21 protein-coding genes are annotated in these 47,431 nt (G+C 67.3%); 7 read left to right on the top strand and 14 right to left on the bottom strand.

The window, feature by feature from the left end; all coding sequences use genetic code 11:
* The coding region (locus NG1_RS14960) for a D-alanyl-D-alanine carboxypeptidase family protein (RefSeq protein WP_062971194.1) at positions 1-1,142 on the bottom strand (1,142 nt) is incomplete at its 3' end.
* Positions 1,143-1,271: 129 nt separating this feature from the next.
* On the opposite strand from NG1_RS14960, the gene NG1_RS14955 reads away from it, so the two are divergent.
* On the top strand, positions 1,272-2,786 hold the full coding sequence (locus NG1_RS14955; protein ID WP_062971192.1) for an MFS transporter: 1,515 nt from the start codon (positions 1,272-1,274) through the stop codon (positions 2,784-2,786).
* Positions 2,776-3,387 carry a TetR family transcriptional regulator gene (locus NG1_RS14950; protein WP_062971188.1) on the top strand — a complete coding sequence of 204 codons (612 nt, stop codon included), beginning with the start codon at positions 2,776-2,778 and terminating at the stop codon, positions 3,385-3,387. Before NG1_RS14955 ends, NG1_RS14950 begins: the two co-directional genes overlap by 11 nt.
* A 21-nt stretch (positions 3,388-3,408) precedes the next feature.
* Here NG1_RS14950 and NG1_RS14945 read toward each other — a convergent pair whose 3' ends face one another.
* Both NG1_RS14945 and NG1_RS14940 read right to left on the bottom strand, forming a co-directional pair.
* Entirely contained in the window at positions 3,409-4,305 is an 897-nt protein-coding gene (locus tag NG1_RS14945; protein WP_062971187.1) for a phenylalanine 4-monooxygenase, read from the bottom strand.
* A gap of 128 nt (positions 4,306-4,433) precedes the next feature.
* Positions 4,434-4,955: a DUF4396 domain-containing protein gene (locus NG1_RS14940; protein ID WP_062971185.1), complete on the bottom strand. Its 522-nt coding sequence runs from the start codon at positions 4,953-4,955 to the stop codon at positions 4,434-4,436.
* Positions 4,956-5,062: 107 nt separating this feature from the next.
* On the opposite strand from NG1_RS14940, the gene NG1_RS14935 reads away from it, so the two are divergent.
* Positions 5,063-5,260, top strand: coding sequence for a type II toxin-antitoxin system VapB family antitoxin (locus NG1_RS14935; RefSeq protein ID WP_062971183.1), 198 nt, complete (start codon positions 5,063-5,065; stop codon positions 5,258-5,260).
* Positions 5,261-5,285: 25 nt separating this feature from the next.
* Here NG1_RS14935 and NG1_RS14930 read toward each other — a convergent pair whose 3' ends face one another.
* A complete protein-coding gene (locus NG1_RS14930; RefSeq protein ID WP_218018968.1) occupies positions 5,286-5,591 on the bottom strand; it encodes a DUF6881 domain-containing protein in 306 nt (101 codons plus the stop codon).
* A 131-nt stretch (positions 5,592-5,722) separates the two neighbouring features.
* On the opposite strand from NG1_RS14930, the gene radC reads away from it, so the two are divergent.
* Positions 5,723-6,406 (top strand): RadC family protein, encoded by a 684-nt coding sequence (radC, locus tag NG1_RS14925; RefSeq protein WP_062971181.1) that lies wholly within the window; start codon positions 5,723-5,725, stop codon positions 6,404-6,406.
* Between the two features lie 201 nt (positions 6,407-6,607).
* Here radC and NG1_RS14920 read toward each other — a convergent pair whose 3' ends face one another.
* From NG1_RS14920 to NG1_RS14905, 4 genes are all read right to left on the bottom strand, one after another.
* Positions 6,608-36,736 (bottom strand): sigma-70 family RNA polymerase sigma factor, encoded by a 30,129-nt coding sequence (locus NG1_RS14920; protein WP_062971178.1) that lies wholly within the window; start codon positions 36,734-36,736, stop codon positions 6,608-6,610.
* Positions 36,737-36,899: 163 nt separating this feature from the next.
* Positions 36,900-37,334 carry a YbaB/EbfC family nucleoid-associated protein gene (locus tag NG1_RS14915; protein WP_062971176.1) on the bottom strand — a complete coding sequence of 145 codons (435 nt, stop codon included), beginning with the start codon at positions 37,332-37,334 and terminating at the stop codon, positions 36,900-36,902.
* Positions 37,335-37,488: 154 nt separating this feature from the next.
* Positions 37,489-39,183 carry a WXG100 family type VII secretion target gene (locus NG1_RS14910; protein WP_062971174.1) on the bottom strand — a complete coding sequence of 565 codons (1,695 nt, stop codon included), beginning with the start codon at positions 39,181-39,183 and terminating at the stop codon, positions 37,489-37,491.
* A gap of 300 nt (positions 39,184-39,483) precedes the next feature.
* Positions 39,484-39,984, bottom strand: coding sequence for a hypothetical protein (locus NG1_RS14905; RefSeq protein ID WP_062971172.1), 501 nt, complete (start codon positions 39,982-39,984; stop codon positions 39,484-39,486).
* A 90-nt stretch (positions 39,985-40,074) separates the two neighbouring features.
* Between NG1_RS14905 and NG1_RS14900 the strand changes: the two genes are divergently transcribed.
* Entirely contained in the window at positions 40,075-40,566 is a 492-nt protein-coding gene (locus NG1_RS14900; protein WP_062971170.1) for a winged helix-turn-helix transcriptional regulator, read from the top strand.
* Positions 40,567-40,611: 45 nt separating this feature from the next.
* Here NG1_RS14900 and NG1_RS14895 read toward each other — a convergent pair whose 3' ends face one another.
* Both NG1_RS14895 and NG1_RS14890 read right to left on the bottom strand, forming a co-directional pair.
* Positions 40,612-41,493: a phosphotransferase enzyme family protein gene (locus tag NG1_RS14895; RefSeq protein ID WP_063910348.1), complete on the bottom strand. Its 882-nt coding sequence runs from the start codon at positions 41,491-41,493 to the stop codon at positions 40,612-40,614.
* A complete protein-coding gene (locus tag NG1_RS14890) occupies positions 41,490-42,797 on the bottom strand; it encodes an NsdA family TPR-like regulatory protein (RefSeq protein ID WP_245659905.1) in 1,308 nt (435 codons plus the stop codon). The genes NG1_RS14895 and NG1_RS14890 overlap by 4 nt, the downstream gene beginning before the upstream one ends.
* Before the next feature lie 325 nt (positions 42,798-43,122).
* On the opposite strand from NG1_RS14890, the gene NG1_RS36690 reads away from it, so the two are divergent.
* Both NG1_RS36690 and NG1_RS14885 read left to right on the top strand, forming a co-directional pair.
* On the top strand, positions 43,123-43,404 hold the full coding sequence (locus NG1_RS36690) for a hypothetical protein (protein ID WP_157114055.1): 282 nt from the start codon (positions 43,123-43,125) through the stop codon (positions 43,402-43,404).
* Entirely contained in the window at positions 43,401-43,592 is a 192-nt protein-coding gene (locus tag NG1_RS14885; RefSeq protein ID WP_062971164.1) for a hypothetical protein, read from the top strand. Before NG1_RS36690 ends, NG1_RS14885 begins: the two co-directional genes overlap by 4 nt.
* A gap of 270 nt (positions 43,593-43,862) precedes the next feature.
* Here NG1_RS14885 and NG1_RS14880 read toward each other — a convergent pair whose 3' ends face one another.
* Genes NG1_RS14880 through sdhC form a run of 4 tightly spaced genes read right to left on the bottom strand, consistent with a single transcriptional unit; the run spans position 43,863 to position 47,284 of the window.
* Entirely contained in the window at positions 43,863-44,636 is a 774-nt protein-coding gene (locus tag NG1_RS14880; protein WP_040865018.1) for a succinate dehydrogenase iron-sulfur subunit, read from the bottom strand.
* Entirely contained in the window at positions 44,636-46,435 is a 1,800-nt protein-coding gene (gene sdhA / locus NG1_RS14875; protein ID WP_062971162.1) for a succinate dehydrogenase flavoprotein subunit, read from the bottom strand. The genes NG1_RS14880 and sdhA overlap by 1 nt, the downstream gene beginning before the upstream one ends.
* Positions 46,436-46,451: 16 nt before the next feature.
* Complete coding sequence (locus NG1_RS14870; protein ID WP_062971160.1) at positions 46,452-46,883, bottom strand: succinate dehydrogenase hydrophobic membrane anchor subunit; 432 nt, start codon at positions 46,881-46,883, stop codon at positions 46,452-46,454.
* A gap of 2 nt (positions 46,884-46,885) precedes the next feature.
* Positions 46,886-47,284: a succinate dehydrogenase, cytochrome b556 subunit gene (gene sdhC, locus NG1_RS14865; protein ID WP_083863252.1), complete on the bottom strand. Its 399-nt coding sequence runs from the start codon at positions 47,282-47,284 to the stop codon at positions 46,886-46,888.
* Positions 47,285-47,431 lie beyond the last annotated feature (147 nt).

Genomic DNA, 47,431 nt, shown 5'->3' with positions numbered 1-47,431 from the left:
CCCGCCGTGGGCGGCGCGGCCAGCGTGACCGCGCTCTGATCGCGCTGGGCTACCACCGCGCCGGGCAGGTTGCCGATCGAGGCGCCGCGGGGCAACGCGAATCCGTAGTCGAGCAGGCGGGCGGCCTGTTCCCACGGCCGGATCGGCCGCACGTCGGCCTTGAGCAGAGTGACGGCGAGCCTGCGACCGTTGCGCTGGGCGGCGGCGACGAAGGTCTGGCGCGCGTCGTCGGTGAAGCCGGTTTTTCCGCCGAGAGCGCCGTCGTAGTTGTAGAGCAGCTGATTGTCGTTGCCGATCGGGTAGCCGGGGCGGTCGGTGTCGCCGGGGACCGCCGGGTCGGCGGGGTAGCCAGGGAAGTCGGCCTGCTCGGTGTGGATCAGCTCCGCGAACAGCGGGATGGTCATGGCCTCGCGGAACAGCACGGCGAGGTCGTAGGCCGAAGTGCTCATCCCGGGCCCGTCCAGCCCGGACGGTGTGGCCGTGCGAGTGTCCATGGCGCGCAATGATTTCGCGAGGTCGTTCATCTTCGCGACGGTCGCGGCGTCGCCGCCGAGTTGCGCGGCGATGGCATGCGCGGCGTCGTTGCCCGAGGCCATGATCAACGCCTGCATGAGCTGCCGATTCGTGTATCGGCCGCCGGGGCCGATACCCACCCGGGTGCCGTCGGCATCGGCGTCGGCCTGCGTGCCGACCACCACCTTGTCGAGATTCAGCGTGCGCAGCGCCAGCGTGGCCAGCAGCACTTTGATCGTGCTGGCGGGCCGGTAGCGCCCGTGCGGGTCCTTCGCCGCGAGCACTTCGCCGGTGTCCAGGTCCGCCACCAACCAGGCCGTCGCCGAAATCTCCTGCGGGGCGGGCGGTGCGGCTTTGGGAAGCACGACGCCGCACTCCCCGAGACGGGGCCCGCCGATCGGCGGGGAAGGGATCGGCAGTGGTGCGGGAGCCGACTGTCCGGGCGCGGGCACCTCGGAGGCGTCGATCGGCGCGGGCGGCAACGTCTTCTGCGGGCAGCCGTCGGTGTTCGGGGTGGTGAACGGCGTAGTGGTGCTGGGCTGGGCGAGGGACGGCGCGGCCGTCGTTGCGATCGCGGCGACGGCCAGCACGGCGCCCACGCAGAGCAAGGCACGGCGAGTGATCTTCATCGCCGATGAGCCTAGCGAGCGGGCCGGTGATCGGCCGCACACACTCGTCCCTCCGAACTCAGGTATTGACACTTACTACCAAATGACAGTTACTATCAAAAAGTTGTATCTACCATTTTTGGAGGCGTCATGAAGAATGACTCGACCCGCCGCTGGCTCGCCCTCGGCGCGCTGGCCGTGGCGATGCTGACCATCGGGCTCGATGTCACCGTGCTGACCGTGGCGCTGCCCACGCTCGCGGTCGACCTGAACGCGAATACCGCAGCGCTACAATGGTTCAGCAGCGCCTACACGCTGGCGCTGGCCGCGGTGATGCTGCCCGCGGGCGCGCTCGGCGACCGCTACGGCCGCAAGAAGTTCCTGCTGGCCGCCTTAGTGCTGTTCGGTGTCGCGTCCGTCGCCTGCGCCGTGGCCACCTCGCCCGGCGAGCTCATCGCGGCGCGCGTCGTCCTCGGGCTCGCGGCGGCGGCGATGATGCCGCTGTCGATGTCGGTGCTGCCCGCGATGTTCCCCGAGCCGGCCGACCTCCAGCGGGCGCTCACGATCTGGATCACCTCCACCGCGATCGGTCTTCCGCTGGGCCCGATCGTGGGCGGCTGGCTGCTGCGCAACTTCTGGTGGGGTTCGGTGTTCCTGATCAACGTGCCGATGGTCGTGATCGGCGCGCTCGCCGTCACCGCGTTGGTACCGGAATCACGCAGCGCGCGACGCTTCCGGCTCGATCTGCCCGGGGTGGTGCTGTCGGCCGCGGGCATGCTCGGACTGACGTATGGCTTCATCCGCATCGGGGAGGAGGGCTGGGGCGACGGCCTGGCCTGGGGCATTGTCGCGGCGGGTGTGCTCCTGTTCGGCGCCTTCCTGGCCTGGCAGCGCAGGGCGACGCATCCGCTGGTCGATCTCGGCCTGTTCACCGCCGACGGATTCCGCTGGGGCACGGGGTTTTCCATCGTGGTGAACTTCGCCATGTTCGGCATGTTCTTCACCGTTCCGCAGTACTTCCAGGCGGTGCTCGGCGTGGACGCGCTCGGCAGCGGCCTGCGGTTGCTTCCGCTGATCGGCGGGTTGCTGGTCGGCAGCAGGTTGGTCGACAAGGTGCTGCCGAAACTGGGCATCCGCGTCGTGATCACCGCCGGGTTCACCGTCTTGGCCGGTTCCCTGGTGCTGGGCGCGCTCACCACCGTGGACAGCGGCTACGGCTTCACCGCCGTGTGGCTGACGCTGCTGGGCGCGGGGATGGGTCTGGTCATGCCCGCCGCGATGGGCATGGCGATGGGCGAACTGGACGCGGAGCGCTCCGGCTCCGGTTCCGCGCTGTTGCAGGCGCTGCGTCAGGCGGGCGGCACCATCGGCGTCGCGGTGCTGGGCACCGTGCTGGCCACCCGGTATCGGTCCGAACTCGGCGCGCTGAACCGCGAACCGATCGACGACGGCGTGAACGCGGGCGTCGCCACGGCGCGCCACCTGGGTGATCAGTCGATGCTGCACCAGGTGCAGGTCGCCTTCCTCGGTGGCATGAGCGCGATGCTCTGGGCCTGCGCCGCGCTGTGCCTGCTGGCGGCCGTGCTCACGGCGACGTTCATCCGCGTGCGGCAACCCGACCGGGCGCGGGAGCCGGGTGCGGCAGAATCGATTCATGTCGGTTGAGCTACCCGCGAACGGGACGGCGCGAGGTCTGCGCGAGCGGAAGAAGGAACGGACCCGGCGGACGATTCGTCTCGAGGCTTTCCGGCTGTTCCGCGAGCAGGGTTACAACGAGACGACCGTCGAGCAGATCGCCGCGGCCGCCGATGTCTCGCCCAGCACCTTCTTCCGCTACTTCCCGTCCAAGGAACAGCTGGTACTGGCCGACGATCTCGATCCGGTGATCATCGAGGCGCTGCGCCGTCAGCCGCGCGACGTCCGCCCGATGGCCGCCTTCCGCGAGGCGGTGCGCGAGGTCTTCGCCAACCTGCCCGCCGCCGAGCTGGCGTTCGAGCAGGAGCGCCAAGCGCTGCTGTTCCACGTGCCGGAACTGCGCTCCGCGATCGGCTTGGAGATGATGCGCAGCATCGATCTGCTGTCCGGATTGCTGGCCGATCACCTCGGCCGCTCGCCCGACGACTTCGAGGTGCGGGTGGCGGCAGGCGCGATGACGGGCGCCGGGCTGGCGGTCCAGGCGATGGCGCCGATGAACCTCGACAACATCGCGCGCACGATGGATTTCCTGGACGCCGGACTCCCGCTCGGGCCGGATCGCCGGCCCTGACGGCCGAGCCTCGGACCGGCCCTATGCCCCGGCGGTGCTGGCCTGCCGGAACCGATCCGGGGTGTCGTCGTCCATGGTCGCGAAGAAGCCGCCGATCACGTCCTCGATCTCGGCGATCGAATCCGCGCAGTAGAGAATCGGCTGGTAGTGGGTGATGTCGTAGGTCGCGGTACCCATCTGGGCGATGTCGAGCGGGCGCAGTTCGGCGTGCCGGAACTCCTCGATCTCGCCGTAGGACGACAGCAGGCCCGCGCCGTAGCAGCGGATCTCACCGTGTTCCCGGACGACGCCGAATTCCATCGAGAACCAGAAGACGTCGGCCAGGAATTTCAATGCGCGGTCGGTGCTCAGCCGCGCGACCGCCGCGCCGACCGTCGCGTAGATCGCCGCGAAGCGGGGGCTGGCGATCTGGTTGGCGTGACCGATGATCTCGTGGATGGCGTCCGGTTCGGGGGTGTACAGCGGCGCGGAATGATGCCGGATGTACTGCGTCGAGTGGAAGATCCGATCCGCGAAGGAGCCGAAGAACTCGCGCAGCGGCACCAGGCCCGCGGCCGGTGCGTAGCGGAATCCGGTCAGCGGTGCCAGCGCGGCGGAGACCTCGTCCAGTTGCGGGATGTGATCGGTGGGCAAGGACAGCGCCTCGGCTGCCGCGAGTACCTCCGCGCTGGCATGGCTGCGATGTTTGCGGGCGAGCTCGGCCGACACGATCTGCCATACCCGCTGCTCCTCGTCGGTGTAGGCGATGTGGGGCAGCGGCTTGCCCGGCGCGTAGTCCAGCGCCAGCGCGGCGATGGCGTTGCGCCGGGCCCGGTATGCCGGATCGTGCACGCCGGGGTGCTCGTCGCTCAGGTGCACGGTCACGTCGCCGTCGCCGGTGCGGGTCACCGGCGAGTACAACTGCGCCTCGGTGAACATAACTCGATGCAAGCACCACCGAGACCCGGCGACAACAAAAGCCCGTTCAGCTGGGCAATCTGCCTAGCCGAACGGGCTTATTGCGCGCAAATCCGGAAGTGGAAGGCGCGGATAGGGCGTCGTTCTGATCAGTGCGCGCCGTGCAGTTCATGCACCACCGCGTGGCCTTTGCCGCGTCCGATCAGCCACTTGTTGACCGGCGTGGTCACCACGAACGCCACGGCGAAGGCGAAGGCGAGCGTGGTCCAGAACAGCACGGTGTCCAGGTGGGCGTCCATCGCCCCCGGGACCGCCAGGATCACGGCGTTGTCCACGATCTCCATGACCGTGATGGACACCGTGTCCGCCGCCAGCGCGGTACCGATGGCGGCCGCCAACGGCAGGCCCGCCCGTAATACGCCGCGCATGGTGAACGCGTAACCGAACACGAACGCCAGCACGATTGCCAGCACCATCGTCGAGGCGTTGTTCCAGCCCAGCGCGGTGCCGACCACCATGCCGAGGATCTCGCCGATGGCGCAGCCGGTGAGGCAGTGCAGCGTGGCCATGGCCGCCATCCGCCAGGTAGCGGGGGAGTGGTGCGCGGTGTGCTGCGTCGCGTGTGCGGTGTGCGAGGCGTGCTCGCTCAACGGGTCGTGCCTGTGTTCCATGACCGGAACTATACCCCCGTAGGGTATGAAAGCAAGTCCGTGTTCGTGATTTGCCGGACATCAGCCCGCGTTATGCCGCAAGATGGCGAAAGTACGAAGGAGGGCGCATGACATCCGTGCGGATCGATCTCGACCAGGACCTACTCGCCGCGGCGGCCGCCATCATGGGCACGTCGACCAGCGACGCCACCATCAACGAGGCCTTGCGCCGGATCGTCGTGCACGAGCGTCAGCTGCACAATCTGCAACGGCTCGCCGCGAAGGCGTTCGTCGGGCTACCGGACGTCGCGGTGGTGGACCGCTAGGCGCTTTCCGCAGACGTCCATTCGGCTACCTGGGCGATACGGGCCGCTGCTCGTCGAGAGCGCGCTGCCAGACCGCCTCGAACTCGTGAGCGTCGATCTGGAGCGCGGTGAACTCGGTCTCGGCATTGATCTCCTCCGGGGTCGGAACCGGAATCTGCCCCAGCTCGGTCGTACCGGTGCCGCTGCCGGAATCGGCCCAGTCGGCGTGCCCGTCGCGGAACACCTCGACCTTGCGCACCTCGAAACCGTCGTCGCCGATCTCGCTGAGCAGCTCGACCGGCTCGTCGTCGAAGTCGTGGTGCCATTGCGCCTTCAGGTACCACATCGCCATCAACTCCCCAGTTCGCGACCGTCTCGGCAACCGAACCGCACAACAGCCAGCATATGGGTGTGGCGGCGCGATGTGTCGGTGGCCACTGGCAGAATCCCGATCACTGTTGGCGTGACCGAGGGGTGGGAGTCATGGCGGTCTCTCTAGTCGACGTGCCGGTGACGCAGCGGCCGCGCGAGCGGTTGCTCGCGCTCGGGCCGCACGCTTTAAGCGACGCGGAATTGCTGGCTCTGCTGTTGCGCCAGGGCAGGCGCGGTGCGAGCGCGCTGGACCTGGCGGTGGAACTGCTGGTCGAGCACGGCGGGCTCGCCGGGCTGGCGTCGGCGCGCCCGGAGGAGTTGTCACGCCGAGCGGGCGTCGGCGTCGCGAAGGCCGCCGCGATCATCGCCGCCTTCCACCTCGGCGCGCGAGCCCGCGGCAGGCCGGACACATCGATCCGGCTGACCAGCCCCGCCGACGTGGCCGCCGCCGCGCGCCCGCACTTCGCGGGCTCCCGAGTCGAGCGCCTGCTGGTACTCGTATGCGACGCGCAGAACCGTCTGCGTCAGAAGGTCTTCGTAGCCGAGGGCGCCGTCGACCAGGTAGCCGTCCCGGTCCGGGAAATCCTCAACACCGTCCTCCGCCACGACGGCCGAGCTTTCGCCATCGTCCACAACCACCCCTCCGGCGACCCCACCCCCAGCCCCGACGACCGCCGCACCACCACCCTCCTAACCGAAGCGGCCCGAACCGTAGGTCTGCGCTTTCTGGACCACGTCGTGCTCGCCGGCGAGAAATGGGCCAGCGCCCCGGGGTGGCAAGCGGCTGAAAGGTGAACGTGCTGATGCATTGCGTCGAGTCCGCTCTCCCTACGGACGGTTGCCGAGGACGGGGGCGAATTTCGCCTTCCTGGAAGGTCTCCTGATCGTGCCGATGGTGCCGATCTCGAGGAGGCGGTCGAGGAGATGATCACCGCGCTCCTCGGTCCTCGAATACGCCGCCGACTCGCAGGCGCGGCTGCACGATGTATCGGTCGGCTAGTCCGGCGAGTATCCGGGGTTGGGGCGCCAGTACCGCGGCAACTCTTCGGCCTGGGCGGCGAAATCGCCTTGCCAGATTTGCGCGGGAATCTCGAAACAGCCCATGACGCGGTCGCTACGCAGGCCACCCGGCCAGTGCACGGAGACGACGCCGCCGTTCTCGTCCACCACTCCGAATCCGCCGGGCGCGTCGATGACGTAGATCTGATGGACGAGGCTCCACTCCGAGGTCTCGTCGTCCATCATCACCGATTGGCCGTAATCGGCCGCCCGATTCACCCGCACCGTCGTGTAGACAACCCTGCCGTCGCGTTGTGACAGCGGGACGAACCCGTCCGCCCACAGGACGCTGCGCGGACGCGTGTCGCCACGGAACAACAGCCCTCCGCCGATTCGCCACCCCGATTCCGGATAATCGTCCTGGAGCGCTTCCCATCCCTGACGGATCGCGTCGAGGTCGACATCCGGCTCGGCGGCCGAGGCGAGCAGCATACTCTCCGGCAGCTGCGCGACGGGTTGCCATTGCACCGGTACCGACTGGCTGTCGAGGATCAGCCGTACTACTTGAGCGCCGTCGAGCGGATGCAAAGGAGCGTCGGTCAGCGGACCTTCGGCAGAATTGTCGTCCTCGGCGTCTTCGTCGCCGAGGTCGATCGCGACGGGGGCGATGCCGTTGCCGGGGGTCTTTCTGTTATCGCGGGTGTTTCCGCTGCCGTGGCTCGACACCGAGCGATCGCGCAGGTGGGCAGCGAACCCGGTGACGAGTTCGGCTTCGAGTCTTATTTTGCCGTCGACTGCGGTTGGCTCGGTGAGCAATACGAGAGTCGATCCACGCGGGGCGATGATTTCTCGTTCGCGGTACTCACCCTCGCCCGCGGTGTCCATTGCCGAAACCGACTCCACGGCGATCAGCGCCGATCCGGTATCCGCGTAGACGATGACCTCGACATCGTGATCCGCGAACACGTCATCCGACAGTGAAAGCGACGTGTAACCGGAGTTGATCGATCGGTAACCGAGCAAGTTGTCGGTGCGACCGAAGGCCCGCACGAGATCGTCCAGCTTTCGGATCATTGTGACCGGTCCGGTGGATGGAAGGGCGTTCCGGAATGCCCAGTCCATCCGGTTGATCTGGGCGGTGATGATGCCGGCTTCCTCCCGGAACCGAGCTTCCGGCCAGCCGAGGCCGACTCCCGCCGCGAGCACCTCCTCCCGAGTCACCTCCCGTCGTGCCAGTTCGATTCGCTGATGCGGCGTCAGGTTTCGGCCCATGGCGCGTAGTGGCATGTTGGGCCCGGCGAATTTGGTGTATTCCCGGAACGCGTCGATGATCTCGTCCGCCCGATTTCCCGTCGGGTCATGTGCCAGATGCACCCGGCCCATGCCGTTCCGGATGCGCGTGAGGGCCACATCGCCTTCGGCAGCATTCCGTCGGAACCACTCCAGCCTCGCTCGCAGTGCATCCGCGTCGGCTCGATGCCCGTCACCCGCCGGGTCATCCGGCTGGGGCTCGGGGAGCAGGTCGATTGCGACTGGGTCGATGCGGTGGCCGAGAGTCTCTTCCGCCGATCGCGGTGCCTCGGCTCGCGCTGGGCCCTGGTCCGGGTGAGGCTTACGCAGTTCGAACCATACGGCTTGGTGCCAGCCGTGCTCATGGCGTTTGAACAGCTCGACGCCGGAGCTTATCGGCGTCGGATCATCGGCTGCCACAGCCCGTCCGGGGAGGACAGCGAGACCGGAGCGAGTCGGGATACCACCTCGCGCGTTCCGTGGCATCGAGGCGGCGTGCGTGTCGAGCAGCGTCACGCGCAGCCGGTCATCGGTTGTCTCCACCACGAGATGGATCCTGCCGCGGCGGTGTTCGGCGGCGTCGGTCACCATGGCCGTGAGTTCGGCGCACGCGAGGTTCACTTGTTCCGCGGGCCAGCCGTCGAGCTGTCCGGCCAGCCAGGACGCGGCTTCCGAGACCGCGTTCGGGCTGTATCGGCCCTCCGGCTCGGCACGAATGATTCGCTCGGACCGTTGGGCCGACTCCGCCACTGTCGCGGGTCGGGTGGCCGCGACGGGAATATCCTCGGTTGGAGCCGTTTCGCTGCCCATCGCCCAGGACGCGCCGGATTCGGTGAGCCAGGAGGTGAACTCGTCGTGCACGACCGACCACGCGGCCGCTGCTCGCGCTCGATCCGGTCCGAGCCGGACGGCGGTGTAATGCGCTGTGACAGACTCACCGTCGGCGCGCAAAGTGATCGTGCCCTCGGCAGGTTCACTTCGGGCCGCGTTGACCCGGATGGTGAACGACTGGCCCTCGGCGGTCGCTTCCCAGGCGACGAGGTCGTTCCAGAAGACAACGCGGTTACCCGCGCCGTCGTCGGCGGACGAGTAGCCGGACAGCAGCTTGTATGCGTCGCCTTCGTGGCTGAGTATCTGTCCGACAGGCATCTCGGCTGCGGCGCCTCGCCACATCAGGCCCTGGTGCTCGGAACCGAACTGTGCGTCGAATTCACACACGCCGAGATCGGCTCCGCTGTTCTCCAAGGCGTCGACGATCTGCGCCGGGTTCATAGGATCCCCGTTCCATTCCTCGAAAACTTGGCTGAACGCATCGAGACCCTTCACCCGGCCGCTGACCCGCCACCATCCGAAGCCGCTGATCTCATCCAGCGATACGCCTCGCGCGAGGAGTGCGCTGAGCAGATCCTCGTGCAACCCATCGACGGTGACGAACTTTCCGTTGGCAAGCAGGATGAATGGGTCGCCATTTCCGGGGTTGCTGGTGTGAAAGGGCTGCTTGTCGCGCCCCGTTCCGGGCACCACGAACCAGCCGCGCGAATCCACCTCAGGCCACACCAGCTCGATGTCGTCCGCAGGCTCGAGCGGAATTCCCTGCAGTGGCATTGTGTCGTAGGTGGATCGGCTCGTCCCTGAGGATGAGGCTGTCCTCAGCTCGGACTCATCGCCGTCGTCGAGGTAGATGGCCACAGGGTCGATGTGGTTGCCGGATGATGGCGGAGTCGCCTCCGATGTAGTGGATCTCGTTGCCGGACGGTGGTCGCTCTCGGCTGCTTCCGGTTGCTCGTTGGGGTGGGGGAGATCGATTCCGGCGGACCGTGCCGCCTGCGCGAGCTGTGCCCGGTTGCCTACCCGGAGCTTGCGGTAGATGTGTTGGGCGTGCGTGCGGACGGCTGCCGAAGTGATCGCCAGCGCTGCGGCGATCTCGGTGAAGTACATGTCCGCCAGGAGCATTCGGAGGATCTCGGTCTCACGATCCGACAGCACCGCCGGGCGTGGCTGCGGCTCGGTCGTTGCCGGTGCGTCGGTGGTTGGGCGCAGTAGTTCGGCGACGGCACGGATCGCGCGGAACTCCCGCATCTCGAACGCACGACTGCCGACGCCGGCCGCCTCCGCGGCCTCCGCGCGTGGCAGGCTGCGCACGAACCGCAATATCAGCGTCTGTCGGTGCGTGTCGTTGGTGAGTCCGGGGAGAGCGAGGATGAGTGCTTCCTGCGTGGTCTGCTCAACCAGTTCCCGATCGGCTTCCGCCCCGGGACGCGCTTGCGCATCACCGAGCAGCAGCGCCGAAAGTCGTTGGATGCCGCGATAAAAAGTATTGCGGTGATCCCTTCCGTGCGCTTCGGCCAGTTCGGGACCGGCATGCCCGAGTACGAGCCGGTCCCTGACGACGGCACGCTGCTTCTCACCGAGGGCGGCCAGACAGCGGTGGAATGCGTCGGAATCTTGTTCCCGAGCCTCCTCGACCACCGCCGAGGCTTGATTGCCCGCATGCTCCTGTAGCAGGCGAGCGAGACGAGCGAAGGTGGCATGCTGTGCGGTGCGGACCGCCCCTGGGCTGCGATCCAGCCAATCCGCGGTTCGGTCGGGTGACATCTCGAGTCCGAAGCGAAGCTGGAGAATCCGTCGCTGCGACGGGGCAAGTTGTTCGATGCAGCCCCGCAGCGCCTGCTGGTCGGTGTTCAGTGCCTCCCGAACGATCGGTGGCAGGATCCGGGCGTTTGCGTTGCGGGCCAGCGCCACCACCAACTCCGCGGCCGTCGCTTCGGCGGGGATATCCGGCAAGGCGGCCGCATTGTCCGCAGGCTCTGAACGAGAATCCGAGGTGGGGGGAGTGTTTCCAGGCTCGGTCCGGGATGCGGCGGTCGGCCCGGGGGTGTTGCTGGATTTCGCACGCTGCGGCCTCGGTGCGTCCGGGAGTGACGCCTGCACGCCGCCCTCTTCGGCAACCGCCGCGGCCAGTTCGCAGACCGCATGCCACAGCGCGAGGGACTCGGTGGCCGGGTCACCGGGCATCTCGAACTGTGCATCGCGACCCGAACGCCTCGACGCGAATCGGCGTAGCGCCTGCTGCTGGGTCGGGGTGAGCGCGCGCATGTGTCGGCGCACCTGCACGGTATCCGCCGCGGCCAACACCGTGGCCAGCGGATCCGAAGCGCGCAATCGTGCGCCGAGGACCACGAAATCCTGAATGTGATGCCAGATTTCGGCGATCTCACGGTGCTGGGCCATGATATTTCTGGCGTTGAGGACAATCCATTCCTCGACGTCGCGCTGCCCGATCCGGCCGAACTGTGCCACCGCATGCGCACACGCCTCGTCGAAGACTTCCCTGGCTACTCTCGGCGTTCGCAGGTTCGCCTGAATCCAAGGGAATACGTTGTGCGCGAAGGTGTCCCGGAGCAGCGCGACGGCCTCGACGGTACGACGCTGCGCGACAAGCTGTTCCAGCTGCCGTCGGAGCGGTTCCGGGGGCCGCCCCGGCGTCGCGCCGCCGTCCGCCCTTGGCTGTCGCCCGGGATCCCCAGTCGTACCCGTCTCGGACCGATGCGTGTCGGGTCCGGCGTTGTCGATCGGTGGTTCGGGTTCGCGCTCGCTGTCGCCGAGGTCGATCGCGACGGGTTCGGCGCTGTTGCCCGGGGTCGTTCTTGTGTGCGTCGACGGATGTGCGGTGTTCGGGGAGCCGGGCGGCATCGCCACGGCGTCGCGCACCTCGGCGGACAGATCCCGATCGGTCTCTGGCAGACCCACCGCGGCGCGCACCCTCGATGCGGCCTCTTCGAAGGCCGTAATGGTCCGCGCGTCTTGCTCCCCGAACACGTACCCGCGCACCGCGGCTTCGGTGTAGCTACGCAACGCCGCATTCTCTGCCCGGCGCAATGCATCCTGGGCGCCGCCCGACACACTCAGCGGCGCGGGGAATCTGGCGATGACGGTATCGATGACGTCATCTCGGCTGAGCCGGCCTCGGGCGAGTTCCGACAACAGCGGCAGCAGCCGATCCTCAGGGATGCGGCGCCACGCGTCGGTGATGGCCTGCCGAGCGGCCTCGGCAGCGGACAGCATCGAACGGCTGTTGTCGAGCAAGCGCTGTACGGTCCACTCGGAGCCACTGCCGGAGTACAACTCTCGCACCACATCGTCGACCGCGGCACGGAGGCCGTAGAAGAAGTCGCTGATAGCCATGTCCACGACCACGCGCGAGGGCCGGTCTGCGTCGAGATCCGCGAGCAGCGAACGGGCCGCCGCAAGCAGCGCTTGGACGTACCGATCATTCGCCCCGGGCAACAACCCTGCCATTCGGCTGCGTTTCATCGGGACGATCTCGGCGAGCGTTCGGATATCGCCCACGGCGAGGTCCGAGCGAGAGGTCAAATCCCGCAGCCTGGCAATCGTCTGATCGTGCCGGCGCGCGGCATCCGGGCGGGCTGCCAGCCGGTCGTCGACGAGGGCGTGCAATTCCGCGCGAATACGAAGCAGCACGGGCAGGTCGATCATTCCGGCGCTGTCGGCCAGTTGCCCGAGCGCACTCTCCAGGTCGCGCATCTGGCCGATGACCTGCGTAACCTCCTGCTCGGGCTCGGGGGCCGGTGAGTGGTCCGCCTCGCCGCCGTCGGCCGTCGTCCGTGGTGCGGCGACGGAGTCCACCAGCAGGTCATAGAGCAGCCCCACCGGCTCGCTGACCCTGTCGCGGCCGTTGAGCACGACATCGACGAAGGCCTCGGCCAACGCCTCGGTCGAATTGAAATAGCCGTTCTTGTCGAAGCTGTAGGCGGTCAGGTTGCGGCGCAGCCAGGCCGTGTACGCCGCGTAAGTATTCTTCCCCAAACGATTTGCCTTGTAATGATCGAACAGCATCTCGTCGGCACGGTATCGAGCGTCCGTCCGTCCCGCGTAGTCGAGCATGTGGCCGAACTCGTGCACGACGATCGCATACGCGGGACGGACGGCCATGCTGGGATGCGCCATCCCGGAGTCGATTCGGTCCTGCATCCACCGATGGAGTTTGTTCGGACTCGTGGCCAAGTCGACGTTGAATGTCATATATTCGGTTGTGACGAAACCGGTGATGGGATTGGTCTTCGACATCGCCGCCCCGCCCGTCTTCGGCGAGAGCCAGTCGATGTCGATGCTGCCGATATCGACCTGCGGATGCTGCGTGGCCATGTCGACCAGAGCCCGGGCGATCTCACGGATAGTCTCCGGGTCGAGATCGGGCCGGTCGAATCCATGGACCTCGACGTCGGGATTGCGCGTCAGTCGGCGCAGTTCGTCGCGTAGCCATACACCGACCTCCGCCGGGCTCAACCGCGATACCGCGTCCCCGCCGACGTCCTCGTTGCCCGCCGGCTCGTCCGGATCGCCGAGGTCGATCGCAACCGGGTCGACGCGATCAGCGGTCGATGTCGGCCGCGTATCGGAGGTAGTGGATCGCGTCGTCGGCGTCACGCTCGCCGGTTCGATCGGCTCGGCACCCGTCTCGGTCACGACCACGATGCCGCGCCGCTGCTGCGTCCAGCCGAGCTCCGTGGCGGCCGATCGCACCCGGTTCGTCGTCTCGGGATTCACTCCGCCGCGACCGTTGAGCACGCGATCTGCCTGTGCCTTGCTTACCTGCGCCCGAGTGGCTACATCGTCGAGCGTCACTCGCCGGAGCGGGCCTCGGCTCAGCACCCGCGACACCAGTTCTGGTGAGAGTTCCCCGGCCAACACGTGCGCGATCCGATACAGCGCGCCCTTGACGGTGCTCTGGCTGCGGCCCGTCGCTCCAGCGACTTCGGATTGCGAGAGGCCCTGCACCAGATACAGATCGGCGTATTCCCACTCGGTGCGCGAAAGCTGCGAGTAGCACGCCCCCAGCGCATCCGGGTAGTGTGCCGCGATCGCCTCGATCAGGAACATCGCCGAGCCGTCGGTCAGCAACACGCCGATGGACAGCAACGCCGCCAGCCGCGGCGCGGCGGCCTGCCGCAGCGCGGCGACCCGCGCCGGTGACAAACCCAGTGCCTTCGACTTCTCCTCGATGGTCAGCTCGTCGGAGTACAACAGGGCGCCGCCTGCTTGCAGTTCCGGCGGAAGTTGACCGATGCATTTTGTCAGCATTGCCGGTGGTGCGGAGCGGATGATCCGAAACGCCCTGCCGCGGCGCGGATAGTCGGCGGTGCCCTCGTGGACCGCCGGGACCGGTGACTTCTCGTCGGGATAATCCACCACGACGCCGGGACGTCTACTTGCCCATCCGAGCCGAGCGGCCTCCGTCCGAATCTGCTGCTCCGTCTTCGGATCGGCGTGTCCGCCGGCAAGTACCCGGCGCGCCGTCCCCTCGGTCACTCCGGCCCGGACGGCGATGTCCGCCAGCGTTACTCGACGAAGCGCGCCCGCCCTCAGATAACGCCGCACCAATGTGGGCGGGAGTTGTCCCGTCAGTATGTGGGCAATTCGTCGCAGCAGCTTGTTGACGGTCGTTTGCTGGATGCCCCGGGCGTTCGCGATGTCATGTGTCGAAAGTCCTTGTGCCAAATACTGGTCGGCATACTGCTGCTGGAGACGGGTGAGTCGCGGGAAACAGGCTGCCAATATCTCCGGATCGTGCGCGTGGACCGCCTCGACCAGCAGTAGTTCCCAATTCTCCGACAACAGCATTGCCGCCAGCAGGTCGGCGATCTCATGTTGGCGTTGTCGCACCGAGCTTGCCGGGCGGCTCAATCGTTCCGCCGTGACGGAGACGGGCAGTCCCTCCAGGAGCAGCAGCGTTGCGACGTTCTGGTCTCCCCCGGAAAGGAACGGGATCAGGTGCCGCAACTCACCCTTCGAGGTCGCGCGGACGAGCTGCAGCTCCCTACCTCGCTGGTGGTACGGCACTCGATCGTGATCGGTGCGTACCAAGGGAACCGGCGAATTCGACGTCTGTTCGTCGCCATCGGCGACAATCCCGATCCGTCCACGTCGCACACCGAGGCGGTGTGCGGCCGCCCGGATTCGCTCGATCGTCTCCGGTCCGGCCCCCGGATGCCCAGCGAGAATTCGTTTCACGGTTATCGTGTTGACTCCCGTTTCCCGGGCGACATCGGCCTGGGTGGCCCGCCGGAGCGGTCCGCCACTCAGATACCGCTCCACGACCTCCGGCGAGAGCGTCGAGGTCATGTGCCGTGCGATGCGGTGCAGCATGCGGCGAACTCGCTTCGGCCTCCAGCCGAGCGCCGTGGCGATCTCGGGCGTTATCCGACCCTGCCGGAAATATGGCTCGAAAACTGCCTGCTCGGCGTCGGTTACCAGCGCCGTGGCCGGTTCCAGCAGATCTCGGTCGTGCGCCCAGACCGCCTCGACCAGCAGCAGCATTTCCTCATCGGTGAGTCCGCTGGGATGCGGTTCCGAGCGCCGCAGAGCGGGAGAGTCGGCATGGGACAACGCCATCGACACGAGGCGAACCGCGTTGTGCAGCCGCTTGTGGATGAGGTCCTTCTTGCGCCCCGTGGCGGCCGCGATGTCGGCCACCGTCTGTCCCATGAACCAGCGGACGAAGTATTCGCGCGGTCCGGGGCGAAGGCGTCGAACTACGCTGCCGAGCACTTCGGGCCGCTCATGCTGGGCTGTTCGAATCACGGCCACATCCGTGGCCAGGCGTTCGTCATCCATCGCCAGCGCTTCGCCGCCCTCGGCGAGCACCGAGGTGAGGCCTTCGTGGTCGCCCGCGAGCGCGGCCAATGCCCTGACCAGCGGGCCGTGCTGCGGCATTTCCGCCGCGAACCTCCGGCCCAGTTCGGCACGTGCGCGAGCGATCAGCTCCTTCACTTCCCCCCGCGAAGACCCCAAGTGGTCAGCTACCTCCTCCGCGGAATAGCCTTCGACCGCGGTGAGCCAGAGCACCGTGCGAAATTCTTCGGGCATCGATTCGAACGCCAGACCGATGGGGGTCTCCTCGGAGATGTCCGGTGCTCGATCGCCGCCCAGCTGGATTCGATCGAGTTCGGCCATATCGTCGGTGGGGACCTGCCGGCCGGCGCGAGCCCTGGCGGCAAACGCCCGGTGACGAACGGCCGTACGCAGGTAGGCGCCGAAACTGAAGTCTGGACCGTCACCTCGGCGGATCAGCACGAGCAGGTCGGCGAAGCAGTCGGCCACGATGTCCTCGGCGTCGGACCGGTCGCCGACAATCTCCATGGCGGTGCCGAAACCCCATCCGTAGTACCGCTCGTACAGCTCGTCGTAAGCGCCGGGGTCGCCCGCGCGAACCGCGGCGATCCGCTCCTGATCCCAGGCACGTTCCCGGCGCCATCGCTCGGGGATGTTCGCGTCGTCCCGGGCCTCGTGCGTGTTCGGCTGCACGGGTGCGGGATGCTCGGACTCGGTGTCATCGCCGAGGTGGATCGCGACCGGGTCGATGCCCCCAGGGCGGCGCGCTGATGTGTCGGCTTGCGGTGTCCGATCGGTGGTCTCGGTCGGCGCCGCGGGATTGCGCGAGGCGGCCGCGGCGGTGCTGTCGGCGTGGCGGGCGCGGATGGCTGCTTCCAGCTCGTCGCGCCCCTCGATGCCGAATTTGGCGTAGATCGATTTGACGTACTTCTGCACCGCCCACGGCGTTACTTCGAGTTCCGTCGCGACTTCTTTGTAGTCCTTGCCTTCCACAAGTCGCGTGAGCACACGGAACTCTTGTCGGGTCGACCCGAGTCGGGCGAGTTCGAGCGTCCCGGCCACATTCTGGTAGGCGATGCGTACGTTATGAGGTATTTCTTGCTCGAGGATGTGTCCCATCGCCGATGTCTCGATGAGTCCTCGCACCTCGTTCGCGATGGCGGACACGAGTTCCCGTCCGGTCAGGTCCGGCGGGCCGTAGCGGAGAAAATTGGGCCTCGACGCATCCGGGGACTCGTCCATGAGTTCCTGAATCTTATTCACGAACGTCGCGTGGACTTTCGGGTCGAGGCGCAGGTGGTCCCAGATTTCCGTCAGATCCGACGTCATCTGTTCGGTGTCGATTCCCAGGTTCCGAAGCTCCTGGATCCACTCGTCGAACGAATCGGTGCGCGCGCTGGGAGCGTGTGGCACGACCTCTTCCCGAGTGCTGCCCGCGTTCCGCGCGGCCTCGGCGAGGGACGCTCTGTCCTTCCAGGGTGTCCAGCCGTCTGTTCGAGGCTCGAGTGCGGCCGGATCGGGCCCAGCAGTGGATGGGGATTCGGATGGCTGCCACGGTGTCCGGGCCGGCTGCCGTTCGGTATCACTCCGCTCGGCATGCGGCGGGCGGTCGGGCAGCCGCCCGGGGCCGAACTGTTCGATGAGCGTGCGGTACATCGACTCCGAGTCGTCGCCCATCCGCTCGCCCGCCATCTCGAAGCCTCGCACGATCTCGTACACCGTGTGCTGGTGGGGAAGCATGAAGGCGATCAACGCCGCAATGAAATCGTGCCGGGAGACGCCGGGCGGGCGCAGCCAGTCGAAGCGGGCGAGCATCCGGGTGGCGGTACCGGAAATGCCTGCGTTCGAGGGAATTTCCCGTTCGGCCAGCCTGCGGATGTCGTCGTTGCCGGTATCGGGGTCGACGTAGACGTAACCCGGTCGCCACGGGAGCTGAACGACCCGTTCGGAGTGGTCGAGGGCGAAGGCTTCCTCGGGACCGACAGTGCCCTCATGGTGGTAGACGCTGATCGATGCGATGCGGCAACCCTCGTCGTCGACGATTCGATGTCCGCGCGGGTCGAGCAAGTAGGTGGGCGCGACATAGGCGACAGAGTCGTCGTGTTCTCGCAGCTGGGCTTCCAATCGGGCGGTATCGACACGCCCGTCGTCGAGACGGGGAATTGCCACGCTGCCCCCGAGGTCGAGTTTGCCGATGCGCAGCACTCTCCGCTCCGGCAGTGCGGCGAATTCGCGCAGCGACAGCGGCATACCCAGCGCGGCGGCATCCCGGGAAGTGGGAAGGAGATGCGGCGCGTCCGAATTTCGTGCGGGGAATGCCGCATTTCGCCGCTCGTACTCCGCGTAGGCCCGATCGGCCACGTCGTCGTGCCTGCGCACGTACTCGACCGGGTTGAGGTCTTTCCAGGTGACCGGTTCTCCGGGCTGCTTGTCGTCGAGAACGGCCGCGCGAACCGCCTCCAGCGCGTCGAAGTCCAGCCCCAGTTCGCGCGCTTTGCTCCGTCGCCACTCCTGCGTCTGATTCATGTACCGGGCGATGCCCTGGTCCAACGTCAGACCCGCGCCTGCTGCGCCCAGCTCGGCGTTGCGAATCATGGCGTTGAGCATGGCCGACAACAGTTCGCGCAGGTTTCCGTCGCGCTTCAGCTCGTCCATCGGCACCGACGGCAGCACCATGCCGCCCCACCGCGGCCTCGCGGACGCGTCGAAAACCGCTCGGATCCGCTCGTCCCGCTCCGTCGCGGGCAGATCCTCGAGCACGTCCTGGAACAGGCCCTTGATCACCGTCTCCAGCCGGTCCAGCACCGCCACCGCCGCGGTCTTGACCTCCGGCCGACCGTAGAGGTACCGGGCCAGCTCCGCCTCCTGGACTCGATGCAGCAGAGAACCGGGCCGTGAAACGCTCATATCGAGCGCCGCGGTTCCCGGCGGTGTCTCGCTCTGCGCGGGTCGAGCCCACGGGGTGGCGCCGGGCGTCGCGGTGCCCTGCGCTGATTGTTCTGCCGGTGTGTCAGGTTCGTCGGGATCGCCGAGATCGATGGCGACGGTGTCCGGTCTGCGGGGTGCGCTCGGCGTGGTCCCTTCGCTCGCAGGTTCGTCGAAGGCTCCCAGCCGCACGGCTTTCATCAGTATCGGAGTTCGCTTCGTCTCGCCGAGTACAGCGCCGATCCGGGCTCGGCGGCGTTTGACGGTGAGCGTGGCCACACCCAGCACCTCGGCGATGGCCTGATCCGTGAGGCCGTCGGCCATCAACTGGAGGAGTTGTCGTTGCTCGCGGGACAGTCGGACGCTACCGGCCGGTGGTCGGTCCCTGTCGTGGATGAATCCCTGCCGCTTGGCCGCCAGGACTGTCCGGATGGGGCCGGCGGTGCCGAACTTCTTGGCCGCACCCCTCTGGTAGTTCCTGACCGCCTTCGTGTCGACATCCAGCCGGCGCCCGATCTCCGCATAGGTCAAACCGTGGTAGATCAGGTTGAGCACCTCGAGTTCCCTGCTGGTGAGCCAAGGCGAGGACGTCGTGGCGGTGGGGTTTCTGGGTCGGTCGATTCGAGGCGCGCTGGTTGCGGCCCGAACCGGTAGCTGGGCAGGGAAGTTCGCGGCGGCCGCCACCGCGGTGGCCAATTGGCGCGCTGCGACCCAGAGCGCATCACGATCGGATTCGGTGCCGTCGGGCGCGGTAGGTGCTGTGCCCGGACCCGTGGGCCAGAAGGCGCGGATCAAACGGTCACGCCGGTGGCTCGGCAACCCCTCCAGGATACGCCGCACATCCGTGGTTCGGGCTTCGGCGAGCAGCCGGACCAGTGGATCGGTTTGCTCTAGTTGCGCGCATTCGGAAACGAACTCCCGAATGCTGTGCCAGGGGCCCGCGATACGGCGATGGTTCCAGATAACTTCTCGCGCAATGCTATTCAACCACGACTCGATATTTCGCTTACCGAGCTGCCCGAGGCGTGCGATCGCGGTCGCGCATACCTCGTCGGCGACGTGGTGCGCTGCCTGCTGGCCGAAATTATCTGCGAGGCGCGGTATCTCGAGAGCGAACCGTTGCCGGAGCAGGGCGGTCGCGAGCTCCGGTCGTCCGCTCGCTACGTGCTGCTCGAGGACCTGCCGCAGCCGCAGTGCGCTGTCCCACGGGGTGCCGACTCTGCCGGCGGTGTTCGCCTCTTTGGTCGTGCCGTGCTGTGGGTCCGGATGCGCCGCGGTTCGATCCAGCGAGTTCCGCGGCGGTGTGGTTTCGGGTTGTCGTGACCCGACCGGCATCGGATCGGCTTCGTCCGGATCGAGGTCGATCGCGACGGGGTCGGCGCCGCGATCGGCCGGTGTCCCGGGCCCGTCGTGGTCCGCCGCCGTATCCGCGGGGGTGTCGATGTTCGCGGCCGACAGGAATCCCGCTGCGGCGGTCACGTCGTCGGCCGTGCCCGCTTCGATGCCTGCCCGTACCAGTGCGCGGGTGACGGCACCGAGGTCACCCGGGGCCTCGGCGAGCGACCGCCGGACGATGGCCGCGACGGGTTCGGGGTCGTCGGGGCTGATCGGTTCCCACACACCGTCCGTCAGCGCCAGGACGACGCCGTCGCCGCGTATGTCTCGGGTCTTCTCGCGCGGTTTCAGCCCGTCCAGAGACCGGCCCAGGTTGTGGGTGAGACCCGGGCCGCCGATCGGCGAATGTTCGGCTTCTTCACGAGTGGTGTCCTCGAAGACGTCCAGCACATCCTGGACCTTCGAGTCGTCCCTGGTCAGCTGTATCGGCGGGCCGCCGTCCAGCGGAATCCAGTACGCGCGGCTGTCGCCCACCCAGTCGACGGTGAGCCGTCCCGACTCCATCAGCGCGACCACGATCGTCGTGGCGGGCGGGTTGTCCGCGGGAGACTCCGGGGGCAAGGCGAGTACCGCCTCCTGGGCGGCGGCCACGGCACCCTCGACTACGGCCACCGGATCGATCCGGCCGTCGCGGTCGGCCCGCCGCAGCGCCGCCACCACGAAATCGTGGGCGGCTGCCCTGGCGGCCGCGGAGGCGCGATGACCGCCCTTCGGCCGGGAGAGACCGTCGTTCACGATCAGTGCGGTGGCCTCTTCGCCACCGACACCGACTCGGATCAGGGCGAAGGCGTCCTCATTGTGCGCGTGCCGGCCCCGATCGCTCGCTGCCGCAACCGAACCCAGATCGTCCACCGTCAGGTTCTGTTCGACATAGCGCCGCGGTGCGGTTTCATCGGAGCCGCGGGGTTCATCGACGTCGCGTCCCCGTGGGTGTTCCGATCCGGGCTGCGCGGCGCGGTCCTCGGCGGTTCGATCGGGCGCCGCCGACTCGCCGGAACCGAGCTCGGTGAGATCGTGTTGCCGGGGCTGGGGCTGTGCGATGAAGTCGGGTTGTCCATCCGCACCGGGCCAGACGACGGGTGCGCCGGGTTGCGCCGCCGGGGGAGTGGCCGTCGCGCGATGCTGCGGTTCGCCCAGCATCGCCGCGATATTGCGCACCGCGCGGTCGGCCACGCCGTACTTCTCGGCGGCTTGCGCGCGTCGTCGTTCTCGATCGGTCGCACCGGCCAGGGCAGTGGCCGTAGCGTCGCGAATCTCGGTCGCCGCCAACAGCTCTGAGACAGCGCGGAAGTGGTCGATAAGGAACGAGAGGCGCTCCCGGCCTATCCGTGTCGTATCCCATTGCTCCGCGAAGGACAGCAGTTCCTCCAGCCACTGCGACATATCTCGCAGCGCGTCATAGCGCTGCGTGGACAGGTCGAGCTGTCGGCGGTCGGTGGCGCTCACCGCATCGACCGCTGCCCCCGCGGCCACCATCTCCACGAAGATCGTTTCGGCCACGTCGCGTAGCCGTTCGGTCTCTCCTGGCCGGAGGTGGTCCGGGGGCCGGGTCATGATCGGCGTGTCTGTTCGGGGGCGGGTCTGTGCCCAGACCTCCGCGACGGCGGCGAGAGCCGATCCGAGCCGGATCTCCGCGGCGTCCTGCCGGGCCCGCAGGACCGCCGGCGTCCCTTCCCGCAGCCCCTGCTCGTAGGCGGCGCTCGCCTCGGCGGCTTCGTCCGCGCCGGCCAACCATGCCGACAACTGGTGTGCGAACTGCTCCAGCAACCGCAGCCGGTCCGCCGGGACCTGCGCATCCGGCCGGTGCCGCGCGGCCATCAGTTCATCGATCAGAGCGGGTACGCGATTCAGCACGGGATCGTTCGAAGTCTCCGCCGTGCCTGCTAGTCTCGCGGCGACTGCGGCACGCAGCGTCCGCAGCTGTTCGGTGTCACGGGATTCCGCGTTGTCGGGCTGCCGGTCCGCGGGTACGTTTTCGTCGGGGTCGAGGTCGATAGCGACGGGGTCGGGTCCGTGGGAGGTGGATGGCCTGGCGCCTTCCGGCCGATCCGTCCGGCGAGCCGCATTGGCTTTGTGTTCCCGGTGTTGGCCGCGGACTCGTTCGGCGTCGTCGAGGAGACCGGACTTCTCGCGATACTCCTCGACCAGCGGGAGTGCGCGAGCCTGGCGGGGGTTCAGCTTGTCTTCTCGCTCCAGTTGCAGCAGCGCCCCGAGCAACCTGTCCACCGCTGCTGCGCTCGACAGATCCGCGCGCCCGTTGCTGAGCTCGAGCAGTTGCCGCCGCAGTGCGTCGACTTCCTGCCGCAACGTCTTCAGTTTTCCCGGATCCGTGACCAGTTCCCGGGTTGTGGGCAGCGGGGCGGGGTCGTGTTCGTTCGGGTCGGTCGGTGCTCGGTGGGTAGAAGCCGTCGACTCGGGCGTTTCCGGTTCGTCCGGGTCGAGGGCGAGTGCGACAGGGTCGATTCGGTTGCCGGGCGTGGGTGGGCGCCGGCCGTCGGTGTCCGTGAGTGGAGTCGACCGGTTCCGCGTCCCATCGTTCGCGTCGGTGGGATCGGGGTCCGAGCTGGTGGTCGAAGGGGCCAGGCCGAGTCCGGTCAGGTCGCCGGCGCTGAGGTCGATCCCGATCGATTCGGGGGTGTCCGAATGGGATGCGGGTGTGTTCGGTGGTTGATCGGTGGTGGTGTCGGGTGCCACAGGTGGCGGCATCGGCACTTCGAACCAGATGGTTTTGCCACCGGCGCGTTCCAGGGTCACGCCCCAGGCCGAGGCCATTGCTTCGAGCATGCCGAGGAAGAAACCGTGGGTATCGGCGACGATCCCGGTTTCGGCCCATTCGGCGGCTTGGTCATCGGTGAAGGCGGCGGCGCTGACGGTGCCCTGGGTGGTTGCCTCTTGTCGTGCGGGTAGGCCACGGCTGGTGTCGGTGATCCCGATGCGAATTGTGTTTCCGTCGAGCCGGATTCGTACCCGGGCGTCGCCTTGGTCGGCGTAGCGGTAGACGTTTTGGACGAGGTCGGATACGAGGACGGTCAGGTCGTAGGGATCAGGGTGGCCGGCCTGCCGCAAGCGCTGTCGTACTGCTCGCCGCGCGAGGCCCGGGCCCTGTTGCAAGGAGTCCTGCGGTATGGGCAGGTCGAGGATGAGTTCGTGGGGTGGTTGCGAGGGGTCGCCGGTGTCGGCGGTTTCGAAAAGCTTGAACCAGATTTGTCTTCCGCTGTTGCGGGGGAGCACCCACCCCCAGGTTTCCGTGTGCGTGTCGAGGAGATCGACGGCGCGCCACCCGGGGCGGTCGCCGCTCTCGCGCGCCGGCAGGGTGCGGCTGTCGTCGCTGACGTGGATCTCGATCCAGCGTTGGCCTGGTTGTCCGTGGATGGCAGCGGAGATTTCGGGTGTCCCGCCGCCGTCGGCGCGGGCTTGCGACGCGAGTTCCCAGGCGATGGCGGCGGCCCGGTCGGTGTGTTCGGCGATGGGCCAGTCGGCCAGCGCCCGGTGCAGCGGTTCGACGGCCGCGGCGACATCCTCGAGATTCAGGCGTCGGGTGGCGGTGTCGACGAGGTGACGGAGTTCGGCGGGGGCGTCCGGGCGGCGCGTGAGTGCGCGGAGGTGGTGCAGCGGGTCACTGCTGATGCGGTCGGTCCATCCGGTTCCCGGCTGGGGCAAGCCGAGGATGTGAGCGAGTTCGTGGTCGAATCGTTCTGCCCGGTTTTGCCATTCGGCGCGCTGCTCGGGGGTGGTCGCGTCGCGGGCGAGCTCCTGAGCCTTGGCTTCATGGGCGAGGCGGTCGACCACCCAGCCGGGAAGACGGGTGAGGTCGGCCCGGGTGGCGGCGTCGCGGCGCTCGGCATCGGTCATGGAGCGCAGCTCGACATCGATCTGGTCGAGGACCTGCTTGACCGCGCCGGGCAGGCTGTTCCGCAGGGCCGTGGCGACCTCTTCCACCGATTCCGAGTCGGGTGCGGCGGAGTCGCCGAGGTCGATCGCGACAGCATCGCTCCGGGTGCCGGATGTCGTCTCACGGTCGTGCGAAGGATCGACCTTGGAGTATCTCGCGGTTCCACGGTTGCCGTCGGGGAGGTACGGAGGGTCGTCTTCGTTATTGCTCTCGGCGCGTGGCATTCTGGCCTGCTGCTGGTCGACCAGTGCGGTCAACCCGTCGAGAACGAAGTGTGCCGAGCCGTCTGCGGCGACGTATCTCAGCTCCGCCTCGAGCTGCTCCCGGTAGGTCGCTCGGGCTTCGTCGCTCATCCCGCGCCACTTCTGTGCCAGCGTGGCGACCAGACCGTTCGGCGCGATGCTTGCGACGAATCCGGAAGGGGCCGGGACAGAACCACGCTGGTACGGCCGGGACGTGGCATCCGCGGGCCCATCGGCTTCCAGCGCCTGCGTCACGGTGAGGCCGTTCAGCAATCCCCGCAGGGCGTACACCGGATGCGTGGGATCCGCGGGCGCGCTGCGGCCGAACGAATTGTTCGCCTCGGCCAGCGCCTCCGCCGGATCGAGTACGGCCTCCGCGCCCCACCAATCCCAATCCGGGTCGACTTCGTCCTCGGGGTGAAATGCGACCCTGGGCTCTCCCGGTTTCTCCGCGGGTTCCTGCTTTTTCTCGCGGCTGTCACTATTGAGTAGTTTCAGCCATTCATCGAACCTCGCATCCGAAGGCAGGTCGCCCTTGGCGCGCAATCCTACGAAGTAGTCACGGAGATAGCCGAACACCCTGGGAGCAAGCAGGTCTCGGTAGTCTTGCCGCCGATCGAAGCGGGCGTCCGGGGGAAGTTCGCCTGCGGCTCGCAACTCCGCAAGCCGGGCGTAACGAGGCGCGCTGAGCGGTGGAGCGTGCTGCGACAGCAATTCGGCTGGGTCGCGCAGGTGCGCCAGCTCGTGCCGGAGACGGTCGTATACCGGGTCACCGGTCGGCGCTGTCTTCGTGCCGCGCCGGAAACTCGCCTCCATCGCAGCGGTGAAGTATTCCGCGTCGGTGAAATAGTATTCATTGAGGAACAGGACGAACTCCTGCTCGCCGAGCATCCAATCCGCGGCGGCGATGGCTCGGTCCGACATGGACGTGACGACGATCGCCGCGGGCCGAATAGTGGGATCCTCGGCAAACGCGTCGACCACCGCGTTCCGGACCGACAGCGCCGTCTCGACCGAGATTCCGGGCTTGTCCAGCCCCAGTACCTCGATGCCGAAGATTGTGAACAGTTGCGCCGCAATCGCCTGCTTGCTACCGGTATCGGCGTCTCCGACGAATCCGTGCTGTCGTGCCGCCTGCACGGTGGGACGCAGGCCGTCGGTATGCAGCTTGATTTCCGCGCGCGCGATGTACCCGTTCACCGTGTTGCGGGACAATCCCAGCCCGGCCGCGATCTGTCCGGAAGTCAGGCCATCGGCGAGTAGCGCGAGTACTTCCCTTTCCCTGCCGGTGAGTGCGGTGGGGTGCCGCTCCGCGAGGGCGGAACGGAACGCCCGAACGGTGTCCGCGGGGACCGTGCCCGTGATGGGGGTATACGGCAAGTCCGCCACCACCAGTCGCAGAGTCTGGACCTGCTGAGGTGACAGACCGGTCTGCTTCGGGGACGACGGCATGGCGCCGTCGGGCAAACCGCTCGATTGTGCTTCCGTGGGCATACGGACGGGCGCCTCGAATCCCACCCGCTCGGCCAGTCGGACGAGCAGCCGGTTCGACTGGTCCGGCGTCATCCCGAGCAGGGCGGCGAGGGAATCCTCGGCGATGCCGTCGGCGATCAGGCGCAGAACGTGGAATTCGCCCTCCGACAGTGTGATCGCGTCGACCGTCCCCATCGGCCCGTCCGGGTGATACCAGAACCCGATCTCGTCGGCCGCACTGCGCACCAGCCGCATGTCATCGTGCGTGCCCGAGCCTTTCACCACATCACGGACCGTGGCCTTGGCCGCGCCCGCTGCTTCGGTCAACCTCTCGCGAGATGGCTGCGGCTTGATCCGCGCCGGAACGAACTCGTCACCGACCCAACGCGCCGGACGAACCCGACGCGTCACGAAGTTCGGATCGGTGAGGGCCGCGATGTCCGCGCGGTCCGGCGGTACGCCCAACTGGTGAGCCGCAGCCAGGACGCGTTGCGTAGTCTCGCCGTGCCACGGCTTCTTCGCGCCGAACCGTCCGTTGAAAACACTGCTGACGTACGACTCGCCCACACCCGCGAGCTGGGCGATATCGGCTCGTGTCGGTTTCTCCTCGGTTCGGCCCGGGCGCAGGGAGAGGTAGCGCTCCGCCAGACGGCGCGTCCGTGGCGCGACGTTCTCGTCGTCGGCCAGTGTTTCGGCGTGCGCGCGGGTCAGTTCGTCGTCGTCGACGCCCACCTGCCGCGCCAGCTGGTTGCGCAGCGTGTGGATCTGGACCGTGTCCAGCGGGACCGCCGCCAGCGGTTCGAGAGAGGCACACAGGAAGGTCTCACTCGCGGCGACAAGGTGTTCCAGCTCCGGCGAGTCCGTCAGAGTCGCAATCCAGTACAGCTCGGCCAGTACCTCGCCTATGGTCATCGGATTGGGCGGGCTCAGGTCTTGCAACCCCAGCAGTGCCCGCAACTCTTGGTCGAGTGCCCGGCGCCGGTTGTCGAAACCACTCTGGTCCAGCGGATCGGCCTCAGGATCGGCCGCATCCCGGAGACCGGATTCTTCACCGTCGCGCCGCTCCAGCTCGGCGAGCGCCCCCTCGTGAGTGGCCGCTTCCTGATCCGCATGCAGTTCGAGCTGGGACCGGATCCATCGACTCAGCGCCTGAGCGTCGACGGTCACGGCGGTAGGCATGGCCTGTGTCTGTTCCGCGACGAGGGCGAGGGCCAGACGTACGGCTCCTCGCGTCACCGCACCGGGTGGCAGCCCTAGCTGCTCGGCCAGCGCGGTCCGGGCCGGGTCCGAGGCCGCTTCGGCGGACTGGGCCGATCGCGCTTCGCCGGATCCGTCGATGTCGGCGGGGACGGGCGAGGCCTCCTGGGAGTCGGGTGCCGACTCGTCTCGGTCGTTGTCGGTATCCGTCTCCGTTGCCCGCCGCAGCGCGTCCGTGACGCGCGCCTGCAACTCCGGGTCCGGGGCGTCCGCGGGATCGTCGACGGCGATACCGCGGTGCAGTGCCCAGGCGATCAGCCCGGCGGTGTCGTTGATACCGAGTTTTGCACGTAGGCCGCGCCGGACGTACTTCACCAACGGCACCGAAATATTCAGCTGTGCCGAAATATCCGGGTTCGAGAACTTCCGCGCTACCAGGCGCAGGACCTCGGTTTCCTGCGGTGTCAGACTGACATCGGCCGACGGTTCCGGGATCGGTTCCGGGTGGTCGGCCGACCATGCCCGCTGCGCCGCGGTGAGTAGCACGGCACGATCGGGGGTTCCGAGTTTCACCGCGATGCTGTCGAGTTCATTGATCACGGTGGCGTGTGATCCGCCCAACGTGCGAGCGATCGCTTTGAGTGACAAGCCTTGTGCGGCCAGTCGCAGCACCTCGGGTTCACGCCCGGTCAATTCGGAGGGGTGGGTGGCGATCCGAGATCGGAAGGCGCGCACCGTGGCCCAGGACACCGTTGTCGGATCACCGCTCGCGTCCGGCAGCGACTCGGCGAGTGTCTCGAGTTGCGATGTCGGTTCCTGCCGCTGCGCCGACACCCGAATCGTGCCGCGCGTGCCGATCTTGTCGGCCAGCTGTGCCAGTGCGGGATCCAACCCACTGTTCGGCAAGCCGAGCGCTGTCGCGAGGGTCTCGTGTGGCACGCCCTTCGTGACCAGGTGCAGGAGCAGCGCCTCGGATTCGGTCAGCTCGACAGTCCGTGCTGTCGCGGCCGACGACTCCAGGCTGGGCGCCAGGGCCGCTAGTTCCTCGTGGTCCGAGGTGCCCAGCTTGGCCTGTAGCTGGATCCGATAGCCCCGCGCCGCCGATGCCGTGACTCCCAGCCGGTCACCTATCGCCTGATCCGTGAGACCGGCCGCGACCAGGTCGAGAGCCTCGCGTTCGCGGGGAGACAGATCGACGTGCTTTTGTGTTGTCGCAGACTGGGGATCGCCAGGCTGGAACGCCCCCTGCCGCTGTGCCGCCAGCAGACCGGGCAGCCTGCCCTCGACACCCAAACGGCCGGGCAACGCGGCCATGAACGTCCGCACTCGATACCGCGTCATCCCCAGCTCGGCGGCGATATCACGGTTGTCCAGGCCGTTCGCCGCCAGCTGGAGGATGGCGACCTCGTCCGTCGAGAATTCGACGCCGATGTGCGGGCCGGATGGTTCGTCCAGCCATCCCTCCCGATCTGCCGCGAGGACCGCGGGAATCACACTCGGGCAGCGGAGTTTGGCACACGCATGCCGGGCGTAACTCTGGACGGTTTTGTGCGAGATACCCATCCGAGAGCCGATTTCGGGGTACGACAGGCCGCGTGCACTGAGGCGCAGCACCTCGAGCTCCCGGGGGGTCAGCCCGCCTCTGCCGGGGATCGGAGCGTCGGATTCGGTCCGATCCGATTCCGGAACCACCCCTGCGGGAGATTCGCCGGATGCCCGGACGCGAGCGACCGCCGAGGCGAATCTGTGAACCGGAGCCCACAGCAGAGGGTCCATGTCCTCGCCGGGAGCCGGTAGCACCGCTGCGGCCGTCCGGTCCGACTGGCCCGGCCAGAACTGGCGGAGTACCCGGTGCTGGTTCGGGTCGAGCGCGGCCTCGCGGAGAGCGCGCCGCAGATCCTCGGGGTCGGCATCGGCGAGGGCGCGGGCTACCGCATCGCTCCGTTCGATCGACGGGCCTGCGACGTAGATCGCCAAGATCTGGCGCCGGAAGCTGTCGAAAGCAGCACGCCTCGACGCCTGGACCGAGCGGGGCGAGTCCGGGACGGGTGGCGTCGGGTCCGGCTGCGCATCGTCGGGATCACCGAGGTGGATCGGGGCCGGGGCGGCCGCCCGCGCGGGGGACTCATCGAGCTGCTGCCAGAACTCCGGTGGGAACGCGGACCTGTCGCCAGGTCGTCCGGGCACCGCACGTGAGGAATTGTCCTGGGCTGCTCGCGGTTCGGACGTCTGCGCGGTGCGATCCGGGGTCGATGCGACCGTGGCGCGGTGCTCGGCCTGGAGCCGGGCCAACTCGTCGAGCACGAAACCGGTGTCGGGGTTCAAGTATGCGACTTGCTGTTCCGCGTAGTCGGCGCGGGCGGCGGAGGACATAGCGCGCCATCTCGCCGCCAGGGAGGCGGATGGGCCTTTCGATGCGATGCTCGTCCCGGACTCGGACGCAGCCGGGACCGGGCCGCGATAGTCCGCCTGCACCAAGGCATTGCGCTGTTCGGCTTCCCGCAACACCTGGAAATACGGAATGTCTCGAAGCAGGGCTTGCAGGACGTAGGCGGGATGTGTGCGATCGGCCGGTGCGGTCCTGCCGAACGCATTGTTCGCCTCGGCCAGTGCTTCTGCCGGATTGAATACTGCGAGGTCACCCATTTTGGGCTCGTAAGTGCCCATTTCCGTCCCCTGCGACTCTTCGGCCGCAAGCATTCGGTTGTATTCCTCCGCCTCCTTCAGCTTCTTCCTGCTGCTGCTGTACGAATCGAGCTGCCCCAGCCAGTCGTCGAAATCGAGGTCCGGTGGCAGCATGCCGGCCTTTTTGAAATCGGCGTAATGCGTGTACAGGAATCCGAATGCTCGTGCCTCTTTGGAGTCTTGGTAGTCCTTCCCTTGGACGGCTCCGTCTCGTAGATGGGCAATCGGCTTTTCGTCGTAGAGCCCCTTGCGCGCGGCTCGATCCTGCAGATGGCCCATCTCGTGACTGACGGCGTCGTACGCGGGATCGCCGGTCGGGGCCATCAGGTGGCCTGCCTGCACCGCCTTCCGCATGGCGTTCCGGAATCTCTCCGGATCACCGAAGAGGTTCTCGTTCAGGACCATGAAGGTCGGGGCGTCCTTTCCGATGCCTTCGGGAGTCCAGATACAGGCACCGGTATTGCCGGCCATCGGGGCGACCAGTACGACGTCGAGCTCGATCTCCTGCCCTGCCGCGAAACCGTCGACTATCGCATTCCTGATCGACAGAGCCGTGTCGACGGGGATCCCCGGCTTGTCCAGTCCGAGCACCTCGATGCCGAACGTCTCGAACAACTGCCGGGCGATGGCCTGCTTGGTTTTTCGATCGGCCTCGGCCGTCCTCGCGGAGTTCGCGCGGTCGCGGTTCTCGGCCGAGGGTTTCCGTTGCCGGGCCGTCGAATCGGCCGCCCCTCCTGCGATCTCCTGCGCGACCCACCCGAACAGGGCGACCTGAGCGTCGGTGAGATCGTCGCCGCGGGATCTGGGATCGAGCGCTTCGTTGACCAGTCGGCGTACGGCGGGATTCAGGTGATTGAGGTTGTCGAGCCACGTGTCTCGCGCTCGGCCGAGCAGCCAGTCGCCGATGTCGACGCCAGGGGGGACCTGCCAGCCACCGGCTTCGGCGTCGCCGAGCGTGGCCCGGGCGACGGCGTGCGCCAGGAGCTGGATCCGCGTGGGTGGGGTGCCGTGCTCCGCATCCCCGCTGAGTACGGCACACATGGCCTGGGCGGTGGTGGGGCCGAAATGGCGGTCCAAGGCCTGCGCGGCGGACCGGTCGCCCTGCTGCGCCCGCTGCAGTGTCTCGGTGCGGTCGCCGGTAGACAGCTGGTCGAACGGGACGGTGGTACCCGCAGCGGCCGCCAGGACGGGCGGCGCGGTCGGCACCCGCGCGACCAACTGGGCGACGGCTGCGGTGTGCGCGTCTTCGAGCCGGTGTCCTTGCTGCAGCGTCGTCCCGGCGTCGGTGACGAGTTGGCGCTGCGCCGGATCGAGTTGATTCAGGCTGGTGTGCAACAGATTTCGCGCGGTCTCGCGCACGTGGTCGGCGGCGTCGGCGCCGATGGGGATCCCTTGCGACTCGACCTGATCGAATGCCGCGTCGCGGACGGCCTGCGCCACCGGCAGCAACGGTGCGGCCGCCTGCCCGCCGGGTGCGTCCAGCACTTCCAGGAGATGGCGGAGGGTGCTGTCGCCGTGCTCGTCACGCAAGTCGGGTGCGGCCGGTGGGTTACCGGAAGCCAGGTTGGACGTTGCCCCGGCGGCGAGGCCGGCGGCGGTCGGGACGGGGGTGCCGTGGTGGGTGGCGGCAGGGGCGTGCGGGGTCGCATGTGGACCGGTCGCATGCGGAGCCGCGGTCCCCGCGGATCGGGGAGGGGGTTGCTGGGGTTGCTGGGGCGCGGTGCCATGTGCGTCCGTGGGTGGGGCGTTGGCTTGGTTGGCGCTCGCGTACTTGGAGGCAAGCTGATTCTGCTCGACGGCGTCCTTCATCGCCGGGACGGCATGCTTCCACAGGTCGGACTCGGAGTTCCGCAGCGCCGTCTCGGTCTTGTCGAGTTCGCTGCGGGTGGCCTCGGTGCCGAGGGCTTCGTGCTGTTCCTGGGCGGCCCGGTGGGCCTTGACGGCTTCCGTGTACTGGACGATCTGCTGCGTGACGCCGTGGTCGGTGACCCGGCCCAGAAAGTCCTCGGGGGAGACATAGTGCACCGCCGAACCCGGGGTGCCACCGTGCTCCCGGTCGTCGCCGGATCCGCCACGGGCGCCACGACCATCGACCTGGTCGTTCACCCGCTCGGAGTACGACGGCCCGCCGCTGACCTTGACGTCGACGCCGCCGAGCTCGATCACCTCCTGCGACGGTGTGGGGTCGGCGCCGCGGCCTCCGTCCTTGTTGGTGATATAGATGGTGCCCTTGTCCCCGAATTCCTCGATCTTCTGCCTGACCAGGGCCTCGGCGGCGGCATTGCTACCGCCGTGCTCGCCGTAGAATTCCGCGTCGACCACCTCGAACTTCAGCTCGAATCCCTCGCCGTGTTCTTCCTTCGCCGCTGCGCGGAGCAGGTCGATCAGTCCGATCCGCCCGGCATCCGGGTCGCCCCGGATTTCGCCGTTGTCCATGCACACGACCCACTGCGCGCGGCCGGTCTGCTCCCCGTCGACCACATGCGCATCCCGCACGATGTCACGGGCCAGCTGCGTGAGTTTCGCTTGCGTGTTCTCGTAGAATTTCGGCGGTTCCACGACCCGTTGCGATGTATAGAAGGTCGGAAGCTCCGGCACCGGCCCCACGCCGTACAGGTCGTAGGTGATGCCCTCGACGCCCTTCATGGTCCCTGACAGACCGGACGGATCGAACAGCAATTTGCTGCCGATCAACTGCTGATCCGACATGCGCAGCGAATGTTCCTGATTCGCCCGGACCGGCAGCCCTTCCTTGAGGTCGACGAACTGACCGACGTCCTGCCAGCGCACCTCGGTCGACTTCGTCCTGTCCCACATCGCCTTGTCGTTGGTCTCGTGAGCGAGGATGCCGATCTTCGCGCCCTCGCCGTCGTCCGCCCTGGTGATGTAGTGCGTGCCCTTCTCCAGCCCCCAGCGGGCGTTGGCGGCATCGGCGTACAGCTTCAGCTCCGAGTCGGTGACCGGTCCACCCGTCACCTTCTCCAGCTTGGCGACCGCCGCCGGGGTCGTTTCCGCGGCCCACAGTCCCCGGGTGTTCTCCGGCCGCTTGAAATCCGCTGCCGTCAAACCGTGTTCGCGCTCCGCGGTCGTCAGCCGATCCCAGATACCCTGCAGTTGGGCGACCACCTCGGGTGTGGCCTCCTCCGCCGCCCCGGGGGAAAGTACGCATTCGGAATTGCCGTCGAAGATGGTGTCGAATTCGTCGACGGTGAGCTTGCCCGCCGGGAACGGGTCGTACCGGAGGTCCAGGCCGTGGTCGGATGCCGCGGTATCCAGCCTTTCCTTGATCAGATCGATCGACGGTTTCGTGTTGAGGAACTCCCGCAGTGCCGTCACCTCCTGGTGCGACATGCCACCGGCCGCGAGCTCGTTCATCATCGAATCCGCCACCTTCAACGCGCGGAACAGGTAGTCCTCCTTCGTGCCCACCACGATCCGGCTACGGCCCGGTACCGGATCCGGCAGCGGACCGTCCTGATCCATCCGGACCACATCGATCCCGGTATCCGACTCCGGCCGCACCACGAAGGCCTGCAACTCACCGGCCAGCTCACCGGCGAGCAGATCACTGCTGGTCCACGCATGAGCGGTGCCGTGATCGATGGCGTCGGACACCTTCTTCATCACCATGACGATGGTCTTGCCCTCACCGGTCTTCATATCGACCGGACCGTGCTCGAGCAGCAGGAACGCCGCGGCCTGCGTCTCACGCACCAGCCGATGCCGGTCGTCGCCACGGCGAATCCATTCCGTCATCGCCGCGACGCGCTCCTCCCTGGATCCCCGCACCATTGTGTCGGCCAGCGACTCCGATGACGCGTTCGCCAACGGGCTCGTACCGTCGGCCGTGCTGCCCGGCTCCCGCAACTCCCCGATCGCGCGACCGGCATCCAGGGCCGTGCGTACCCGCTCCTGGGCAACCACCTCGAACACGGCGTCGCGATCGGTGAGCACCCCGGCCTCGTAGTCGTTCATCAGCGAAACGCCCGCGTTGTCCGAGATTTCGACCAGGTCACGGGCTCTGGCCTGGGCTGCGGCGTCGTGCTGGGCCACCGCCGCCTCGTACGCGTCGCGGCACTCGGCCAACGTCGCCCGAGCCTGCCGGAGCTGTTCCTGAGCGGCCCGCGCGGCTTCGACGGCCACCCGATCCTCCGCCGTGCCCCGCCCGACCAGATCGCGCATCTTGTCGCCGAAGCCGACGCGGGTGGCTCGCTCATGCTCCTCCGCCACCCGTACGGCCTTCTCCTGCCGCTGCAGCTCGGCATGGGCGGCCCGTTCGCGCTCGGCCGCCGCTTCGACACGCTGCCGGTGGTGTTCGCGCACCAGCTCGTTCTGCTGCCGCTCGGCCGCAATACGCTGCTCTACTTCGGCTCTCGCCCTCGCACGCCCGTCCGCGCCGGGGTCTTCATCGCGTGCGGTATGTGGCCCATCCGAATCATTCTGTGCGCGCGCGTGTTCGGACTCGGGTGGTGGCGCTTCCGCGTCGTCGGGGGTATCGGATTTCGTCTTCGCTTGCTGCTCACTCGCGCCATCGTCGCCCGCACGACCGCCGGGGGCATCGTCTGCGCTGGTATCGGACTCACCGGGCTTCGGTTGCGATGGTCCCGTCTCGTCGACTACATCGGGATCGCCCTTGGCCTGTTGCCCATTCGCGCTGTCGTCGGCCGCGCGTGCGTGCTCCGGTGCATTCGCCTGCCCACGCGCTCCTTCGACCGGTTCGACGACCGGAGGGCGCTCCGCGGCGGCATTCTTCGGGGCTGATACACGTGGCGGTCGATTGCCTCCGGCAGCAGCGGGCGAACCACCGGCAGCGGGTGTGCCGGGCTGGACACCTGAGGCCGGTCGCGCCGGGCCGCCCGACGGCTGCACGGTCTGCCGCTGCTGTCCGGCCGGGTCCACGAACCTGTCTCCGCCGGGGGAGCGCGGACCGGAATCACCGCGTGGTGGAGCGGGCGGCGGGTCGGTGGTGATCGTCATACTCGGGGACAGGTCGCGGTCAGTTGACAGGCCGTCGGCCGATTCCTTGTGCGCCGCCGCCGGTACCAACTCGGGCACGGCCGGTTCGGGATCGGTGGCGCCGTCAGGAAACCGTTGTGCCCCCGCACTCTCGGTCGCCGACACGGTCGGGCTCTGTTGCGGCGATGCGTCGTTCGGGTCGGCCGTGACGGGGCGCGGACCGGCTTCCTCGTCCGCCGCGCCACCTCGTTGCCGAACCGATGTCGACGGCCCGGCCGCCGGATCGTCGCTGCGGGCGTCCGCGACGGCGCGGCCTCGCTCGGCCGCCGGATCGGCGCCGCGGGCATCCGTGACGGCGCGGCCTCGTCCGGCCGACCCCTCGCCCGCCGTGTCCCGGCCGCCTGGGTGTGGTCGGGCCGAGGCGGCGCCGTTGTCCGGCACCGCGGCGTGCTCCGGAGTGGAATGCGGCGCTGGCGAGGTGGTCTCGGAGCCGCCCTGGTCGCCGTGAGCCGACCCGCGCGCGGCATCGGCGGGTCGAGCACTGCCTTCGCCGGTATCCGCGGGGTGTGGCCGCACCGAGCGGCCGGGCGCGGCATCGGCGGGTCGAGCACTGCCTTCGCCGGTATCCATGGGGTGTGGCCGCACCGAGGGGTCGGGACCGGCTACAGGGTGATCATGTTCGGTGGTCTGCCGTGCGGTGCCCGCGTTCCCGGCGGTGCTGTTATCCGAGTCGTGCGGTCCTGGAGGCAGTTCCCCGTCGGCAGGAGCCTTTGCGGTGCCATCGACCTCGGAATCTGCTTGTGCGGCAGGAGTCTTTGCGGCGCCGCCGAGCTCGGAATCTGATTGGGCGGCAGACGCATTCCGTGTCCCGAGTGCCTCCGCCGACGTCTGATCCGTCCCGATGCTCGGCACGCCGACCGGGTTGACGGTGGACGCGATGGCGGCCGCGGGGAAGGTGACGGTCTTGACGGGATTGATGTTGTCGATCAGGGCGCCGGGCATGCCTGCGGGTGCTTCCCAGTCCATGCTGTTGTTCGGCACGGAGAAGGGCTGCTCCGGGCGCGGCTTGTACTCTTTCGGCGCCGACACGTCGGGAGGTTGATGGCTTACGTCAGCCTTCGGCGTTGTCCCTGCGGGGGCCGCGGGGGTTGCGGGGACCGGCTCCGCCGGTGTGGCAACGGCGTCGGAGGGCGGCTTGACCGACTTGACCGGGTTGAGGTTGTCGGGCAACGCATTCGACCGATTCGCGGGCTGCCAGTCGGCATTGTTCAAGGGGAGTGGGGGACGAGCTGCGTCGTCCACGGTGGCCCCGGTTCGGCGCAGCAGCGCCACGAGATTGTCGATCTGTTGTTGCTGATGGGTGGGGGAGGGGTTGTTCGGATCGAAGTCGGCGGTGACGATGCCATGCGAGCGCAGTGCGTCGACGAGCGAACCAGGCGACGCTTCGGCCGGGGTGACGTCCGGTGCGGCAGCGGGGCCGGCAGTCGTCTCGGGAAGTGGTGCCCGGCCGCGCATCCCCTGTGCCGTGAAGGCTGCCGCGCCGATGAATCCGCTACCCATACCGGGGATCAGGCCCTCGGTGAAGGCCTTGCGGCTGAACGGCTGGTCCGACAGCGCAAGCGAGACGGCGGTGCCGCCGAGAGCGCCGACGGCTCCGGCTCCGGCGCCGACCATGGTGGTGCCGGCGAGCTGCAGGGCCACCCGTCCCGCGGTGCTGTTGGCGTTCGCGCCGATGGTGGCGACCTTCGGGCCTGCCCAGAGTCCGAACAGCATGCCGAAAAGGCCACCGACAGCGCCGGCCGCCGTTGCCACGCCGACCGACTTCCAATCCATCTGTTCGCGGTCGCCCTTGGCAACCTGAACCGCCTGGGCGCCGGCTTGGGTGCCACCGCCCAGTGCCACCCCGATCACGACTCCGTTGCGCAGCAGCACCATCGAGCCGCGTTCCGCGGCCAGTTCCGCACCGCGTCCGGAAAGGAATGCCACGAATCTCATCCACGCGCGCTGCGCCGCGGTTCGGGTCGCCATCTGTGCTATGGCGGCCTGGATCGGACCACCGGCCGCGAACATCAGGGCGCACCGAGCCAGCTGGATGGCCAGGATCACGGCCATGCTGATGATGACCATCTTCTGCAGCTCGGTGGCGTTGGCGCTCTCGTAGAGCTGCCTGGCGAGGCTGTCGCAATCGGTGGCCTGCTGCCGGAAGCGATCGGCCGTGCGCCGGTGCTTGTCGGCGATCGCGGCGACGGTTTTGCCGTGTGAGCCCTCGGGCGGCTTTGCCTTGGCTTCGTGATATTCGGCCTGCGCACGACACCATTCGGCCTTGTCCGACCAGGCATCGGCGGCGCGTCGTTCCGCGTCCTCGTCGCCCAGCGGGAAGTGCCCGGCGACACACATCACTACGGCCGGGGGAAGCCAGTGCGGCAAACGCAGCGTCATGTGCGCTCGCGTTCGCCGATGCGTATCCGGCAAGCGGCTCCGTGAACCCTACTGCTGCCGGCATCGCACGGCGGCGTCCGAATCCCAGGCCCTTGCGCCGGCGGGGAGTTCCTCTCCGGTTGTCGGCAGGTACGCAGCATCGTCTGCACTACGCGGCCCGGTGCTATCTCGGGGAACCTTCGTCGTCCCTGCGGAAGAAGGCGCGAATCTCGTTGAGGCTGGGGGCACCCGGGGAGATATCGGGCAGGTCGGGCAGGTCGTCGAGGTCGTCGTCGACGGGTGCGGCGAGAGCCTCGGCCTGCTGCTGCGCTCGGCGCGCCGCAGCCCGAGTGGCGTCCACGATCGCCCCGCTCAACTGCTCCGGGGTCTGGCGCATTGCCGCGGCCGTGAGGCGCAGGTCCGTCAGCACGCCTGCGGCGTCCACGGTCACCTCTACCGATTGGTCGGGAGAACTCGCCCGCGTGCGAGCGTTTTCCAGTTCTCGGAACACATCGGCGAGTCTGCCCTGCTGACGTTCGAAGGAGTCGAGGAGATGTTCGAGCTGGTTGCGCATGCCGTTGTTGGCCGAGCGGAGGCCTTCGCGCTCCCATCGATCCATGCCACAACCTTCCGACTCGAAATCTCAGCGGACAGTGCCGACCGCGGACCTCCGAACGTGCCCATAATGATGACCGAGAGGGGCGTGGCAACTTCACCGCTGGTGGGAAGGATGAAGAACCAGACGCCGTCCGCTCGGGCGGCAACGGGTCCCGTCACCGGCCCGGCAAGGTCGCACGCGACATCGTCACCAGCAGCCGACCCAGCACCTTCTGCGGGCCGTTGGCCTCGTCCTCACTCGATTCGACCGCGGCGAATCCCTCGGCCAGCGCCCTGCCCGGAAGGAACAGGCCCTGTTCGAAACAGTTGTCGCCGAGCTGCGCCCGCCATCGCTTGTAGCCGGCGACCACGCGGCTCAGCGTCTCGCCTCGGGGGTCGTTGATCCGCATGTATTCGGTGATGAGCGCCCGTTGCGCCTCCTTGTGTGCCCGGAACCCGCCGGTGAGGTCGATCGCGGCGCCGAGTTCCCGCAGGATCGCGGCATACATCGGTCGCCGTGCAGGACCGGATCGGGTCGTCGCCCGGGAACGGCCCGCCAACATCCGAGGATCGATCACCGCAGTGTGAGCCAGCACGATCCACGGCGCCACCTCTCCCGATGGCTTTGCCGTACTGCGATTCTCGACGGCGGATAGCGATCCCGTCGCATCCCGGATCTCGATTCCGCGCAGTGCGGCCGGCATCCGCGGGAGGACGGTGTCGACCGCATCGGCGATGTCCTGGACCGTCGCCGCGGCGATACCCGCCGCGTCGAATCCGACGATCTCGATGTTGTGCCGAGCGGCCATCTCCCGCGCGATCCGCATGGCCTCGGCATCTGTCGCTCGGCGTGCACGCACGCCCGCGGACTTCGGGGCCTGCTTCTGCTCGCGACGTTTCGGAGCCGGCTCCGGCTTCTTGCCCGCGGGCGGGCGGTCCGGGGTGCGTGGAGGAGATACCCGAGGCGGGGTTTCGTTCGCGGGCGCGCCAGAGGGGCTCGGAGCCTTTGCCCAAGGGGTGCCCGGCCCGCTCCGCGTCCACGGTGTATTCGCCGACGGCTTGCCAGAGTCGTTGGGGCCGCTCGGCGTCGGCTGTGGACCCGTCTGCTTCCCCGTGGGTGTATTCGCCTGCGCTCCCTGTCGCTCTGTGCCGATACCGGGCGTCGTCGGCGATCCGGTCTCGGCTGCCGGGGGATGGTCGCCGGATTCGTCCTCGGGTGATTCGGTTTCTGGGGAACTGCTCGTCGAATCGTCCTGCTGTCCGGATTCCGGAGGTTGCTGGCCCGACTCCGTGGGCTGCTGTCCGGACGCTGCGGACTGCTGGCCGGATGCTGCGGACTGCTGGCCGGATGCGAGGGGTTGCTGTGTATCGATACTGCCGCGGTCGGTCGGGGCGTCCGGCTGCGGACGGGCGGATTCTCCGTTCGCCGGGCGATCGGGCGTGCCCGGCGGCCGTGCGGAATCGTTTGTGTGGCTCAGGGGTTCGCTGGTCGTCGCCTGCGGAATGGGTTCTGCCGGCCGGTTCCGGCTCGGTGCGTTCGGGTACGGGATGCCATCGTCGGCCGAGTTTCGGATGTTCTGCCGCCCGTAGTGGTCCCCGTCCTCGAACGCATCGGCCGCATGCTTCATCGCGGAACTCATCGCCCGAATGTCCGCGACGAGGTCGTCGAACCCCTCCAGCGTACGGTCGGCACCGGGTTTGTAGGTGTGTGCGAACGTCTCGCCGGCTTCGTCGTCACCCCAGAACTCACCCTCGTCGGCGAGTGCCGCCTTCAGTTCGTTCGCCACCCGTTCGGCGTCTTCGGCCGCCTGCCCTAACTCCGCCGCCGATTCGCGCAGCTGGGCCGGGTCGACCGACAGTGATTCGGCCACGCAACCCCCTGGGTCGATATCAGACGGCCCGGCCGTCTTCGGCTGCTGAACGGGACGTCGCGCATCGGCGAACCGCCACGCGCCAGGCCGACCCGAGCCGAAGCATAAGCGACGCGCGCTGATGTTCCCGCCGTCGGGAACGAGGTGGCTGCTTGCCTCGGCGTTCACGCCTCCCGCTGCGCGGGACGCCTTCGAACGTCGTTCAGGAGTCGAGGCGTCGGCACAAGCCGCCAGCCTCCAGGAGTGGCACATGGCTGTGGCAAATGCCGAGTAGCGCTCTCGCTGGTGTGCCACTCGTCGTCATCGCGGAGTGCGATCGCGTTCGAGTCGGCTGGCCGTGATTCGTTTGGCGGCCAGTGCGGAGGCTTGGTCGAGGTCGCCGTGGGTCAACCTGGTCAGGATGTCTTTCAAGGTTTTGATCTGGCCGGAACCGCCCCAGTGTCCTTCGGGAATCTCGGTGGGGAAGACCCAGACGCGGCTGGGGTCACGCGGCCACGCGCCGTTTTCGGCGTCGAGGACGGCCTCGGTGATCTCCCGGACGACACCGGCCCGTTGGATGGCGTCGAGCTGTCCCTCCGGCACGGACGGCACCACTTTGTACCGCGGAGCTTTCGCGGGCGCGCCGCCGACGAACACGGCGGCGGGCCGGTGCAGAAAGGCCCACGACACGGAGCGTGTGATCGGATCCGACGGGTCGAAACCCTCGTGGCGGATGAGGATCTCGGTGATTCGGTTGAGCAGCGCTGCTTCGCGCTCGGGGGTGAGGGTTCCCTCGGGGATGTAGACATCGAGCATGGGCATGCCGGCCTCCTGGATTTAGTTATGAAACTCAGATGGCGGCACCGTATGACCCTGGATATAAAATGTCAACTCAGGCGGTATCGTGGTCGTATGACGTCCCCACCGCGCATCGACCCCGTCAACTGCTCAGTGGCACGTGCGCTGTCGGTGATCGGCGAACGATGGTCGCTACTGATCGTGCGGGAGGCGCTCGACGGCGCTCGACGGTTCAGCGAGTTCCGCGACCGTTTGGGTATCGCCAGCAATCTGCTCTCGGCCCGCCTCGACAGCCTCGTCGAAGCGGATGTGCTGGAGAAGATCCCCTATCGCGAAAAGGGGGCCCGCCAGCGCTACGAGTACCGCCTCACCCAGCGCGGTATGGATCTGCGACCGACCTTGATCGCCCTACTCGAATGGGGCGACAAATATCTGGCAGATCCGCAGGGCCCGTCGGTGGTGGTCCGCCACCAGACCGAAGGCGGCGAAGTATGCCAGGAGCCGGTCCGAATCGTCCTCGAATGCGCCGGCGGCCATACCCATTTGCCGCCCTCGGCGATTCGCCGCACACCCGGACCTGGGGCGCGTTTCGTGAACCCAGCTTGAGTGCAAATAAGGGCCAATCTGGATTTCCAGCTCTATCGGCTCCGGTTATAGCGCCTCCCACCGCCATGGCCGCGTTACCTTTCCGCGCAGGCACGCGATCCGATGCTCGGCCTGTTGTGCAGCTGACCTGCTAGCTCCGGCTTGCCCTATGGCAAAGCCCGCCCACCGAAGTTCCTGGATGTCGGCGAAGAGTCGGAAGGTCGGCCATGTCGTGACGTCGTAGCCGCCATAGGCGTGCACGAAAGACAGGTAATCGGCTTCGGAGACTCGTGCGAAGTCCGCGTAATCGACGGCGAGTTGAATGAGATCCCATTCCGGTCGGCCAAGCGACACCTTGTCCAGATCCAGCACCGTAGGAATGCCCGTGGGTGGCACGACCAGGTTGCCCTGCCAGGCATCGCCATGAATCACCGCGGGTCGCGGGGGCTCCGGTAGCTCATCATATCGCCGCCGTAGCTCGTCGTAGCGCATCAGCAGCCATGTCCGGTCATCTTCGTTCACCGTGTCCGCAGTCGCCAACCGCATGCGAAGATCACCGAATGGGGCATATCTCGGCAAGCCGGGGTCGGTCGGTGGCGTCAACGAATGGAGAGCTCGCAGCATGGCTCCGAGTTCGGCGGGTGTAGCCGGCCGATGGTCGGGGATCAGATGCCACCAGGTGACAGGTCGGTCGTCCACCAGAATCGGCTGAGCCAGTTCCGATACCGCCTTGACTGTGGGAATGTCAGAACTGTTCAGCCATTGCGACACACGCAATTCCCGCTCGGCATCGTTCAGGCTGCCGGGCTCTCCGATCCGTGCCACGACGTCGCCAGCCCGGTAAATCGCATGGGATCCTGCGCGGATCATTTCTTGGTCAGTCAGTTCGAGGTCGGCTCGTCGAGCGGCTTCCGCCAGTATCGCCTCGGATGACGTTGCTGCGGTCATAACGCTGCTTTCGCCCCAGATCGGCGGGTGATGACTTCGCGCAGTGCCACGACGTCGCTCATTCGCCGGTGACGTGACGAAGCAGCGGCCAATCGTTGAAGTTCGTTCTGGATACGATGGGAATCGAGCCGGCTGGCCTGCGTGGCTGCGCGAATCCCAAGGACAGCTGCTTCCTTCGGATCGCCGATCTGCATAGTCAGGGTAGCCAGGCGCGTGAGCGAAAAGGTCTGCGAACGAGGGTATTCCGCAGCCTGGAGATCAACGGCTCGCCGAATTCTCGAGGCCGCCAACTCGATGCGGTGCCGCCTCTGTGCGATTGGGATCAGGGCCTTGCCGGTGCTGCCAAAGTGTTCCGCCTCGTCGTAGAAGCACAGCCATGGGGCGTCGGTGGCGGGATTGCGCTCAGCAAATTGCTCATCGGCGCGTGCAACCTCGGAGAGCGCTTCGTCCGGTTGTTCCATAGCAGCCAAGTATTGGGCTCGCAGGGCACTCAGCATGGCGCGGGTGGTGGCGGACAGCCGGTCGGACCGCACCTGGGCCAGTTCGATGAGCGACAATCCGCCATCAGCGTTACCAATATATGCCGTCTTGCGTGCCATATCGGCGAGCGCGCTGGCGCGAAGCTCCCAGGATCCGGCAGTGTCGGCGCACCATAGGGCGAGCCGGAATCTCCGCTCAGCCGCCGTGTAATCGCCGATATCGAAAGCGGCGTACCCAGCGACGCTGGCGAAGTTGCCGATCGCTTCGAGCAGGGCCCGGCGGGTGCCAGGCGACGCCTTTCCATCGAGTAACCGCACGAAGCGGCCGAGTTGTCTGCCCGCGACAAGGCTGATCGAGCCGCCGCCACGCCGGTTCTCCACCGATGCGATTGTGCGCGTGGCTGTTTGGATGTCGATGACCTCGGTAGTGCCGACACGGCTGATCGGCTTGTCGTCTGTGCTCGGGCCGAAAAAGTGGGCAGGACCGACGTTTGGATCGAAAGGGCTGAGCAGGTTGATCGCGAGCGTGCCGTCCGACATTGCCGACGCTTTGCGGCGTTGACGATTCGGTACGAAGCCCAGTTCACGATCGGTGGCGTGCAGGATGGCGCGGAAGGCTTCGCGGTAGAGATCGTTGGGCCAGCGGACAGTGCCGCGCTCGTAGCGTGCGATGGTGCGGGCATCTAGTTCGCGCCGCTGACCGTGCTGTCGCCAGATGTAGGCATTGACGGCTTCTGCCAGCTCGGCGCGGCTCATCGTCTGACCAGATGTCATCTGCGACGGTGTGGCTTCCCGTCGCTGCTGGAGTTGCACGTTCGGTTGCATGCGTCCCCTCATCGGTATCGGTCGGTTCAGTCTATCCAGCGGCGCCGACGCTGGGTCGCGGCCGAATTATCTGCCCCGTAACTTGCCCTCTTTCGGAAGCGCTGCGTGCATGAGGCTGGAACCACGGCTCCGATGTCCGGGGCTGTCATGCAAAACGTAATCAGTCGGGGGAGTCGATGAGACTACTTGAATCCGTCCGAGGTGCTCTCGGCGCGGCGCGCCTTACTGACAACGGTATGCGAGCGGTCTTTTGAAAAGGTTCAGCGTCGTTCGGCTCTACCCACGGTAGTAGACCACAATGCCCACATAATACCCGAGGTCAGTCATGCACCCATTTGTCCCTATTTTGGTCGTCACGATCCTCGCCACTGTCGCCGCCTTTTGTCTGGGTTTACGTTACCTCGAACGAGAGGATCAACCCTCTGCTGCAATGGAACGAATTCCGGACGTCTTTCCTCGTGTTTCCGTCGCGGAAGCGCACCGGATCATGCAGCAGTATCGCGATTGCCCGGCCGAAACCTGTGACATCAAGCGGCTTGCCTACTGGACTTTGGTTGACGCCGGACACATCACGCCGTCGCTGCGGGCGGAACGGATCGCCCGATGACCATCACCTCGGCCGACGCCGAACAGTGGCGCCATTTTCATCGCAACTGTTTCGTGGAGGGCGCTTTTCGTTCCCTCGATGAGGCCAGGTTCGTCCTCAATGCTCATTCGGGGGACGGCCCGAACTGCCTGCAATACCTCGCCGCAGCGGCGTACAGCAGCGGCCTTGCGGACGAGGCGCTGGCATGACCCGCATCGGTTGGCTGCGCTGGGATGACGGGACCTGGGCTGCGGTCGACGAGTACGGAATCCCGCATCCGATCGGTGCCGACGACTCGGAAGCTGTCGACGACTGCGACGCAACAGCGGATTGCCTGCCACTTCGAGTGCTAGCAGAAGATGAGTGCCGACAGTCTCCGGCGAACGAGCGGCCGTGACGAATGTGGTCCGCTCCAGGAGATACGAAGGCCGCCTTCACCGGGTGGTGAAAGCGGCCTTCGTTTACGACCAGCCGAGAAATCAGCGGGTGAAGAGCAACGCTCGCTTGACTTCTTGGATGGCCTTGGTGACCTCGATGCCGCGCGGGCAGGCGTCGGTGCAGTTGAAGGTGGTGCGGCAGCGCCAGACGCCTTCGACGTCGTTGAGGATGTCGAGGCGTTCGCGGGCGCCTTCGTCGCGGCTGTCGAAGATGAAGCGGTGGGCGTTCACGATCGCGGCCGGGCCGAAGTAGCTGCCGTCGCTCCAGTACACGGGGCAGGAGGTGGTGCAGCAGGCGCACAGGATGCACTTGGTGGTGTCGTCGAACCGGGCCCGGTCGGCCTGGCTCTGGATGCGCTCGCGGGTGGGTTCGTTACCCGAGGTCATCAGGTAGGGCTTCACGGCGCGGAACGCGTCGAAGAACGGTTCCATGTTCACCACGAGGTCCTTCTCCACGGGCAGGCCGCGGATCGGCTCGACGGTGACGGTGATCGACTTGTCGCCCTTGGGCAGCATGTCCTTCATCAGCACCTTGCAGGCCAGCCGGTTGACGCCGTTGATCCGCATGGCATCAGAACCGCAGACGCCGTGCGCGCAGGAACGCCGGAAGGTGAGCGTGCCGTCCAGGTAGGACTTGATGTAGGTCAGCACGTTCAGGAAACGGTCGGTCGGCAGGACCGGCACCTGGAAGGACTCCCAGTGCGCGCCCTTATCGTCCTCCGGGTTGAACCGGGCCACCTTGACGGTGATCATCACCGAGCCCTCGGGGACCGGAGCGGGCTTCTGCGAAGAGGGTGCTTCGGCAACAGCAGTCATCAGTACTTACGCTCCATCGGCTCGTAACGGGTCTGCACCACCGGCTTGAAGTCCAGGCGGATGTCCGACAGGAGATCCGAGCCCTCCTTGTAGGCCATCGTGTGACGCATGAAGTTCACGTCGTCGCGGTCCGGGTAGTCCTCGCGAGCGTGGCCACCGCGCGATTCCTTGCGGTTGAGCGCACCGACCACGGTGACCTCGGCCAGCTCGAGCAGGAAGCCGAGCTCGACGGCCTCGAGCAGGTCGCTGTTGTAGCGCTTGCCCTTGTCCTGCACGGTGATCCGCGCGTAGCGCTCCTTGAGTGCGTGGATGTCGGTGAGCGCCTGCTTGAGCGTGTCCTCGGTGCGGAACACCGAGGCGTTGTTGTCCATCGACCGCTGCAGCTCGGTGCGGATGTCGGCCACCCGCTCGTCGCCGTGCTCGCTCAGCAGCTGGGCCAGCCAGTCCTGCACCATCTGCGCCGGGTTCTCCGGCATCTCGGCGAACTCGCTGCGCTGCGCGTACTCCGCGGCGGCGATGCCCGCGCGACGGCCGAACACGTTGATGTCCAGCAGCGAGTTGGTGCCCAGGCGGTTGGCGCCGTGCACCGAGACGCACGCGCACTCACCCGCGGCGTAGAGGCCGGGGACGACGTCGCTGTTGTTGCGCAGCACCTCGCCGCGGATGCGGGTCGGGATGCCGCCCATCACGTAGTGGCAGGTCGGGAACACCGGCACCAGTTCCTTCACCGGGTCCACACCCAGGTAGGTGCGGGAGAACTCGGTGATGTCGGGCAGCTTCTCCTCGAGCACGTCCTCGCCGAGGTGGGTCACGTCGATGTAGACGTAGTCCTTGTTCGGTCCCGCGCCGCGGCCCTCCAGCACCTCCAGCACCATCGAGCGGGCGACGATGTCGCGCGGCGCGAGGTCCTTGATGGTGGGGGCGTAGCGCTCCATGAACCGCTCGCCGTCGGCGTTGCGCAGGATGCCGCCCTCGCCGCGGACGGCCTCGGAGATCAGGATGCCGAGCCCGGCCAGACCCGTCGGGTGGAACTGGTGGAACTCCATGTCCTCCAGCGGCAGGCCCTTGCGGAACACGATCGCCATGCCGTCGCCGGTCAGGGTGTGCGCGTTGGAGGTGGTCTTGTACATCCGGCCCGAGCCGCCGGTGGCGAACACGATCGACTTGGCGTGGAAGACGTGCAGTTCGCCGGTGGCCAGCTCGTAGGCGACCACACCGGTCGCGACGGGGCCCCGATCGCTGTCGGTCAGCACCAGGTCCAGCACGTAGAACTCGTTGAAGAACTCCACGTCGTGCTTGACGCAGTTCTGGTACAGCGTCTGCAGGATCATGTGACCGGTGCGGTCGGCGGCGTAGCACGCGCGGCGGACCGGGGCCTTGCCGTGGTCGCGGGTGTGCCCGCCGAAGCGCCGCTGGTCGATCTTGCCCTCGGGCGTCCGGTTGAACGGCAGGCCCATCTTCTCCAGGTCGAGCACCGCGTCGATGGCCTCCTTGGCCATGATCTCCGCGGCGTCCTGGTCGACCAGGTAGTCACCACCCTTGACGGTGTCGAAGGTGTGCCATTCCCAGTTGTCCTCTTCGACGTTGGCCAGCGCGGCGCACATGCCGCCCTGGGCCGCGCCGGTGTGGCTGCGGGTCGGGTACAGCTTGGTCAGCACCGCCGTCCGAGCACGCGGGCCGGCCTCGATCGCGGCGCGCATGCCGGCGCCGCCCGCGCCGACGATGACGACGTCGTAGCGGTGCTCCTGGACAGGACGAGATTCCCCGGTCCCAGTGGTTCGTTCGCTGCGCTCACTCATGCGAGGGGGCCTGTTCCTAACTGATGTTGGGGTCGAAGGTGAAGATGACGTAGGTGCCCACACCCATGATCAAGATCATCGAGATGGCCAGCAGGGTCTTCAACCAGAACCGGGTCGAGTCCTTGCGGGAGTAGTCGTCGATGACGGTGCGCAGGCCGTTGCCGCCGTGCAACTGCGCCAGCCACAGCATGGTCAGGTCCCAGAACTGCCAGAACGGGCTGGACCAGCGACCGGCCACGAAGGCGAAGTTGAGCCGCTTCACGCCGCCGTCGAGCAGCAGCATGATCGCCATGTGCCCGAGCACCAGCACGATCAGCAGCAGGCCGGAGAAGCGCATGAACAGCCAGGCGTACTTCTCGAAGTTGTTGTTCGAGCGCGCGCGCGGCGAGCGAGGCAGATCCAGGCTGGCCGGGCGGTCGTAAGACTTACCGATGACAGGTGCGCTCATGATCAGTGCTCCGTGAACAGGTAGAAGAACTGGCGCCCGATCGCGGGAACGGCCAGCAGGAACCAGATCGCGAGAATGATCCAGAGCATCAGGCGCTGGTACTTCGGTCCCTTGGACCAGAAGTCCACCAGGATCACGCGGACGCCGTTGAGCGCGTGGAACAGGACGACGACGACCAGGCCCATCTCCATCAACGCCACGATGGGCGTCTTGTAGGTCTCGATCGCTTCGTTGTAGGTGTCCGGGCTCACCCGCACCAGGGCGGTGTCCAGTACGTGAACGAAGAGGAAGAAGAAGATCGTGACCCCGGTGATCCGGTGCAGCGCCCACGACCACATTCCGGGGTCGCCTCGGTACAGCGTCTTCCGCTTCGGCTGGGCCGGAGCTTCAATCGTGGTCATAGAGTGCGGTGCCTCCAACGTCGTTGATGGACCCGGTCGCAGGTCCGACGCCGACGGCGTGGCGGGCGAATGCCCAGGTGGCTGTACTCCGGCCCGTCGCAGGAACCTGAACCGATCTGTTCTGGACTCTAATCCTCCAGCAATCCC

The sequence above is a fragment of the Nocardia gamkensis NBRC 108242 genome (assembly GCF_001612985.1).
Taxonomy (GTDB): Bacteria; Actinomycetota; Actinomycetes; order Mycobacteriales; family Mycobacteriaceae; genus Nocardia; species Nocardia gamkensis.
The sequence above is the reverse complement of the archived record's forward strand: the minus strand, read 5'-3'. Positions and strand labels throughout refer to the sequence as shown.

What these genes read in the sequence shown, in the direction of transcription:
- NG1_RS14955 (WP_062971192.1), top strand. Translation starts at nt 1,272, where the DNA reads ATGAAGAATGACTCGACCCGCCGCTGGCTCGCCCTCGGCGCGCTGGCC.
- NG1_RS14950 (WP_062971188.1), top strand. Translation starts at nt 2,776, where the DNA reads ATGTCGGTTGAGCTACCCGCGAACGGGACGGCGCGAGGTCTGCGCGAG.
- NG1_RS14945 (WP_062971187.1), bottom strand. Translation starts at nt 4,305, where the DNA reads ATGTTCACCGAGGCGCAGTTGTACTCGCCGGTGACCCGCACCGGCGAC.
- NG1_RS14940 (WP_062971185.1), bottom strand. Translation starts at nt 4,955, where the DNA reads ATGGAACACAGGCACGACCCGTTGAGCGAGCACGCCTCGCACACCGCA.
- NG1_RS14935 (WP_062971183.1), top strand. Translation starts at nt 5,063, where the DNA reads ATGACATCCGTGCGGATCGATCTCGACCAGGACCTACTCGCCGCGGCG.
- NG1_RS14930 (WP_218018968.1), bottom strand. Translation starts at nt 5,591, where the DNA reads ATGGCGATGTGGTACCTGAAGGCGCAATGGCACCACGACTTCGACGAC.
- radC (WP_062971181.1), top strand. Translation starts at nt 5,723, where the DNA reads ATGGCGGTCTCTCTAGTCGACGTGCCGGTGACGCAGCGGCCGCGCGAG.
- NG1_RS14920 (WP_062971178.1), bottom strand. Translation starts at nt 36,736, where the DNA reads ATGACGCTGCGTTTGCCGCACTGGCTTCCCCCGGCCGTAGTGATGTGT.
- NG1_RS14915 (WP_062971176.1), bottom strand. Translation starts at nt 37,334, where the DNA reads ATGGATCGATGGGAGCGCGAAGGCCTCCGCTCGGCCAACAACGGCATG.
- NG1_RS14905 (WP_062971172.1), bottom strand. Translation starts at nt 39,984, where the DNA reads ATGCCCATGCTCGATGTCTACATCCCCGAGGGAACCCTCACCCCCGAG.
- NG1_RS14900 (WP_062971170.1), top strand. Translation starts at nt 40,075, where the DNA reads ATGACGTCCCCACCGCGCATCGACCCCGTCAACTGCTCAGTGGCACGT.
- NG1_RS14895 (WP_063910348.1), bottom strand. Translation starts at nt 41,493, where the DNA reads ATGACCGCAGCAACGTCATCCGAGGCGATACTGGCGGAAGCCGCTCGA.
- NG1_RS14890 (WP_245659905.1), bottom strand. Translation starts at nt 42,797, where the DNA reads ATGCAACCGAACGTGCAACTCCAGCAGCGACGGGAAGCCACACCGTCG.
- NG1_RS36690 (WP_157114055.1), top strand. Translation starts at nt 43,123, where the DNA reads ATGCACCCATTTGTCCCTATTTTGGTCGTCACGATCCTCGCCACTGTC.
- NG1_RS14885 (WP_062971164.1), top strand. Translation starts at nt 43,401, where the DNA reads ATGACCATCACCTCGGCCGACGCCGAACAGTGGCGCCATTTTCATCGC.
- NG1_RS14880 (WP_040865018.1), bottom strand. Translation starts at nt 44,636, where the DNA reads ATGACTGCTGTTGCCGAAGCACCCTCTTCGCAGAAGCCCGCTCCGGTC.
- sdhA (WP_062971162.1), bottom strand. Translation starts at nt 46,435, where the DNA reads ATGAGTGAGCGCAGCGAACGAACCACTGGGACCGGGGAATCTCGTCCT.
- NG1_RS14870 (WP_062971160.1), bottom strand. Translation starts at nt 46,883, where the DNA reads ATGAGCGCACCTGTCATCGGTAAGTCTTACGACCGCCCGGCCAGCCTG.
- sdhC (WP_083863252.1), bottom strand. Translation starts at nt 47,284, where the DNA reads ATGACCACGATTGAAGCTCCGGCCCAGCCGAAGCGGAAGACGCTGTAC.